General features: G+C 43.5%; 62 protein-coding genes (1 of these 62 running past the window's edge). 12 read left to right on the plus strand and 50 right to left on the minus strand.

The window, feature by feature from the left end; translation table 11 throughout:
* Positions 1 to 215 precede the first annotated feature (215 nt).
* Complete coding sequence (truB, locus tag CLV42_RS21670; RefSeq protein WP_106604037.1) at positions 216 to 908, minus strand: tRNA pseudouridine(55) synthase TruB; 693 nt, start codon at positions 906 to 908, stop codon at positions 216 to 218.
* Between the two features lie 102 nt (positions 909 to 1010).
* On the opposite strand from truB, the gene CLV42_RS21675 reads away from it, so the two are divergent.
* Positions 1011 to 1808, plus strand: a complete 798-nt coding sequence (locus CLV42_RS21675) for a class I SAM-dependent methyltransferase (RefSeq protein WP_106604038.1) — start codon at positions 1011 to 1013, stop codon at positions 1806 to 1808.
* Positions 1809 to 1962: 154 nt separating this feature from the next.
* Here CLV42_RS21675 and CLV42_RS21680 read toward each other — a convergent pair whose 3' ends face one another.
* The 3 genes from CLV42_RS21680 to CLV42_RS21690 all read right to left on the minus strand — a co-directional run bounded on the left by CLV42_RS21680 (position 1963) and on the right by CLV42_RS21690 (position 5182).
* Positions 1963 to 2697, minus strand: a complete 735-nt coding sequence (locus CLV42_RS21680; RefSeq protein ID WP_106604039.1) for a shikimate dehydrogenase family protein — start codon at positions 2695 to 2697, stop codon at positions 1963 to 1965.
* Positions 2698 to 2707: 10 nt separating this feature from the next.
* Positions 2708 to 3472, minus strand: a complete 765-nt coding sequence (locus CLV42_RS21685; RefSeq protein WP_106604040.1) for a phosphosulfolactate synthase — start codon at positions 3470 to 3472, stop codon at positions 2708 to 2710.
* Positions 3473 to 3751: 279 nt separating this feature from the next.
* Positions 3752 to 5182 (minus strand): tetratricopeptide repeat protein, encoded by a 1431-nt coding sequence (locus CLV42_RS21690; protein WP_106604041.1) that lies wholly within the window; start codon positions 5180 to 5182, stop codon positions 3752 to 3754.
* Positions 5183 to 5334: 152 nt separating this feature from the next.
* Here CLV42_RS21690 and CLV42_RS21695 point away from each other — a divergent pair, with 152 nt between their 5' ends.
* Positions 5335 to 5718: a hypothetical protein gene (locus CLV42_RS21695; protein WP_106604042.1), complete on the plus strand. Its 384-nt coding sequence runs from the start codon at positions 5335 to 5337 to the stop codon at positions 5716 to 5718.
* A gap of 214 nt (positions 5719 to 5932) precedes the next feature.
* On the opposite strand, the gene CLV42_RS21700 is transcribed toward CLV42_RS21695, so the two are convergent.
* From CLV42_RS21700 to pafA, 3 genes are all read right to left on the minus strand, one after another.
* Positions 5933 to 6577, minus strand: coding sequence for a hypothetical protein (locus CLV42_RS21700; RefSeq protein WP_106604043.1), 645 nt, complete (start codon positions 6575 to 6577; stop codon positions 5933 to 5935).
* Between the two features lie 125 nt (positions 6578 to 6702).
* Positions 6703 to 7482, minus strand: a complete 780-nt coding sequence (locus tag CLV42_RS21705) for an enoyl-CoA hydratase/isomerase family protein (protein ID WP_106604044.1) — start codon at positions 7480 to 7482, stop codon at positions 6703 to 6705.
* Between the two features lie 96 nt (positions 7483 to 7578).
* The gene (pafA, locus tag CLV42_RS21710) at positions 7579 to 9225 is read right to left on the minus strand and encodes an alkaline phosphatase PafA (RefSeq protein ID WP_245901710.1); all 1647 of its coding nucleotides are present in this window, start codon (positions 9223 to 9225) and stop codon (positions 7579 to 7581) included.
* 194 nt (positions 9226 to 9419) lie between these two features.
* On the opposite strand from pafA, the gene CLV42_RS21715 reads away from it, so the two are divergent.
* On the plus strand, positions 9420 to 10637 hold the full coding sequence (locus CLV42_RS21715) for an aminotransferase class I/II-fold pyridoxal phosphate-dependent enzyme (protein WP_245901711.1): 1218 nt from the start codon (positions 9420 to 9422) through the stop codon (positions 10635 to 10637).
* Positions 10638 to 11418: 781 nt separating this feature from the next.
* Here the strand turns inward: CLV42_RS21715 and purL are convergent.
* Entirely contained in the window at positions 11419 to 13674 is a 2256-nt protein-coding gene (gene purL, locus CLV42_RS21720; RefSeq protein ID WP_106604047.1) for a phosphoribosylformylglycinamidine synthase subunit PurL, read from the minus strand.
* A gap of 363 nt (positions 13675 to 14037) precedes the next feature.
* On the opposite strand from purL, the gene CLV42_RS21725 reads away from it, so the two are divergent.
* Complete coding sequence (locus CLV42_RS21725; RefSeq protein WP_106604048.1) at positions 14038 to 16236, plus strand: glutamine synthetase III family protein; 2199 nt, start codon at positions 14038 to 14040, stop codon at positions 16234 to 16236.
* A 183-nt stretch (positions 16237 to 16419) separates the two neighbouring features.
* Entirely contained in the window at positions 16420 to 17244 is an 825-nt protein-coding gene (locus tag CLV42_RS21730) for a hypothetical protein (RefSeq protein WP_106604049.1), read from the plus strand.
* 75 nt (positions 17245 to 17319) lie between these two features.
* Here CLV42_RS21730 and accC read toward each other — a convergent pair whose 3' ends face one another.
* The 3 genes from accC to efp form a co-directional block, all read right to left on the minus strand.
* Positions 17320 to 18657: an acetyl-CoA carboxylase biotin carboxylase subunit gene (gene accC, locus CLV42_RS21735; protein WP_106604050.1), complete on the minus strand. Its 1338-nt coding sequence runs from the start codon at positions 18655 to 18657 to the stop codon at positions 17320 to 17322.
* Between the two features lie 110 nt (positions 18658 to 18767).
* Positions 18768 to 19247 carry an acetyl-CoA carboxylase biotin carboxyl carrier protein gene (gene accB, locus CLV42_RS21740; protein WP_106604051.1) on the minus strand — a complete coding sequence of 160 codons (480 nt, stop codon included), beginning with the start codon at positions 19245 to 19247 and terminating at the stop codon, positions 18768 to 18770.
* A 54-nt stretch (positions 19248 to 19301) separates the two neighbouring features.
* Entirely contained in the window at positions 19302 to 19868 is a 567-nt protein-coding gene (efp, locus tag CLV42_RS21745; protein WP_106604052.1) for an elongation factor P, read from the minus strand.
* A 436-nt stretch (positions 19869 to 20304) separates the two neighbouring features.
* On the opposite strand from efp, the gene CLV42_RS21750 reads away from it, so the two are divergent.
* From CLV42_RS21750 to CLV42_RS21760, 3 genes are all read left to right on the plus strand, one after another.
* Positions 20305 to 20745: a peroxiredoxin family protein gene (locus CLV42_RS21750; RefSeq protein WP_170117601.1), complete on the plus strand. Its 441-nt coding sequence runs from the start codon at positions 20305 to 20307 to the stop codon at positions 20743 to 20745.
* A gap of 78 nt (positions 20746 to 20823) precedes the next feature.
* Positions 20824 to 21762: a malate dehydrogenase gene (gene mdh, locus CLV42_RS21755; RefSeq protein ID WP_106604054.1), complete on the plus strand. Its 939-nt coding sequence runs from the start codon at positions 20824 to 20826 to the stop codon at positions 21760 to 21762.
* A gap of 268 nt (positions 21763 to 22030) precedes the next feature.
* Positions 22031 to 22492 carry a MarR family winged helix-turn-helix transcriptional regulator gene (locus tag CLV42_RS21760; RefSeq protein WP_106604241.1) on the plus strand — a complete coding sequence of 154 codons (462 nt, stop codon included), beginning with the start codon at positions 22031 to 22033 and terminating at the stop codon, positions 22490 to 22492.
* 33 nt (positions 22493 to 22525) lie between these two features.
* Here CLV42_RS21760 and CLV42_RS21765 read toward each other — a convergent pair whose 3' ends face one another.
* The 3 genes from CLV42_RS21765 to CLV42_RS21775 form a co-directional block, all read right to left on the minus strand.
* Positions 22526 to 23809: an MFS transporter gene (locus CLV42_RS21765; protein WP_106604055.1), complete on the minus strand. Its 1284-nt coding sequence runs from the start codon at positions 23807 to 23809 to the stop codon at positions 22526 to 22528.
* 14 nt (positions 23810 to 23823) lie between these two features.
* The gene (locus CLV42_RS21770) at positions 23824 to 24489 is read right to left on the minus strand and encodes a DedA family protein (RefSeq protein WP_106604056.1); all 666 of its coding nucleotides are present in this window, start codon (positions 24487 to 24489) and stop codon (positions 23824 to 23826) included.
* Positions 24490 to 24621: 132 nt separating this feature from the next.
* Entirely contained in the window at positions 24622 to 25989 is a 1368-nt protein-coding gene (locus tag CLV42_RS21775; RefSeq protein WP_106604057.1) for a dicarboxylate/amino acid:cation symporter, read from the minus strand.
* A 198-nt stretch (positions 25990 to 26187) separates the two neighbouring features.
* Between CLV42_RS21775 and CLV42_RS21780 the strand changes: the two genes are divergently transcribed.
* Complete coding sequence (locus tag CLV42_RS21780) at positions 26188 to 27684, plus strand: amino acid permease (RefSeq protein ID WP_106604058.1); 1497 nt, start codon at positions 26188 to 26190, stop codon at positions 27682 to 27684.
* Between the two features lie 163 nt (positions 27685 to 27847).
* Positions 27848 to 28558 (plus strand): YebC/PmpR family DNA-binding transcriptional regulator, encoded by a 711-nt coding sequence (locus CLV42_RS21785; protein WP_106604059.1) that lies wholly within the window; start codon positions 27848 to 27850, stop codon positions 28556 to 28558.
* 71 nt (positions 28559 to 28629) lie between these two features.
* On the opposite strand, the gene CLV42_RS21790 is transcribed toward CLV42_RS21785, so the two are convergent.
* The gene (locus tag CLV42_RS21790) at positions 28630 to 29253 is read right to left on the minus strand and encodes a response regulator transcription factor (RefSeq protein ID WP_245901712.1); all 624 of its coding nucleotides are present in this window, start codon (positions 29251 to 29253) and stop codon (positions 28630 to 28632) included.
* Between the two features lie 507 nt (positions 29254 to 29760).
* The gene (locus tag CLV42_RS21795) at positions 29761 to 32160 is read right to left on the minus strand and encodes an alpha-ketoacid dehydrogenase subunit alpha/beta (RefSeq protein WP_106604060.1); all 2400 of its coding nucleotides are present in this window, start codon (positions 32158 to 32160) and stop codon (positions 29761 to 29763) included.
* A gap of 208 nt (positions 32161 to 32368) precedes the next feature.
* Between CLV42_RS21795 and CLV42_RS21800 the strand changes: the two genes are divergently transcribed.
* Both CLV42_RS21800 and CLV42_RS21805 read left to right on the plus strand, forming a co-directional pair.
* On the plus strand, positions 32369 to 32761 hold the full coding sequence (locus tag CLV42_RS21800) for a DUF1573 domain-containing protein (protein ID WP_106604061.1): 393 nt from the start codon (positions 32369 to 32371) through the stop codon (positions 32759 to 32761).
* Positions 32762 to 32911: 150 nt separating this feature from the next.
* Positions 32912 to 34138, plus strand: coding sequence for a pyridoxal phosphate-dependent aminotransferase (locus tag CLV42_RS21805; protein ID WP_106604062.1), 1227 nt, complete (start codon positions 32912 to 32914; stop codon positions 34136 to 34138).
* A 606-nt stretch (positions 34139 to 34744) separates the two neighbouring features.
* On the opposite strand, the gene carA is transcribed toward CLV42_RS21805, so the two are convergent.
* The 34 genes from carA to fusA all read right to left on the minus strand — a co-directional run.
* Entirely contained in the window at positions 34745 to 35854 is a 1110-nt protein-coding gene (gene carA, locus CLV42_RS21810) for a glutamine-hydrolyzing carbamoyl-phosphate synthase small subunit (RefSeq protein ID WP_106604063.1), read from the minus strand.
* A 95-nt stretch (positions 35855 to 35949) separates the two neighbouring features.
* Positions 35950 to 36777 (minus strand): hypothetical protein, encoded by an 828-nt coding sequence (locus tag CLV42_RS21815; protein ID WP_106604064.1) that lies wholly within the window; start codon positions 36775 to 36777, stop codon positions 35950 to 35952.
* 172 nt (positions 36778 to 36949) lie between these two features.
* Positions 36950 to 37432: a 50S ribosomal protein L17 gene (gene rplQ / locus CLV42_RS21820; RefSeq protein ID WP_106604065.1), complete on the minus strand. Its 483-nt coding sequence runs from the start codon at positions 37430 to 37432 to the stop codon at positions 36950 to 36952.
* A gap of 69 nt (positions 37433 to 37501) precedes the next feature.
* The gene (locus CLV42_RS21825) at positions 37502 to 38497 is read right to left on the minus strand and encodes a DNA-directed RNA polymerase subunit alpha (protein WP_089835240.1); all 996 of its coding nucleotides are present in this window, start codon (positions 38495 to 38497) and stop codon (positions 37502 to 37504) included.
* Between the two features lie 126 nt (positions 38498 to 38623).
* Positions 38624 to 39229 carry a 30S ribosomal protein S4 gene (gene rpsD, locus CLV42_RS21830; protein WP_106604066.1) on the minus strand — a complete coding sequence of 202 codons (606 nt, stop codon included), beginning with the start codon at positions 39227 to 39229 and terminating at the stop codon, positions 38624 to 38626.
* A 163-nt stretch (positions 39230 to 39392) separates the two neighbouring features.
* Positions 39393 to 39794 (minus strand): 30S ribosomal protein S11, encoded by a 402-nt coding sequence (gene rpsK, locus CLV42_RS21835; RefSeq protein WP_089835242.1) that lies wholly within the window; start codon positions 39792 to 39794, stop codon positions 39393 to 39395.
* Between the two features lie 92 nt (positions 39795 to 39886).
* Positions 39887 to 40267 (minus strand): 30S ribosomal protein S13, encoded by a 381-nt coding sequence (gene rpsM, locus CLV42_RS21840; RefSeq protein ID WP_089835243.1) that lies wholly within the window; start codon positions 40265 to 40267, stop codon positions 39887 to 39889.
* Positions 40268 to 40303: 36 nt separating this feature from the next.
* Complete coding sequence (gene rpmJ / locus CLV42_RS21845) at positions 40304 to 40420, minus strand: 50S ribosomal protein L36 (protein WP_012789310.1); 117 nt, start codon at positions 40418 to 40420, stop codon at positions 40304 to 40306.
* Between the two features lie 26 nt (positions 40421 to 40446).
* Positions 40447 to 40665: a translation initiation factor IF-1 gene (infA, locus tag CLV42_RS21850; RefSeq protein ID WP_012789309.1), complete on the minus strand. Its 219-nt coding sequence runs from the start codon at positions 40663 to 40665 to the stop codon at positions 40447 to 40449.
* A 115-nt stretch (positions 40666 to 40780) separates the two neighbouring features.
* Positions 40781 to 41581 carry a type I methionyl aminopeptidase gene (map, locus tag CLV42_RS21855; RefSeq protein WP_106604067.1) on the minus strand — a complete coding sequence of 267 codons (801 nt, stop codon included), beginning with the start codon at positions 41579 to 41581 and terminating at the stop codon, positions 40781 to 40783.
* Positions 41582 to 41797: 216 nt separating this feature from the next.
* Positions 41798 to 43141 (minus strand): preprotein translocase subunit SecY, encoded by a 1344-nt coding sequence (gene secY, locus CLV42_RS21860; RefSeq protein ID WP_106604068.1) that lies wholly within the window; start codon positions 43139 to 43141, stop codon positions 41798 to 41800.
* A 173-nt stretch (positions 43142 to 43314) separates the two neighbouring features.
* Complete coding sequence (gene rplO, locus CLV42_RS21865) at positions 43315 to 43761, minus strand: 50S ribosomal protein L15 (protein WP_089835246.1); 447 nt, start codon at positions 43759 to 43761, stop codon at positions 43315 to 43317.
* Positions 43762 to 43873: 112 nt separating this feature from the next.
* Positions 43874 to 44059 carry a 50S ribosomal protein L30 gene (gene rpmD / locus CLV42_RS21870; RefSeq protein WP_106604069.1) on the minus strand — a complete coding sequence of 62 codons (186 nt, stop codon included), beginning with the start codon at positions 44057 to 44059 and terminating at the stop codon, positions 43874 to 43876.
* Between the two features lie 68 nt (positions 44060 to 44127).
* Positions 44128 to 44646 (minus strand): 30S ribosomal protein S5, encoded by a 519-nt coding sequence (gene rpsE / locus CLV42_RS21875; RefSeq protein ID WP_106604070.1) that lies wholly within the window; start codon positions 44644 to 44646, stop codon positions 44128 to 44130.
* Positions 44647 to 44684: 38 nt separating this feature from the next.
* Entirely contained in the window at positions 44685 to 45038 is a 354-nt protein-coding gene (gene rplR / locus CLV42_RS21880; RefSeq protein WP_089835441.1) for a 50S ribosomal protein L18, read from the minus strand.
* A gap of 87 nt (positions 45039 to 45125) precedes the next feature.
* Entirely contained in the window at positions 45126 to 45680 is a 555-nt protein-coding gene (gene rplF, locus CLV42_RS21885) for a 50S ribosomal protein L6 (RefSeq protein ID WP_106604071.1), read from the minus strand.
* A 152-nt stretch (positions 45681 to 45832) separates the two neighbouring features.
* Positions 45833 to 46231, minus strand: a complete 399-nt coding sequence (gene rpsH / locus CLV42_RS21890) for a 30S ribosomal protein S8 (RefSeq protein ID WP_106604072.1) — start codon at positions 46229 to 46231, stop codon at positions 45833 to 45835.
* A gap of 127 nt (positions 46232 to 46358) precedes the next feature.
* Positions 46359 to 46628, minus strand: coding sequence for a 30S ribosomal protein S14 (rpsN, locus tag CLV42_RS21895; RefSeq protein WP_106604073.1), 270 nt, complete (start codon positions 46626 to 46628; stop codon positions 46359 to 46361).
* A 72-nt stretch (positions 46629 to 46700) separates the two neighbouring features.
* Entirely contained in the window at positions 46701 to 47279 is a 579-nt protein-coding gene (gene rplE / locus CLV42_RS21900) for a 50S ribosomal protein L5 (RefSeq protein WP_106604074.1), read from the minus strand.
* On the minus strand, positions 47279 to 47617 hold the full coding sequence (gene rplX, locus CLV42_RS21905; RefSeq protein ID WP_106604075.1) for a 50S ribosomal protein L24: 339 nt from the start codon (positions 47615 to 47617) through the stop codon (positions 47279 to 47281). Before rplX ends, rplE begins: the two co-directional genes overlap by 1 nt.
* Before the next feature lie 159 nt (positions 47618 to 47776).
* The gene (gene rplN / locus CLV42_RS21910; RefSeq protein ID WP_012789297.1) at positions 47777 to 48145 is read right to left on the minus strand and encodes a 50S ribosomal protein L14; all 369 of its coding nucleotides are present in this window, start codon (positions 48143 to 48145) and stop codon (positions 47777 to 47779) included.
* Between the two features lie 71 nt (positions 48146 to 48216).
* Positions 48217 to 48474, minus strand: coding sequence for a 30S ribosomal protein S17 (rpsQ, locus tag CLV42_RS21915; protein WP_176842403.1), 258 nt, complete (start codon positions 48472 to 48474; stop codon positions 48217 to 48219).
* Positions 48475 to 48536: 62 nt separating this feature from the next.
* Positions 48537 to 48743 (minus strand): 50S ribosomal protein L29, encoded by a 207-nt coding sequence (gene rpmC, locus CLV42_RS21920; RefSeq protein ID WP_106604076.1) that lies wholly within the window; start codon positions 48741 to 48743, stop codon positions 48537 to 48539.
* 72 nt (positions 48744 to 48815) lie between these two features.
* Entirely contained in the window at positions 48816 to 49235 is a 420-nt protein-coding gene (gene rplP / locus CLV42_RS21925) for a 50S ribosomal protein L16 (RefSeq protein WP_012789294.1), read from the minus strand.
* Positions 49236 to 49276: 41 nt separating this feature from the next.
* The gene (gene rpsC, locus CLV42_RS21930; protein ID WP_106604077.1) at positions 49277 to 50071 is read right to left on the minus strand and encodes a 30S ribosomal protein S3; all 795 of its coding nucleotides are present in this window, start codon (positions 50069 to 50071) and stop codon (positions 49277 to 49279) included.
* 43 nt (positions 50072 to 50114) lie between these two features.
* The gene (gene rplV / locus CLV42_RS21935; protein ID WP_089835257.1) at positions 50115 to 50474 is read right to left on the minus strand and encodes a 50S ribosomal protein L22; all 360 of its coding nucleotides are present in this window, start codon (positions 50472 to 50474) and stop codon (positions 50115 to 50117) included.
* Positions 50475 to 50560: 86 nt separating this feature from the next.
* Positions 50561 to 50827: a 30S ribosomal protein S19 gene (gene rpsS, locus CLV42_RS21940; protein WP_089835258.1), complete on the minus strand. Its 267-nt coding sequence runs from the start codon at positions 50825 to 50827 to the stop codon at positions 50561 to 50563.
* Positions 50828 to 50911: 84 nt separating this feature from the next.
* Entirely contained in the window at positions 50912 to 51745 is an 834-nt protein-coding gene (rplB, locus tag CLV42_RS21945; RefSeq protein WP_089835259.1) for a 50S ribosomal protein L2, read from the minus strand.
* A gap of 86 nt (positions 51746 to 51831) precedes the next feature.
* The gene (gene rplW / locus CLV42_RS21950; RefSeq protein WP_089835260.1) at positions 51832 to 52131 is read right to left on the minus strand and encodes a 50S ribosomal protein L23; all 300 of its coding nucleotides are present in this window, start codon (positions 52129 to 52131) and stop codon (positions 51832 to 51834) included.
* 53 nt (positions 52132 to 52184) lie between these two features.
* On the minus strand, positions 52185 to 52823 hold the full coding sequence (gene rplD / locus CLV42_RS21955) for a 50S ribosomal protein L4 (RefSeq protein ID WP_106604078.1): 639 nt from the start codon (positions 52821 to 52823) through the stop codon (positions 52185 to 52187).
* A 1-nt stretch (position 52824) separates the two neighbouring features.
* The gene (gene rplC, locus CLV42_RS21960) at positions 52825 to 53442 is read right to left on the minus strand and encodes a 50S ribosomal protein L3 (protein WP_089835262.1); all 618 of its coding nucleotides are present in this window, start codon (positions 53440 to 53442) and stop codon (positions 52825 to 52827) included.
* A gap of 214 nt (positions 53443 to 53656) precedes the next feature.
* Positions 53657 to 53962, minus strand: coding sequence for a 30S ribosomal protein S10 (gene rpsJ / locus CLV42_RS21965; protein ID WP_012789286.1), 306 nt, complete (start codon positions 53960 to 53962; stop codon positions 53657 to 53659).
* 1357 nt (positions 53963 to 55319) lie between these two features.
* The gene (locus CLV42_RS21975) at positions 55320 to 55919 is read right to left on the minus strand and encodes a porin family protein (RefSeq protein ID WP_106604080.1); all 600 of its coding nucleotides are present in this window, start codon (positions 55917 to 55919) and stop codon (positions 55320 to 55322) included.
* Positions 55920 to 56350: 431 nt separating this feature from the next.
* Positions 56351 to 57671, minus strand: the 3' portion of a protein-coding gene (fusA, locus tag CLV42_RS21980; RefSeq protein ID WP_211303508.1) for an elongation factor G. It continues 827 nt past the right edge of the window; 1321 of the gene's 2148 nt are visible here — the last part of the coding sequence; the start codon falls outside the window, past its right edge; its stop codon occupies positions 56351 to 56353.

Consider the following 57671-nt stretch of genomic DNA (forward strand, 5'->3'; position numbering starts at 1 on the left):
CAGTGATTGCCTTATATGCGGTTTCTGTTCGTCAGACCGGGATTTTGCCGCCGACTTCCTTCAGATTCCACCTCACGGTGGACACCCTTGTCTTGAGCTAGCGATTCCTACTATCAAGGCTCGCGGAGGACTTACACCTCCTAGTTTATGAACATGCCAGGCGCACAACAACGAGACTCCTACGGAGTCTTCCAGGATGATTAATTCGTATGAGTTTATTTCTTTACAACATTCTTCGCTTCTTCAATAAACTGCTCAATCTCCCAGGCATCTGATAGTTTGAAGGCTCCTATTCTTGTACGGCAAAGGCTGCTCATATACCCTCCTACTCCAAGGGCTGCGCCGAAATCGTTGGCCAGGGAACGGATGTAGGTACCGGTGCTGCAGACAACACGGAAGGATATTACCGGCATTTCTATTTTGGTGATCTCAAATTCTTTGATGAAGACAGTGCGGGGCTCCACCTTTACCTCGACACCCTTACGTGCCAGTTCATAAATGGGCTTACCATTCTGTTTGATGGCGGAGTGTATGGGAGGAAGCTGCTGCTGTTCGCCGAGGAACTCGCGGGTGGTGTCATGGATGAGTTGTTCGGTAATGCCATCCAATGGTTTGAAGTCTGTAGGCTCAGATTCCAGGTCGTATGTAGGAGTGACAGCGCCTATGGTGAAGGTACCGGTATATTCTTTTTCCTGTGCCTGGTACTCGTTAATCTTTTTCGTCATTTTACCCGTACAGCAGATGAGTAGGCCGGTTGCCAGCGGGTCCAGCGTACCTGCATGACCAGTTTTCGCCTTAGTTGTGTTCCTGATCTTTCTTACGATGTCGAAAGAGGTCCATTTCAAAGGTTTGTTGATAAGAATTACCTGTCCTTCTTCGTAGATGTTTTTTTCTGCTGTCTGATTCATCCCGCAAAGATAATAGAAACCGGGAATGCGCATTCACCCAGCGATACATCATACTGGTATAAAATATGCGCTTTTTCACTATTTTCACGCAATTTTGATAATATGTCTTTAATACAACACAGCAACGCGAATGTCAGATATCAGCAACAGGTGGACAATTCCATTAACTACGTGCTGCCCTTCATAGACGCAGCCATGCAGGTAACACCGGATCTCCGGATAATGGAAATAGGCTGTGGTGAAGGAGGCGTATTGATACCTTTCCTGGAAAAAGGCTGTCATTGCGTGGGTGTAGACCTCTCAGACGATAAAATCGCGCTGGCGCATGATTACCTGAAACAATATGTTGACGCAGGTAATTTACAGCTCATCAACAAGAATATCTATGATGTTGATTTCCTGGGAGAGTTTCAGCATTCCTTTGATCTCATCATCCTGAAAGATGCTATTGAACATATTCCTGACCAGGCGAAGATCATTGGTTATCTGAAAAACCTGCTGACTCCCCGCGGGCAGGTATATTTCGGGTTTCCACCCTGGTATATGCCACATGGCGGTCATCAGCAGACATGTGAAAGCAAAGTACTGAACATGATGCCTTATATCCATTTGCTACCTAATCCGCTTTACAGAGGCGTTTTACGGGCATTTGGTGAGCCACCGAACATTATTGCGGAATTGATGGAGATCAAGGAAACAGGGATCTCTATTGAGCGTTTTGAGCGCATTGTGAAAGAACAGGGATATGATATCACGAAGAAACAGTTCTACCTGATCAATCCTATCTATAAATACAAATTTGGATTGAAGCCCCGCCTGCAATGGGGACCTGTAGCTGCGATTCCTTTTGTGCGGAACTTCTTTACGACCTGTGTTTATTACATGATCAAGGCGAAGTAACAGGAATTGAAATCTGATAATACTATCATTCAAGGTTATAAAAGTAAAAAGCTCCCAGTGGGAGCTTTTTACTTTTATTGCAGCAATATTTTAGGCTATGTTGTTGTTGTGCGCTTAGCTTGAGAATGGCTTTCAGTTCCAAGCGTGGACGGTCTTATTCATTGTTCCAGATCTCCCAACTTGCTTCCGCCTGTAGTATCAGCATTTCATGACCATTCTTAATAGTCGCTCCCCTGTCAGCGCCCTGTTGCAGGAAGGCTGTTACAGCGGGATTGTAGATCAGATCGTACAACAGATGTTTATCTGTCAGTTGCTCGTATGGCAATGCAGGCGATGCGTTGACATTAGGATACATCCCCAGGGGGGTCGTATTAACGATCAGCGTATGAGATGCTATCATGGAAGCATCCAGCTGTTCATATGAAATTGAATCTGCTGTAGCCTGCCGGCTAACCAGTTTATAAGGAATGTTCAGGCTTTCCAGCACATACTGTACAGCTTTGGCAGCACCACCGGTACCAAGTACCAATGCCTTGTTATGATGGGATTGCAGTAAAGGTTCCAGCGATCTTCTGAAGCCGATAGCATCTGTATTGTAACCTATCTTACGACCATCTTTAAAGTGGATACAATTAACAGCCCCGATCTGTGCAGCAGCAGGACTCAACTCATCCAGGTAAGACATGACGGTCTGCTTATAGGGAATGGTAACATTCAGTCCCTGCAGATCAGGATATTGCGTCAGCAATGCAGGTAATTCACCTATTTCCGGTATAGGGAAGCTGTCATACATGCAGCCCTTAATGCCTTCACGGGCAAATTTCTCGGCAAAGAAGCCTTTCGAGAATGAGTGGCTAAGCGGATATCCAATTAGACCGTACACCTTCATAAAGAACGGATTATGCTTTATCCAGGAACAGGTGGAAAGTATCACCTCTCAGACCAATACGCATTGCCTCCAGGGAGATCACTTCGTGTGGCGCCAGGTTACCCAGGTTCACATTACAACCGATCAGTTCCAGGAAATATAGCTGCTGTGCTTTCTGTGGTGCTTCCCAGATGATCTTTTCTGAAGGAACCTTGGTCAGGATCTCCTGTACCAGACCTTCCCTTACTTCACCACTACCACGATAGATGCCCACATTACCACTTTCACGGGCTTCTGCGATGACATAGGTCGCACCGGCACCCAGTTCGGCATTCATGAGTTCAATCCATTTATAAGGGGGGATGATGTGTTCTGCATCTTTAGAACCTACCTCACTCAGTACAACAGCAATCTTTGACAGCTTCTCGATATAGCCGCATTTCTCAGCATGCGGGATGGTAATGGAACCATCGGATACTTCAATATGTTTAATACCATAATCTTTGATCACATTCACAAATTCATCAAACTGATTACGGATAAGAAATGCTTCAAATAAGGTTCCGCCGAAATACACAGGAATATTGGCAGACTGGTATAGTTCTATTTTCTGGCGCAGGTTAGGTGTTACAAACGAAGTTCCGAAACCCAGCTTCAGGATATCAAAATGAGGAGACGCTACTGATAAAAAATTCTTAGCTTCTTCCAAACTTAACCCTTTATCCATCACCATGGTCAAGCCATTGGTACGAGGTTTCTTTGTCCGATCGGGAATTTGTGTCAGATTAAAATTCATTTGAACATTTTTTTTCGTCTTGACGGTCTGTAAACTAATCAACTATACTTCATTGGTTTTCAGGAATAGGGATCGGCCCATCTTTATTAAACCGGCGCAAAATTAACATATTCCGGTTTAAAGAGTTTCAAATAAAGGATTTTATCAGAAAGAAATTTTCTTATCTCATAAGATACTAAATATCAGCAAATTAAAATAAAAAATGCGTAATATAAAGTGCGAAGCTACAGCACATTATATTACGCATTTAAGGAACAATGGTTCCTGATAAGAGATTTATTACTTCCCTTTTTTGGTACGTTTATACCTGGTGATAAGTTCTATGATACCCGGATGTTGCAATAATGTCGGATCCAGCTCTATCAGTTTCTTCACATGTTTTGCATTGACCTGAAGCGCTGTTTCCAGTTGTAACATACCTTCTTTGGATTTACCGGTTGCGAACATAATAGCAGCCCGGTAGTATTGCAGGACAGGTTTATGCCCCACTTTCTGTGTGGCAGCTTCCAGCTGTGTCAGGGCTTCTTCGAAGAAACCGGAAACATAGAGGCCACGTATAAATTCCTGCCATGGCGTGATGCTGGAAGGACGGATACGCACAGCTGCGAGGAGATGAATTAACCCCTCCTTGTTCTTGTCCAGTTCGAGATAACACTGGCCCAATGCTATCAGGTATTCGGCGCTGTTCTTATTGATCTTGATAGCGCTATTGATAGATTTGATCGCATTTTCCCAATTGGCCTCGGTCATGTAAGCTATACCGATCTTATAGTAAAGCTTATCATCGCCCGGACTCAGATGGGAGGCCTTACGATAGTAATAGCGGGCCTGGGTATATTTACGCTGACGTTCGTAACAGTGACCGATGGCCTCGTAAATGACGTCTTCCGGTTTAGCAATCTCCAGGTGTTTCTTCAGCACATCAATGGCTTCGGCATATTTACGCAGCCTGATATAGGCATCACCCATATTGCGGTAAGCATAATCGAATTTCTCGTCAATGACGATAGCGTACTGATAAGCATCAATTGCCTTTTCATACAACTTGAGTCCCTGGTAAGCGGTACCTAAATTAAACCAGGCCAGCTGGTTGTAGGGATGCTCGTTGATGATGTTGGTATGGAGGCGGATACTTTCTTCATTCCGGCCGGTAAATTCCGTCCAGAAACAGATCTTATGTAAAGCCTCTTCGTTATTGGGATCGTGTTCGAGCGTGAGGCGCAAACAGTCAAAAACCTTTTCAAACTCTTCACAGTCGTCATATACATCGGCCAGTTCCAGTAATAATTCGGTCTTATCTTCTCCTTCGAATACGGCAATTTGTTCTTCCAGCACGGCCGCAGCCTTTTCATGCTGGTTCATAGCAAGGTATACATCAGTCTGCAGGATGTAAAGGTTGATGTCTGTACTATCCAGTATGGCTGCTTTTTCGAGCAGATCCATTGCTTCCTGGTATTTCTTTGATTCTATGAGTAAATTGGCCTTTTTGAGTAAGAGGGTGGAAGAATAAGGGAACTGTTCAATAGCCATTTCAGCAGCCTGCATGGCATTAGGAAGTTCATCATGCTCATCATAGTAGTCTATGATCAGTTCGAAAGAATCCTCGTCGAGAAAGGAATGAGACTGGCCAGCTTTCAGGTTTTCAAACTGCTGCAACAAGTCTCTTAACTCCTCAAAATCGTCGTTTAAAAATGGAAAGTCTTGATTCATTACTGTAAATATAAGTATTTTTTGAATCGGGCGTCTATCACCCCGGGTTCCCCGGATTCCTTAAATTATTTAACATTACTTTAAGTTTTTTTCGTATCTTCGTTAAGAATTTGTTATATAATATATAGAAAAGATTGTACATTTGTGATACAATGAAACAGATAACTAACATATTGCAGACCTTTTCATTGTCTTTTTTATTGGCTGGCATCCTGGTAATATCCGGATTGACGGCTAAAGCCAACGACAACTTAACCTCCGATAATAAAGACAAAATAAAGAAGAACGAAACCACAATCTCCCTGACAGGTCTGTCAGGAAAAGCAAACCTGAGCCTCGATGCGGGGTTTCGTTTCAATGGTGCTATGAGCTCCAACTTTAAGCTGTCAGAAAATAATTCCTGGAACTTTAAATCCGTAATGACGATCAAGAAAGGGAACGTAACATATGTATTGCCATACGCTACGCAAATACAACAGCCTTCCAACATGAATTTTCATCAGTTGCACATAGTGCTGCCGCTGAGGAAGAACTGATTACATTGACTACTTTGCATTCTGCATAAAAAAAGGTCCTGTCTCAGACGGGACCTTTTTTATTCCCCGGGGTTTACAACCCCGCGCTACAGATACTAATACGCGATCTGCCGGAGCGGCGCCAATTATGCATGATTAATTATGTTCCATCATCAAAAAAACAAAGGGCTCCGTTAAAAACAGAACCCTTTAAAAATCATTAGGCAAAATCTTATCAACTTCCCATTTTCTGCAGCTCTTCACGACTGATCTCCTTATACCCCGACTTAGGGGTATCGAAGTAAGACCCCGGCACTGCATAAAGGTCAACTTTAGTTGCCACTACATGCATTCTGGAGCCGTTTTTATTGATGATCTCAAACTGCAAAGGCATCCCCTTCAAATTCACAAAGCGGCGGTTATGCTGCTTATTTTCAGGCATAAGTTCAGTGGTATAATATACCTCAAATGTCTGCCCATCAGGCATTTTACCAACCGCTTTTTTACAGTTATAACCAGCAATCTGTTTTGTCTCGGTACCATCTTTAAACTGCACCTGGCTATATTCCTTCAGTTCCTTGTTGTATTCTTCCTTACCGGCACGGATCAGGTATTTATCCCCATGATTATCAATCAGGGTTACCACCGTTTCGTCACGGCTGTTAATGAGATAGCTGTAATGAACAGTTTTAAAATCTATATCCACCCTGCTCAGGTATCCTTTCATGTATTGGGTAAGTGTACCGCCTTCAAAGGAGGGATCTGCCTGTGGTGGTGTTTCGATCTTGTAAACGATCTTCGCATCTGATACCAGTCGCTGGGCAAACAGACTGCCGGTGATCAGGCAACAGCATAAAAGTGTTAAAATAGCTTTTTGCATGACAGTAAATATTTCATCCGCAATGTTTAAAAGTTAGGGCCGGATGTCACCCTGCATAATATTTCCGCTGTATAGGGATCGACTATGCCTGACTTCATAGGTTATATTGAAAAAATCATACCGGATTACCAAACCATTTTTTCCTTATCCAGAAAAGCTTTTATACCACGCTGGCAATCAGCATGTTCCCTTGTTTCTGCGTTCAACCTGGCTGCCTGTTCCAACGCATTTTCCAATGGCTGATCGAAGACGTCTGTGATCAGCTTTTTGGTAACCTTCAGGGAGTTAGCGGAAGCACCGGTACAGAGATCGTCTGCTATTTTTGCCACATGTTCTGCGATACGGTCAGCAGGTATTACATCATTCACCAGGCCATAATATGCCGCTTTTTCAGCGGTGATCAGTCTCCCTGTCAATAACAGGTCACGGGCGCGTCCCTCTCCTATTTTTCTGACCAGGAACACAGCTACAAGTGCTGGTATGAAACCGATCTTCACTTCAGTATATCCCAGCTTTGCTTCGGGTACAGCATAACTCAGATCGCACAGCGTGACAAGGCCGCAGCCACCGGCAACGGCATGTCCTTCCACCTGGGCTATTACTACTTTATCATGATAGTAGATCTGCTGCATGAGCTGCATCAGTTCTTTTGAGTCGGCAAGATTTTCTTCTCTGGTATTTAACTGGAGTTGTTGGAGATATTCAAGGTCTGCTCCGGCACAAAATGCCTCACCAGCGCCTTTCAATATGATCACCTTCACATCGGGATCACTTTCCGCCTGCTTGAAAGCAGCGCGTAACTCTGCTACCATAGCACCATTCAGCGCATTGCGTTTTTCAGGCCGGTGCAGCGTTATACTGGCTACACGGCTTTTAACATCATATAGGATATGTTCGAAAGCCATTATTTATGGATTGGCGATTTCAGATCGCAGAATGAATATAACAAGAACTTGTTAAATTCTGTGATCCGAAATCGCCAGCTTTCTGAAATGATGTATTTATTGTGTTATTTCTTCTATTACATGTCCGACGTTACCGCTCGGCATCTGAATATGTAACAACGCAGCGATGGTGGGAGAAATATCGGTCATACCTACGGTACGGTTACTCTTACCTGCGTTGATGCCCCAACCCATCCATACCAACGGAATGTGCGCATCATACGCATACCACAAACCATGCGTAGTACCTGTTTTTCCACCATCAATAAATCCCGGTTTAAGTACTATCTGAATATCTCCACTACGTTTCCTGTTAAAACCGTTGGTCATCATTGTACGCATGGGTTCAGCCAGGGTAGTTGTCATTAATTCCTGTAATGGGAAAGCGTTGCTGATGCAAGTGTCTTTCAGTAATGCATTGATGATAAGCTCACGTACATCTTTTGCAGACTTCCCTGCTTTTGCAATGGCTTCATGATTCAGGTACAACTGATAATTGCTTGCGCCGGAGATGGCTTTATCCACACCGGTCTGCTCCTTTACAACTTTATTCAGATCGCTTACGGCTTTTCCTTCACTCCATACACCACCTGGTAGTTTATTTTCCTTCATAAAACCAGGAACATGTGCAACACCATGGTCGGCAGTGATGAAGAACAGGTATTGTCCTTTACCAACAGCTGCATCCAGGTATTGGAAGAAAGTAGCCAGGTCTTTGTCCAGGCGCAGGTAAGTATCTTCAATCTCAATGGAGTTAGGGCCGAACTGGTGACCGACATAGTCGGTGGATGACAGGCTGATAGCCAGCATATCAGTCACATCTCCTTTTCCCAGCTGGTAAGCTTCGAGTGCTTTCTTCGCAAATTCCAGCGTCATGGTATTGCCAAAAGGCGTGGAAGAGATGGCCTTGAATGGCGCACCGGTTTCACCACCCAGGTCATACGGGAAAACAGGTGCTTTACCTGGTCGGAAAGTGCCTTCATATGGTTTATTGTCGGCGGTACTTAACTGATACGTTTCGATGGGATATAAAGTCGACCACGGCTGACTGAGATAACGTGCCGGCCATTTCATATTGTTAAAGTCCGTAGCCCAGTCAGGCAGCTGATTCATATAATAAGTGCTGGTCACCCAGTTACCGGTGCTGCCATCATACCAATATGCAGCTGTAGCGCTGTGGCCTGCAGGGAGGATAGCGCCGCGGTCTTTAATGGCGATACCAACTACTTTGCTCTGGAAGTTGGTAGCCAGGCGTAATTCATCGCCAATAGTGGTAACGTCCATATTACGGGGACTCATTTTACCGGCAATGGAAGAGGCGCCTACTGTGCTTACAGCGCTGTCTTCAGCACAATACATATCCCTGTTCAGATCCCTGTTATACCAGTCGTTACCTACTATACCATGTATGGCAGGCACAGATCCTGTGTATACGCAGGTATGACCGCAGGCCGTAATGGTAGGGGTATAATTAATTAGCGTATTTTCGCAGGAGAATCCCTCTTTCAGCAACCGCTTAAAACCACCATCCGTATAGCGGTTAGCATAACGATAGAGATAGTCCCAGCGCATCTGATCTACCACGATGCCAACCACCAGCTTGGGACGGGTAACTTTTTTAGAGGCAGCGGGTTTACTCCATGCGGTAACGTAACCAGGTTTGGGAGAGGTAGCTTTCTGAGCGTCAGTAGATTGTGTAACCAATAGGGTGGCCGTTATGCACACACACGACAAGAACTTACAATTCATGATTTTTAAATACATTATTTATTATTCACATTTTCAAAGGTAACCCAAGTTTACAAAAACTAATATTTTAATACCTTTGTGCGGGTTTTCAATGATCACTCTTAATTATTATTTAACATATGGATATTTTTGAGAAACTGCTTAAGCACATGGGCCCTATAGGCGAACACTCTGACAGGGCCCATGGTTATTTTGCTTTCCCCAAGTTGGAAGGTGAGATTGGTCCCCGTATGACATTCAGGGGGAATGAGAAAATTGTTTGGAGCCTGAACAATTACCTGGGCCTTGCCAACCATCCTGAGGTACGTGCTACTGACGCGAAAGCAGCAGCGGAGTACGGTCTTGCCGCTCCAATGGGAGCCCGTATGATGAGTGGAAATACTAACTTCCATGAAAAGCTGGAAAAAGAACTATCCGACTTCATGGGTAAGGAAGATACTACCCTTCTTAACTATGGTTACCAGGGCATTATGAGTGCGATCGATGCTATTTGCAGCCGTCGTGATGTGATTGTATATGATGCCGAGTGCCATGCAAGTATCATTGATGGTCTGCGCCTGCACCAGGGTCACCGTTATGTATTCAAACACAACGATATTGAAGATTGCGAAAAGCAGTTGAAGCGTGCGGAAGAACTGATCAAAGCTAATGGCGGTACCGGCGGTATCCTGGTGATCACTGAAGGTGTGTTTGGTATGGCCGGCGATCAGGGTAAACTGAAAGAAATTGCTGCGCTAAAAGAGAAATATGAGTTCCGTTTCCTGGTAGATGATGCACACGGATTTGGTACTATGGGTAAAACCGGTGCCGGTACGGGTGAAGAACAGGGCGTTCAGGACAAGATCGATCTGCTGTTCAATACCTTCGCGAAATCAGGTGCTTCTATCGGCGCTTTCATGAGCGGTGATAAAGCTATCATCAACTACCTGCGTTATAACATGCGTTCTCAGATCTTCGCAAAATCAGTTCCATTACCACTGGTGATCGGACATCTGAAACGCGTTGAACTGATGCGTAAAAACCCTGAGCTGAAGAACAAACTGTGGGAAAATGTAAACAAACTGCAGCAGGGTCTGCGCGATCGTGGTTTCAATATTGGCAGAACCAACTCTCCTGTAACACCGATCTACCTGCAGGGCGATATTCCTGAAGCAACGGCCATGTGTCTGGATCTGCGTGAGAACTATAATATCTTCTGTTCGATCGTGGTATATCCTGTTATTCCTAAAGGACAAATCATTTACCGTCTAATCCCGACGGCAGCTCATAACGACGAAGATATCGAGCTGACACTGAAAGCATTCAGTGAAACAAAAGAGAAACTGGATAAGAAAGTGTATGAAGTAGCTGAAATACCAATGGTATAGCAGCTGCACATATCAAATAGCATATAAAAAGAAAGCCTGGATCAATATGATCCGGGCTTTCTTTTTACCGGGAAAAATAATGAGATGCTGAACCAGGACTGAATAACAGGTAGTTAGTCAACGGTAGAAGAAAATTTCACGGGAATGCCTATACTAACTGGCACAACTTTTGCGTTTATATTGGAACTGAGGTAAAAAAGTAAACCCCTCGTTTATACGAGGGGCTTCACAACAAATCGTTCTTTCTCACTAGGTGTAAGTTTTCACTTAGCTTTCATTAGGACATGGCAGAACAATTGGTCTTCATAGAATTAGGAATCATAAGATTCCCGGGATAAATAAACTAGGTTTCATAGGTCTGGAGCCATTCGGTTCCAGGGATAATAATTGTTCTGATTACTGGCTTTCATAGGTCTGGAATCCTTTTAATTCCAGGGATAAATTGGCATTGGCTTTCATAGAACAGGAATCAATTGATTCCATGGGATAAATATTATTGGACTTGGTCTTTCAGACCGGTGTATTCGCATTTCTCTTTATCAAAAGTAGTTTAAGCAGTGTGATATAAATTCACACGAAGATGGGATTTTGTTAATGAGTTGTTAAAAGGAATTAACAATACAATAAACAGTCCTAACTAGTCAAACCCTTTACTGGCGGGCATCCACAAATTGGGTAATTCTTATAAGTGTATGACGAACAACTATAAAATGACAAGAGGTGCAACATAACACCCATGTGGGATATATGTTGCACCTCTTACTTTTTTAAGTATCTCTATTTACTGTAAATGAGACTCTATAGCAACGTCATAAGGTTGTTTCCAGCTGGCAACTGTACCCCAATCTTCGCTATCAATTACGATATTTTCACCTTTCACCACACCGATCTTCTCCACCTTCACAGAATGCTCTGTTGCATCGATCACACTGTGTAATATAGCGTCAAATTTCTCTTTGTTTTCCGGGCTGATAGTTACTACCGCACGGCTCTGGGCTTCACCAAACAGATAGGCGTCCTTACGGAAGTTCTGGTTAGTATGCACTTCAAAGCCTAATCCGGAAGTCATTGCGCTTTCCAGCAGGGATATGAAGAGACCACCTTCACTTATGTCGTGTGCTGACTGTATGATACCGGCTTTATTCAGCTTAGCGATAGTATGATGGAGACGTTGCTCTTCTTCCAGGTGGAAATGAGGCGCCGGGCTATGCTCAATACCAATCAGTTTATGCAGGTATTCTGAGCTGCTGATGTCATTACGGCTACGGCCCAATAGATAAACCAGGTCGCCTTCTTTCTTAAAGTTGAGGGTTATACGCTCAGACATATCATCCAATATACCCAGCATGCCAATAGTTGGTGTAGGATACACCGGACCATCAGGCGACTGGTTATAGAAACTTACGTTACCACCGGTAACGGGTGTATTGAATTTACGGCAGGCTTCACCCATTCCTTTGATTGCATGTACGAACTGATAGTATACTTCCGGATCATAAGGATTACCGAAGTTCAGACAGTTGGTAATTGCAACAGGTTCTCCACCGCTACATACGATATTACGTGCCGCTTCTGCTACAGCGATCTGGCCACCAACATGCGGATCTGCATATACGTAACGGCTGTTACAGTCTGTAGTCACTGCCAGGGCTTTTTTGGTGCCTTTTACAGTAACAATAGACGCATCGCTTGGTGCATTAGTGCTGGCATTGGCAGTACCCACCATGCTGTCATACTGAGTATAGATCCAGCGTTTGGAAGCAATGTTAGGCAGTTTTACCAGTCTTTCTGCAGCGAAACGTGGATGCAGGGTGTCAGGTATTTTATGAATATCGAAAGCTTTAATCTTCTCGAAGTACGCAGGTTCAGTATAAGCGCGGTGATATTGAGGAGCGCCACCACCCAGTACCAGGCTTTCAGCAGGAACATCTGCTTCCAGGTGACCGTTCAGGTAGAACTTCAGTTGTTTCTCTGTGGTAACCTCACCGATCTGTACGCAGTGCAGGTCCCATTTCTCAAATATTCTCAGCACTTCAGCTTCCTTGCCTTTGTGCAGTACGATCAGCATTCTTTCCTGGCTTTCGCTGAGCAGCATTTCCCAGGCTTTCATATTTTCCTGGCGGGTAGGTACTTTATCCAGGTTGATAATCATACCATGTTCACCTTTTGCACTCATTTCTGCGGTAGAGCAAGTGATACCGGCAGCGCCCATATCCTGCATGCCCACCAGTGCACCTGTCGGGATGATTTCAAGACAGGCTTCCAGCAGTTTCTTTTCCTGGAAAGGATCTCCTACCTGAACAGAAGGCAGATCTTCGACACTATCTTCTGTAATGTTGGCACTTGCGAAAGAGGCTCCACCGATACCGTCTTTACCGGTAGCGGAACCCACTATGAAGACAGGGTTACCAGCGCCATAGGAAGTAGCAGATACTGTCTGACCTACTTTTACGACACCAACACTCATTGCGTTCACCAACGGGTTAGTACCGTAACAATCTTCGAAGTATGCTTCACCACCAACGGTAGGCACACCGAAACAGTTACCATAATGACCGATACCATGAACGATACCCTTGATCAGATGTTGTGTTTTTTTATCGTTGATATTCCCAAAACGCAGAGAGTTTAACGCTGCGATAGGGCGTGCTCCCATGGTGAAGATATCACGGTGGATCCCTCCTACCCCTGTAGCCGCGCCCTGGAAGGGTTCAATAGCGGAAGGGTGGTTGTGGGATTCTATCTTGAACACACAGGCGTAACCATCGCCGATGTCAACCAGACCGGCATTTTCTTCACCAGCCTTTACCAGCAGGCGCTCACCATCACGGGGCAGCGATTTCAACCAGACAATTGAGTTCTTGTAACTGCAATGTTCACTCCACATTACAGAGTACATACTTAATTCTGTGAAATTAGGCGTGCGGCCCAGGATGCCCTTTATGCGCTCAAATTCGTCTGCTGTAAGACCAAGCTGCTCGGCAGTTTCAACAGAAGTTTGGGAAAACTTATCTGTAGTTTCTACGTTAGTTTGCATGTAACTGGATGTATAAGTACGATAGATAAAAAAAGAAGATGCAAACCTACAGGTTTTTCCTGCAATTGACAAGGGATATTGGCAATTACGGGGTCTGTGGGCTAAAACAATTCCTGGCTACTTATTCCCTCATATTACAATTATAATCCCTTCTATAATCGGATCGATGCAATATCTACGCAGTCTTAACGAATTATATTTTTTTAAATATATCAGTTTAAACAGGGCTGGCTGTTCATTTTTTATTGAAAAATTAAAAAATTTAACCTTTTTATCTACTAAATGTAATTTTTTAGTTAAAATCAACTTAATTCTTGCTTATGTTACCACAACACTGTTCTTTTGTGTAAAATTATTTACAGCATGCAATCGTTACGCTTCACCGCACTGGAAAACCTTTCTGGTGTTGATTTAAAAATCAAGCCCGAACAACTTAACGGTACCAAGATCACCGAAGTGTTCGGCAGCAATGTATTCGCAGGAAAAGTAGTACGCGAGAATCTAAGTGACGAAGCTTACAAAAGCTTAATGAACTCCATCAAATCTGGCACTAAGATCGACCGTAAAATGTCCGAACAGATCGCTTCTGGTCTGAAACAATGGGCAATGAAAAAAGGCGTTACCCATTATACCCACTGGTTCCAGCCTTTAACCGGCACTACAGCTGAAAAACATGATTCTTTCTTTACACTGAAAGGCGATGGCTCTGCCCTCGAAACCTTTGATGGCGATGCGCTGGTACAGCAGGAGCCTGATGCTTCCAGCTTCCCTAACGGCGGTCTGCGCGCTACTTTCGAAGCTCGTGGTTACACTGCATGGGACCCATCCTCTCCTCCTTTTATCCTGGAGCAGGGTCACGGTAAAACACTTTGCATTCCTACTATATTTGTTGCATACACCGGTGAATCACTGGACTACAAGGCTCCGCTGCTGAAAGCTCTTTCTGCGCTGGACAAAGCTGCAGTAGATGTATGTAACTATTTTGATAAAAATGTAACCAAAGTTACAGCTACTCTCGGATGGGAGCAGGAATACTTCCTGGTAGATGAAAGCCTGGCTAATGCCCGTCCTGACCTGGTAATGTGCGGCCGTACCGTAGTTGGTCATGCTCCTTCCAAAGGTCAGCAGCTGGAAGACCACTACTTCGGTTCTATCCCTGAGCGTGCTTACGCTTTCATGCGCGATTTCGAAGAAGAGTCTTACAAACTGGGTATTCCTTTAAGAACCCGTCACAACGAGGTTGCACCTTCTCAGTTCGAGTGTGCTCCTATCTTTGAAGAAGTAAACATCGCAGTTGACCACAACTCCCTGCTGATGGACGTAATGACCAAAGTGGCCAAACGTCATAAGCTGAGAGTATTACTGCATGAGAAACCATTCGCAGGCATCAACGGTTCAGGTAAACACAATAACTGGAGCATGGCTACAGATACTGGTGTGAACCTGCTGGCTCCGGGTAAAACTCCGAAGACCAACCTGATGTTCCTGACCTTCTTCGTTAACACGATCAAGGCCGTTCATGACTACGCAGACCTGCTGAGAGCTTCTATCGCTTCTCCAAGCAATGACTTCCGGCTGGGTGCTAACGAAGCGCCTCCGGCTATCATCTCTGTTTTCTCCGGTAAATACCTGTACGACGTACTGCAGGAGGTTAAGAACCGCGTGAACAACAAGTTCGATGAGCAGGACGAAGCTATCCTGAAACTGGATCTGCACCGTCATATTCCTGAGCTGTTGCTGGATAATACCGACCGTAACCGTACCTCACCTTTTGCCTTCACCGGTAATAAATTTGAGTTCCGTGCCGTTGGTTCTTCTGCAAACTGTGCTTCCGCTATGACCGTATTGAATACTATCGTAGCTAAAACACTGGCTAATTTCAAAATAGAAGTTGACGCCCTGATCGAAAAAGGCGAGAAAAAAGAGATTGCGATTATGCAAACTCTTCGGAAATATATTGTAGATTCGGAGAAAGTTTTATTTGAAGGTGACGGTTATAGTGAAGAATGGGAGAAAGAAGCTGAAAAGAGAGGTCTTGCTAACGTAAAAACCACTCCTAAGGCACTGGATGCTTACGTTACCGAAAAATCAACTAAACTGTTCACTGAGGTAGGTATTTACAACGAGAAAGAATTGCATGCCCGTCATGAGATCCTGCTCGAAGATTACGTGAAGAAAGTTCAGATCGAAGCCCGTGTAATTGGTGATCTGGCTACCAACACTATCCTGCCTTCAGCTATCAACTATCTGAACAGCCTGATTGTCAACATTAATGGTCTGAAAGGCATAGGTCTCGGTGATGGCGCTGTTAAAGCCCAAACCCAGATCGCTGCAAAAATAGCTGAACATATTAACGTCATCAGTGAGAATGTACAGGCTATGATTGAAGCGCGTAAAGTAGCTAATAAAGTTACTGACAGCCGCCAGAAAGCTATAGATTATTGTGATAAAATTAAGCCGTACTTTGATGTTATCCGTTATCACGCGGATAAGCTGGAGTTCCTTGTAGATGACAAACAATGGGCACTGCCTAAGTACAGAGAGCTGCTTTTCTTGCGATAAAACCGTAAGATTGTTTTGGTGTATGATTAGCCCCGGGTATTTACCCGGGGCTTTGTGTTTTTATAACTATTGCTTATATTCAATGTACCCTTAACCCGATACCCCTCCTTCCCTGTATTTAAGCAATCTGATCTGCTTTATTAGTTCCCAAAAACCTATTTCATTTACCCTAAAAACACCCTCATGAGTACACGTCTCAACTCTACTTTTCTTGTGATGATCACAGGTACAATACTATGCCTGCTCACCTCCTGCCACAAAACAGACATTACTCCCGACTGTGGCGCCCCTCTTTGCCAGATCCAGACATTTGAAGGTGATAATGACTGGTGGGAAGGGCATGTAGTCAATACGCTTACCTACAACAAGGCAGGCAACCCGATATTGCGCACCCGCTCTGACGTAGCTACCGGTAATGAGAATGAAAGTTACAGATACGATGCAAAACAAAGGCTCAGCGATCAGATACTTCATTATGCAGATGGCGCCTATGGTACAGATTTCAGAGAATGGCACAGATTTAAATACCATAACAATGAGGACAGACCCTATATGGACAGTCTTTATATCAATGGCACTATAGGAGATCATCCTATCCCCTATCCATTTTTGCCGCCAATGCTCATCGTGATCTATTTTAATTATGACACCAAAGGGCGCCTTATTGAAGAAAACTCCTTCTACACGGATGGTGCCGCCTGGTACAAGAAAAAATATCTGTACAACAGTGCTAACAATCTTGAAAAGCTGGCAGCCAGCTGGAACCCGACAGCTTCAAGTGTAGATACCACTTATTATGGGCCTTATGACAACAAGGTAAATTTCCTGCGGACAAATAAGGTCTGGCAACTGCTTACCCGCAATTATAGTGAGAACAATACCCAGACCGCCATTACTTACAATAAATTTGGGCTTCCACTACAATTTCCCAATGATTCGAAAGGCAGAACAGTTCTCTTCCTGGATGCTGATCTGACCAATGCGAAGATCACTTATATATGTAAATAGCAGTACCTGCAGATTGCTTAAAACAGAAAAGCCGACCTGTCTGTAACAGGCCGGCTTTCTTTATATCGCACCAGATTATACCAGTTTGAATGTTTCTGTGAATTTGGTTGTAAAGTTACCCTTACGGAAATTCTCATCGCGCATCAGCTGCTGATGGAAAGGAATGGTCGTCTTCACACCTTCGATCACAAATTCGCTCAGCGCACGTTCCATGGTATTGATCGCTTCTTCACGCGTCTGCGCGATGGTGATCAGTTTAGCCACCATGGAATCATAATACGGAGGAATAACGTAGCCGGCATAGATGTGAGAATCCACACGTACACCGTGACCACCTGGAATATGCAGGGTCGTGATCTTACCTGGAGAAGGACGGAAATCATTGTAGGGATCTTCCGCATTGATACGGCATTCGATTACGTGCATTTCCGGCGTATAGTTCTTACCAGAGATAGGTATGCCCGCAGCGATCTTGATCTGTTCCTTGATCAGGTCAAAATTGATAACCTCTTCAGTTACACCATGTTCTACCTGGATACGGGTGTTCATTTCCATGAAGTAGAAATTACGGTGTTTATCGACCAGGAACTCAATAGTACCAACACTTTCGTAATTGATGGCAGAGGCAGCCTTGATAGCAGCTTCACCCATCTTCTCACGGAGTTCAGGAGTCATGAACGGAGAAGGAGATTCCTCCACCAGTTTCTGGTGACGACGCTGAATAGAGCAATCACGTTCGCTCAGGTGGCATACTTTACCGTATTGGTCACCAGCTACCTGGATTTCAATGTGGCGAGGCTCTTCCACGAATTTCTCCATGTAGATACCATCGTTATTGAAAGCAGCGCGGGCTTCATTTTTAGCCATGTTGTAGGCATTCTCCAGCTCCTCATCTTTCCATACTACACGCATCCCTTTACCACCACCACCGGCGGTAGCCTTCAGGATAACAGGGAGGCCCATTTGTTTTGCCAGTTTCTTGGCCTCCTCGACACTCTGCAGGAGACCTTCTGAACCCGGGATAACCGGTACACCAGCAGCGATCATGGTTTCTTTCGCAGTCATCTTATCACCCATTTTACGGATCATCTCCGGAGTGGGCCCGATGAATTTAATGCCATGTTCTCCACAGATCTCTGCAAAACGTGCATTCTCTGCCAGGAAGCCATAACCAGGGTGGATAGCATCAGCATTAGTGATCTCTGCTGCTGCCATCAGGTGAGGTATATTTAAATAGGATTCGCTGCTCTGTGGTTTACCTATACATACGGCTTCATCTGCGAACTTCACATGCAGGCTGTCTTTATCTGCAGTAGAATAAACAGCCACCGTTTTGATGCCCATTTCTTTACAGGTGCGAATAATACGCAAGGCTATCTCTCCACGGTTGGCAATCAATATTTTCTTAAACATGTTTTTTCAATAGGTTAAAGAAAAGAGTAATAAACCTAAAAGGTTGGAAAACTATGAGGCAGGTAAGTGTCCTTTCCTTCTCATAATATTCCAACCCTTTAAATAAAAAATTAAGGCTCTACCAAAAACAAAGGCTGATCGTATTCCACCGGGGAAGCGTCGTCTACCAACACTTTTACGATTTTACCACTTACTTCACTTTCGATTTCATTGAAGAGTTTCATCGCTTCAATGATACAAACTACTTTACCAGGAGCCACTTCATCGCCTACATTCACAAAAGAAGGCTTGTCAGGACCAGGGCTGCGGTAGAAGGTACCGATCATTGGAGATTTGATGGTTACCAGGTTGTCGGCTTTAGCTTCAGCTGGTTTAGCTTCTGCCGGAGCAGCTGCCTGTGGAGCCTGAGCTATTGGAGCTGCCTGTGGCACTGGCTGATAAACAGGTGCTACTGCTGGAACAGTATACACTGGTTGTTCGTTATCTTTTTGCTTTATTGTAATCTTAAACTTGTCCTGCTCTATGCTCAGTTCACTGATGTTGGACTTGTTGACCATCTTTACCAGCTCCTGAATCTGTTTAAAATCCATGTAGACAGTTTTTGGTTTAGAAATGCTTGTAAGTAGATAATATATGGACTAAAACTATTCTTTTACTCTTTCGATGTATTCACCGGTTTTGGCATTAACCCTGATCACATCGCCCTCATTTACAAACAGAGGAACGTTCACAGTGGCGCCGGTTTCAACGGTAGCAGGTTTAAGTGTACGGGTAGCAGTATCACCTCTAAGGCCTGGCTCAGAATAAGTAACTTTCATCACGATCTTGTCAGGTAACTCAACACTCATAGGTTGTTCAGTCTCTGTATTGAAAGAAACGCCTACTTCCTGACCTTCTTTCAGGAACTGAGGAGCATCGATCATTGACTCTGGCAGTGCGATCTGCTCAAAAGTCTCATTATCCATGAAATTATACCCACTGTCATCCTGATATAAAAACTGATAGGTTTTCTTTTCCACACGCACAGGGTATATAGTGTCGCCGGAGTTCCAGGTATGTTCAATAGACCTGCTATTGTCAACACCTTTCAGTTTAGCCCATACTTTAGCAGCAGCACGGGCTGTTTTGTTCTGACCAAACTCTACAACAGAATATAAGCTGTTTTCCAGCTTAATAATCAATCCTGTTCTGATATCTGCAGTGGTAGCCATAAAAGGATACTTAAATTTAAAGTTAAAAATACATTAGGACTGCAAAAGTAATTCATTCTGGCAAAATCCCTCATGGAACTGATTGCTTCCTAATTTGTTTTAGTGTTATACAGAGACCCTATTTCTTACCTATTATTTTTTTTAGGAATGCAAACATAGTGTAAGGAAGGGTAATCTAGTAATTTTTTTATAAAAAAATGGCAAGTATGTCCATACTTACCTTCCAACGCCCCCGGAATAGTCCTTTTTTAAGTAAAAAAGCCATTCAAAATAAAGGTTCGAATACTATCTGTTCAGGTTTATAGACTATTACAAAATTCGATACCTTTAGTACCGTACAAAAATCAAGCGTTCAAAAATCAGACTTATGAGACGATATCTGCTCCTTTTATGTTGTTGCTGCCTGTCATTTATGTTACAAGCTCAAACCAGGACAGTGTCTGTTCCGAAGGATCAGCCTCCTTATCTTCAGTATCCGATAGTGCCATCTTTCCCACTTACATTGCCTGACGGCCATATTATCACCAAAAATGACCTGAAAAAGAATGTCAAGACCATTGTCTTTGTATTTAGCGTAGACTGCGACCATTGTAAACATCTGACGGAAGAGGTACTAAAGAACATCGATAAGTTTAAAAAAACACAGATTCTTATGGTCACACCTTTTCAACCGGAACAGATGAAGGTGTATTATAATAATTATAACATCAAAAATTACCCCAATATTATAATGGCCAGTGAGCCGACGCGCCAGATCATGTATTTCTACAATCTGCATTATTTCCCCGGATTGTTCATTTATGATAAAAAGCAGCAGTTCGTAAAAGGCTTTGAGGGCACTGTGAAACTGGATGAGCTGCAGGAATATCTGAATTAGCAATGCGGGCCTGTTTCAGTGGCTATTGGTTACATTTGTTTATCCTCGTATTCTTCACCTTAAAATTTTATACAAACGATGAAAGTTACTGTCGTAGGAGCTGGTAATGTAGGCGCAACCTGTGCTAATGTACTGGCCCACAGAGATTTTTTGCAGGAGATTGTGTTATTGGATATTAAAGAAGGCACTGCAGAAGGAAAGGCGTTGGATAGCTGGCAGCAGGCCCCGATTGATTATTATAGCACCAGAATAACGGGTGTCACGAATGATTATCTAAAAACAGCTGATAGTGATGTCGTTGTCATCACTTCAGGATTGCCCCGCAAACCCGGCATGAGCAGGGATGACCTGATCTCTACCAATGCCAATATCGTAAAATCGGTTACGGAAAACATCGTTAAGCATTCGCCTGACGCTATTATTATAGTAGTAAGTAATCCGCTGGATGTAATGACTTATTGTGCCTTCCTGACAGCACAGAAGGATAGCAATAAGGTATTTGGCATGGCGGGCATCCTCGACACCGCCCGTTACCGCGCGTTCCTTGCAGAGGAAATCGGCTGTTCCCCCAAAGACATCCAGGCTATCCTGATGGGCGGACATGGAGATACTATGGTGCCACTGCCACGTTATACAACCGTATCAGGTATTCCTGTTACGGAACTCATTGCTCCGGATAAACTGGAAGCTATTATACAACGCACCAAAGTCGGAGGCGGCGAAATCGTAAACCTGCTGGGTACCTCCGCCTGGTATGCTCCGGGAGCTGCTGCTGCGCAAATGGTGGAAGCAATACTGAAGGATGAAAAAAGAATATTCCCATGCTGCGCATGGCTGACCGGTGAATATGGATTGAAAGACATATACCTCGGCGTTCCTGTTGTTCTGGGTAAAAACGGTATCGAAAAGATACTGGAATTACAACTCGACGAAAGCGAGAAAGCTTTACTCACAACCTCTGCCTCCCACGTTAAAGAAGTTATGGATGTATTGGACAATATGAAGGTGATCGCATAATATGTTGATCATAATATATTGATCCTAATATAAAAGGCTGACTAATAGCCAAAAATGATCCGGCTATCAGTCAGCCTTTCTTATGTCAAACCGGGAATGTCATGTCCCTTTCCCTCCCCTCTCCTCTTACTATTCCCAGGAATAAATCCTTTCCCTCTCTGAAAAGATTTGTTACATTCGTTTCAACGGTTATTATACAAAACGTGATGTTTTGTTTGCTAAATGGATGATTGATATTCGTATTTTTAACCCGACTATATTCTCACTTATGTCAAACATAGAAAAACTGATCTCGCAAAAAACATTTACCAGCGAGTATAATAAAGGGTTAATAGGTCTCATTTTCGTAGGCAACTGGATAGTGTCACGTCACCAACAATTCTTCAAGAAGTTTGACATCACCATGCAGCAGTATAACATATTGAGAATATTGCGTGGTCAACACCCTAAAGCTGCTAATATCAATACTTTAAAAGAGAGAATGCTGGATAAAATGAGTGATGTTTCACGATTGGTTGAGCGTTTACGCAAAGCAGGATTAGTGGAGCGAAAGAGCAGTGAAGTAGACCGCAGAGCCGTGGACGTACAAATTACGGAGAAAGGATTAGCCTTACTTAAAGTAATGGATGTAGACCTTCCTGATCTTGAAGATTCCCTGAAATTATCATTGACGGAAGAGGAGGCATCACAGCTGAACACACTCCTCGATAAGATATTGACACGTTATTAGCCGAAGAACTTCCGGTTAGGTGAGTACAAGTACTCAATCAGCCGAAAGTTTTTTTATGTCTTCATCCTCTCCTGTATACTTTATTTCTTCTACATAATTAAGGTCTTTCCCAAAAGTTTCTTCTACCGAATAGGACGCGATAAACGCTATCGCGATACAAATTGCCGCTACAATCGCACCACTCTGGAGGTATGTAAAATAGTGTTGTGCAAAGGCAAACAACATGGTGATCAGCGGTAGCATACCACGCGCGAAGTTGGGCACTGTAATGGCCACGGTAGCTCTGAGATTTGTACCAAAACTTTCTGCGGCAATAGTAACAAAGATAGCCCAGAAGCCCACACTGAAACCAAGTATAAAACAGACAGTATGGAAAAGCCACTTTTCCGCACCATGAAGATTAAGATAGAAAAAGACACAGACAGCAGTCAAACCCAAGAAGATCATCATTACTTTTCGTCGGCTTTTTAACATCTGGCTGAGTACACCACTGCAAAAATCACCTAGTACCAATCCTGCATAACAAAATGCCACTGCATCCCCCGGATTAATGGGAGACTTTACACCCATTTCAATGGCAAATTTATTGGAGAATGCTACCAATATCCCCACCACAAACCATGTGGGAGCACCTAGCATCACACATTTCAAATACCGTAAAAAGCGCTCCTTGTTATTAAACAAAGCCAGAAACTCCCCCCTTCCCGCAGTATTCTTTTCGGCGGTCTGGTTGAACATATGTGATTCCATTACACTGATACGTAGTAATAGTAATAACAGACCTAATCCTCCTCCGATAAAATAACAGTAACGCCAGTCAGGCACCATCTTGGCTATAAGATTTGCAGCAATAGCACCCGAAACACCTACCGTAGCCACTATCATAGTGCCGTATCCCCTCTTTTCCTTTGGTAATATTTCAGCTACCAGTGTAATACCAGCCCCTAATTCTCCGGCAAGGCCTAGTCCTGCAACAAAACGCCAGAACAGATAACCAGTCGTACCCGTCACAAAACCATTGGCAATATTGGCAATTGAATAGAGTAGTATGGAACCAAACAGTACTTTAAGACGACCTTTCTTATCTCCGATAATTCCCCAGAAGATCCCTCCCACAAGCAGTCCTGCCATCTGCACATTGATGAGTAACATACCTACACCTGAATCTATTTCTGTTTGAGATACTCCCAGGTCCCTCAGACTGGGCACTCTCAGGATCGTAAATAACAACAGATCATAGATATCGACAAAATATCCCAGGGAAGCAACTATCACTGCAACATTCAAGATCGATGAGGAACTATTACCGGATTTCATGACAGGAACCTGTTTTATTCATTCACATCTGTATGAGTAGGATGTGGATGTTTTGTTTTTCCAAAGACTAGTTTGATAATAACAGGTAATGTAGTAATAATTATTAATATAATTACAATAAGCTCCAGATGTTCTTTCAGTGAAGGGAAGAATTTATCCAGATAATGACCAGCCAGCATCATAGAGAATACCCAGCAGAAGGAGCTGATAATATTAAAGAACATAAATTTCTTCTTGTCCATTTGCACAATACCAGCCACAATAGGAGCGAAAGTCCGGATGATAGGCAGGAAACGGGCTAGAAAAATAGCGCCACCACCATGTTTATCATAGAATTCCTGCGCCTGATACAGGTGCTTCCGCTTAAAGAAGAAAGTATCTTTTCTGGTAAAAAGTAATGGTCCCGACTTACGACCAAACCAGAAACCGACATAATTACCCAATACCCCTGCCAGAGATATCATCACCATGATAATGAAGAAGGGAACATTAAAAAAGCTTTCACTCAATGAACCACCATATATACCAGCCACAAAAAGCAGGGAATCGCCAGGCAGGAAAAATCCAACGAAAAGCCCAGTTTCGGCAAAAATGATCAGCAATAATAAATATAGGCCACCATGATCAATGATCCATTGTGGGTTAATAAGGTGCTTAAATAACTCTATAAACTGGTCCATATATATTTTAATAATCTCGAAATCAGGTACTAATATAGTCGCTTACACTGCCTCCAGCCAGCATTGAACATTTTATTCAATACCATACACAAAGACTTTGGGCAAAATAAGCATAAAACTGTTATTGATTTGTTATACTTCCTTTAACTGGGAGGCGGGTACTTCTACGAGGGAATTTTCCCATTTGGATACTACCGCAGTCGCCATTGCATTACCAATCACATTGGTAGCGGAACGGCCCATATCCAGTAAATGGTCTACCCCCAGCAACAGTAATAACCCTGCTTCAGGAATATGGAACATGGAAAGTGTACCAGCAATCACTACAAGGGAAGCTCTGGGCACCCCGGCTATACCTTTACTGGTGATCATTAATACGAGTAACATAGAGATCTGCTGTTCAAAACCCAGATGCATATTATAAGCCTGGGCAATGAACAGGCTGGCAAAGGTCATATACATCATTGAGCCATCCAGGTTAAAGGAATAACCTAAAGGCAATACGAAACTTACAATACGGTTATCACAACCAAATTTTTCCAGCTCTTCCATCGTGCGGGGATAGGCAGCTTCACTACTGGCGGTACTGAACGCCAGTAACAAGGGATCTTTTATCAATCCGAGTAATGTAAACACCCGTTTTCCTAGTATCAGAAATCCTATCAAAGCCAGTACTATCCACAAAGTGATAAGACCTAAATAAAATTGTCCAATGAATTTGCCGTAGGTCAGCAGAATAGCAAGTCCTTTCTGAGAGATGATTGCTGCCATAGCAGCGAATACAGCCAAAGGAGCAAAATTCATTACGTAACCTGTTACTTTCAACATGATATGGGCTACGCTGTCCATGAATTTTACTACGATGGTCCCAAACTCGCCTACCGCTGCTGTAGCTACACCGAAGAAAAGCGAAAATATAACGATCTGCAGGATCTCGTTATGTGCCATTGCATTGACAACGCTATCGGGGAATACGTGCTGGAAGAACCCTTTTAAGGTCATGCTGGCGGCAGCTACACCACTGCTGGCATGAGAATCCGGTACAGGCAGGTTCAGTGAATGACCTGGTTGCAAAATATTTACCAGTATCATTCCCAGGAAAAGGGAAACGAAAGTAGCCGAAATAAACCATAACATGGTTTTACCACCAATACGGCCCACCGCTTTTATATCACCCAGTTTTGCCACTCCTACCACTAATGTAGAAAATACCAGGGGAGCGATGATCATCTTTACCAGCCGCAGAAATATATCAGTCAGAATGGAAATGTTATCAGCAAATTTTTGGATAGAGGCTTCTCCGGTAGTACCATTGCCGGTAGAGAAACCTATAATATATCCGGCAGTGTTGCCCAGGGAACCGTTATCAGCTGAGGTCAGCTGTCCGGCATTTCCGCTACCATAGGTATCGGTATAGGAAACGTTCACAATATATCCTGTCAGGATTCCCAATACCATGGCTATGAAAATAAATAGTGTAAGCCGGTTGGATCTCTTCATGCAAAGCCTTTTAATTACAATTAATATTTGTGCTAAACGCTAAAATTCCCCAAAAATAAGGTTAGTACTGTAAAGTTGTGACTTCATTTATAAAATAAAAGCTCTGGTTTTGCTTTTTGATATTTATATTTGGCGATCTGTAAAAAAAAAGAAACAACAACTAAACCACTTAAACGTCAACCACAATATCTCATTAGTATGGGCAAACTTTTTGTAAAAAAGCCACTCTCCCTGTTATTAACTGAAGCATCCGAATCTGAAAAAGGCCTTAAGCGTACATTAGGGGCAGGATCACTTATAGCTTTGGGAATAGGCGCTATCATTGGTGCGGGGCTTTTTGTCAGAACAGCTGCTGCTGCCGGCCAACATGCTGGTCCTGCTGTTACGATCTCCTTCATTATCGCTGCTATTGGTTGTGCTTTGGCAGGTCTTTGCTATGCTGAGTTTGCCTCTATGATCCCTATTGCCGGTAGTGCTTATACCTACTCTTATGCAACAATGGGTGAATTTATCGCCTGGATCATCGGATGGGACCTCGTACTGGAATATGCACTTGGCGCCGCTACAGTAGCTATCGGTTGGTCTCAATACCTGAATAAACTCATTGAAAAAGTCTTTGGAGCAGCATATATCATACCTTATCAGTGGTCCCACAGCCCGTTTGAGACATCTGATGCAGGTGTACATGGTATTATGAACATTCCTGCTGTCTTCATATTATTACTGCTCACTTTATTGCTGATCCGTGGTATTGAAGGTTCTGCTATTGTTAATAACATCATCGTTATTACCAAAGTATCCATCGTAATCCTGTTGATCATCCTGGGCTGGCAGTTCATCAATCCTGCTAACCACACGCCATTCACAATTCCTGCAGATGCTGGTTCTGTTACCATGCACAATGGTAAAGTGATTAATTACGCCGACTTCTGGTACCATGGTATCCCTGGGGTATTACGAGGTGCCGGCGTGGTGTTCTTTGCATTTATCGGTTTTGATGCGGTATCAACTGCTGCGCAGGAAACGAAAAATCCAAAGAGGAATATGCCAATAGGTATCCTGGTATCACTGGCCATCTGTACCCTGCTGTACATTCTCTTCTCTTATGTACTGACTGGTATCGCTCCATATAAAGACTTCCTGAGACAAGGTGGTGAAGCTTCCGTAGCATATGCAATTGATACTTATATGCACGGATATGGCTGGTTATCAACTTTTGTAACGGTTGCTATCCTCGCCGGTTTCTCCTCGGTGATCCTGGTGATGCTGTTAGGTCAGACAAGGGTGTTCTACTCTATGTCAAATGATGGCCTGGTTCCAAAAGTATTCTCTAATCTTCATCCGAAATTCCGTACACCTTACAGATCACAGGCACTGTTCTTCGTATTTGTATCCATTTTTGCGGCGTTCGTTCCGGATAGCGTAGTAGGTGATATGACCAGTATTGGTACCCTATTCGCCTTCGTATTGGTTTGCTTGGGTGTGATAGTAATGAGAAAGACGAATCCTGAATTACAGCGTGCATTCAAAACACCTTGGGTACCATTTGTTCCTATCCTGGGTTCATTATTCTGCCTGACAATGATCGTCAGTCTGGGTATTGAAAACTGGGCCAGGTTGATTGTTTGGCTGCTGATCGGCTTTGTTATTTACTTCGGTTATAGTGTAAAGAACAGTAAGGCCAGAAAGTTATAATCAGATAATATTGTTACGATATAGATATCAAGGCCGGAATTCATGCTGCTTGTGTAGTCTGAATTTCCGGCCTTGTTGAGTTAAACGGCCGGAGGAGGTCGTTTTTACTATAAAAGTGACTATTTTTGCGTCTCGATTTTCTTAATAATTAATTATACCCAATATGGGAAGAATATTTGAAGTAAGAAAGGCCACCATGTTTGCCAGATGGGACAGGATGGCCAAACAATTTACCAGGATAGGAAAGGAAATAGCGATCGCTGTGAAACAGGGAGGTCCTGATCCGGATAATAACCCCGCTCTTCGCAGATGTTTTGCCAACGCCAAAGGTGTTAACATGCCTAAAGACCGTGTAGAAGCGGCCATTAAGCGGGCAATGGGTAAAGATAAGACTGACTATGAAGAAGTTGTATATGAAGGGTATGCTCCGCATGGCGTTGCAGTAATGGTAGAAACTGCAACAGATAATCCTACCCGTACAGTAGCTAACGTGCGTATGCACTTCAACAAAGAAGGCGGTAGCCTAGGTAATAGTGGTTCTGTAGGCTTTCTGTTTAACCGTACAGGTGTTTTCAAGATCAAAAACGAAGGACAGAACCTGGAAGATCTGGAACTTGAACTGATTGATGCCGGCCTGGAAGAAATTGGAGAAGACAGTGAAGGTAATATCGTGTTGCATACGCCATTTACCGAGTTCGGTAATATGTCAAAAGCACTGGAAGAGAGAAATATCGTTCCTATCAGTGCGGAATTGCAGCGTATCCCTGCTACAACCGTTGAATTGAACGAAGAGCAGGCGAAGGAAGTGTTGACACTGATCGACCGCCTGGAGCAGGATGAGGATGTACAACAGGTATTCCATAATCTGCGCTAATACCGGTAATGAGAATAAAAGAAATGGCCTTGTCTGAGACAAGGCCATTTCTTTATCTATGGATTGGTATATTAAAGTACGCGGCTTACTTCGCTTTCGATCACAAGACGTAAGCCTTTGCCGTGAATAGTTTCCAGTTTAATGGTATTATCGAGTTTAAAATGCTTGCGTATACGTGTGAGATAAACATCCATGCTACGCCCGGTAAAGAAATCATCATTTCCCCACACACTCAGCAAAATGCCTTCCCTTTTTAGTCTCTTATTAGGATTGTCGCAAAGGAACTTCAGCAGTTCGGCTTCTTTGGGCGGCAGGTTAATTGTTTGACAGGTCGGAGGATGGTAGATTTTGAATTCACTATAGTTAAAGATGAGTGATCCGAGCCTAAAAACAATTTGTTTATCATTTTGCAGCAGACGGCTTCTTTTCATAAAAACATCCATTCGGCAGAGCAGTTCTTCCATATTAAATGGCTTCACCAGATAATCATCTCCTCCGCATTCAAAGCCGTTAAGCTTATCCTGCTCCATATATCGCGAAGAGGTAAAGATGATAGGAATATTATCATTTCTTTCTCTGATCTCTCTTGCCAGTGTGAACCCATCCATACCCGGCATTACGACGTCGAGCAGACAGATATCAAATGGTCTTTCCTGGAAAGTATTCCAGCCTTCCTCCCCATCTGAACAATGCACAACCAGGTACCCCGCCTTCTCCAGGTGGCTCTTGATAACTTTGGCAAAAAATGATCATCTTCTACTAACAGAACTCCTGCTTTCATAAACGGATTTGGGTTGATGGTTAATTAGAAGTCATTCCTGACACGCCCTAACAAAATGACGAATTATTAACTATTAACGTGGACTAAATGTTTATCCAATTTAGTTTTATTCTTTTGAATTTTGGCTGCACAACACCTATTATCTTCATCCATTTCGTTCATTTCTGACCAAACGAAAAATAAGCATGTCTAATATATTAATTATCATCTACAATAGAAAATAACATTTGGTTAATGTTATTCTCAGGGGTCAACAATACCCACGTATTAAATAATTATTCAATTATAATTTAATTGATTTATCATGAAAGTATTTCATAATATTTGTATACTGCATTAACATCTTCTTAAACCTACAACTCATCTAAATGCAAAAACGCAAGGCCGGAAAGCCTTGCGTTTCACTTTTATAGTTACCTAACTATTCTTCTACCATTTCCATTACTATTCTGATCACATCTTCCACATTAGGCTTGGAGAAATAGTCACCATCTGAGCCATATGCCGGGCGATGCGCCTGCGCACTCAGCGTTCTTGGTGCAACATCCAGCCATTTGTACCCGCCCTGCAGCTCCATCACCTGCTGGAACATGTAGGCGGTTCCCCCACCCGGCACATCTTCGTCAACGAAGAGTATCCGATTTGTTTTCTTTAACGACTCCACAATCTTATGACCAGTATCAAAAGGCAATAATGTCTGAATATCAATCAGTTCACAGGACACCCCCAGTTTTTCCAGTGTCTGCATCGCTTCTTCAATAACACGCAGGGTAGATCCGTAAGAAACAATTGTGATGTCTGTGCCTTCATGTATTGTTTCCGGTACGCCTAAAGGTACAGTGAAGCTACCCAGGTTCTGAGGTAATCTCTCCTTCAGCCTGTAACCGTTGAGGGATTCAATCACCAGCGCAGGTTCGTTAGCCGACAGCAAAGTATTATACATACCTATGGCCTGTACCATATTACGTGGTACGCAAACATTCATGCCTCTTAAAGATCCCAGGATCATACTCATTGGAGAACCGGAATGCCAGATTCCCTCAAGACGATGACCTCTTGTACGCACGATGATTGGACAGTACTGGATACCTTTTGTCCGGTATTGCAGACAGGCTACATCGTCACTGAGTGGTTGCAGTCCGTATATCAGATAGTCGAGGTATTGTATCTCGGCGATTGGACGAAGTCCTCTCAGTGCCATACCAATCCCCTGCCCCATGATAGTGAGCTCACGTATACCGGTATCAAAGATCCGCTGTGTGCCATGCTTCTGCTGTAAGCCGGCAAATCCCTGGTTCACGTCTCCTATTTTACCCACATCTTCACCAAATGCGAATACCTTCGGATTATTTTCTATGAGCTGATCGAAGTACTTATTTAATACCTCATATCCATTTACTGTAGCTGAGTCTTCATTATATACTGCAGGCACCACTGGTACATTCGACACAGCGTTTACACCTTCTGCATACAACAAAGAATTGTAATTTTCTCTTTCCCGGCTGAGCAGGTCTTCATAAAACCGTTTCAAAGCATCCATTGCGGGTGCTTTTATCTTCTTATGATAAACCAGTATAGTAGATGCCGTTTTAAGTACATCCCGTCTCAGCGGCTCACGGTTTACCTGGAGCTCATGCAGCAGATTATTTACCATCGCGGCATCCACTTCCGGCAAAGCAGCTACTGCCTGGCCAAGTGTTAATATCTGCTGTATCTGTTGACGGATAGGCGTAACATATTTCTCCCATGCATTTTTACGTGCATCCTGTGCTACCGTCTTCGCCTCAGCTTCTATAGATAGCAGAGTGGCTTCATCTGCCAGCGCATTCTCCAGGATCCACTGCCTCATCTGGTAATTACAGTCGAACTCTTTTTCCCATGCCAACCGCTCTTTGCTCTTATAACGTTCATGAGATCCGCTGGTGGAATGCCCCTGAGGCTGAGTCATTTCCTCAACATGGAACAACGCCGGTACGTGGGTTTCCCTGATCTTTCTGATACCGGCCTCAAACACTTCACACATGGAGGCGTAATCCCATCCTTTCACATTATATATATCAAAACCGTTTGAATCTTCTGTTTTACGGAAACCTTCAAGGGCAGCACTGATCGAATCTTTCGTGGTCTGGTATTCGCGCGGGACCGAAATACCGTAGCCATCATCCCATACAAAAACTGCTAACGGTACCTGTAGTACCCCCGCGGCATTCATTGTTTCCCAGAAGTGACCTTCAGAAGTAGAAGCATCACCTATGGTAGCAAAACAAACCTCGTTGCCGTTATTCGACAGCTTCGGGAATTCTTTTAACACTTCAACATCCCTAAAAAGCTTGGATGCAAATGCCAGTCCCAGGGCGCGCGGCATCTGGGCAGCAGTAGGAGACATATCTGTAGCTGTATTCTTAATTTGCGTAAGGTCCAGCCAATTGCCGTCCTTCCCGAGGTTTGGAGTCGCGAAGTGGGAATTCATCTGGCGTCCACCTGAAAATGGCTCATTGGCCAGATCAGGATCGGCATACATCTGTGAAAAGAATTGTTCTGGTGTGGCAATACCACTGGCAAAAGCAAAGGTCTGGTCCCGGTAGTAACCGGAGCGAAAATCGCCCGGTTTGAAATACTTGGCCATAGCGATCTGTGCCACTTCCTTTCCATCTCCAAAAATACCAAACTTGGCCTTGCCTGTAAGGACTTCCTTACGGGCCAGCAGACTAACTTCCCTGCTTTCGCAAGCCAGGCGGTAATCATCCAGTACTTCCTTCCGAAATTCATCGAATGACAACCGGCTTTCCGTATTCATAGTCAGTTCATTGTTTTCTATCATGCCTCTTGGTTAAAGTACAAAAGTAAGGTTAATTATAGTTAATTATACAGTTGCAAAACGTTTGAAAATGTAACGCGTAAAATAATTTGATTTTTTTTAATAAGATTTTAATAAATTCTTTGGTGACACATCAATTTTGGCTGTAAATTTGTTACTAAGTTAAACGATGATCTATTTTTTAACCAATCGTTTTAAAACCACATTATACATGAAAAAATTTATCTTATCCCTATTTGCGAGCATGCTGTTAACCACTGCTCTCTGGGCGCAAACACAGACCGGAAATCCTGTTGACGCTAAAGTAAAATTCAAACAGGAAACTATTGATTTTGGTAAAACTAAACTGAACAAACCAGTATCAGTTGATTTCGAATTTACCAATACTACAAAAGAACCTGTTTTGATCGAGACAGCACGTGCAAGCTGTGGTTGTACGACTCCTACCTGGACTAAGGAACCAATCCTGCCAGGTAAGAAGGGTAAAATCACCGCCAACTATTCTGCCAACAGCCTAGGTCAGCAAAACAAAACTGTTTGGGTAAGGTTAAAAGGTGTTGATCAGGATAAAGAACTGCATCTGACTGGTTCTGTTGAAAACTAATCACTACAGATATTAACCGTCATAAAAAAGCCTTACAGTTCTAGCTGTAAGGCTTTTTTGTTGGGCAACCTGCTGGTTCCACTGAAATTAACTAAGCCTGTAGATCCCCTAATATCCACTACCTTTGTATACTCAAAATCAAGACAATTTATGCCTACCATTAGTAAGAGGGGGGAACAAATGCCACCTTCTCCTATCAGGAAATTGGTTCCTTATGCAGAAGCAGCTAAAAAGAAAGGAACCAAGGTCTATCACCTCAATATCGGACAACCGGATATTGAAACACCAAAACCAGTATTGGATGCAGTCCGTCACTCCGACTTCACCGTACTTGAGTACAGTCATAGTGCAGGAAATGAAAGTTATCGCCGTAAACTGGTTACATACTATGAGCGGTTTGGCATCAAACTGAACCATCAGCAGATCATTGTAACAACAGGTGGTTCGGAAGCCATTCTCTTCGCTTTTATGGCCTGCCTGGATGCGGGAGATGAAGTACTCGTACCAGAGCCCTTTTATGCCAACTACAATGGTTTTGCCGTTGAAGCAGGAATACATGTACGGACTATAACATCTAATATAGAAAGTGGATTTGCATTACCGGCCATGGAAGCCTTTGAGAAGGCCATTACTCCGCGGACCAAGGCAATCATGATCTGCAATCCTAATAATCCGACAGGCTATCTGTACAGCAAGGAAGAACTTTCCGTGTTGAAGGCACTGTGTCTGAAACATAATCTCTACCTGTTCTCTGACGAGGCATACAGAGAGTTTTGCTATACCGGGGAACATTTTTCTGCAATGAATCTGGAAGGTCTGGAAGAACACGTTATCCTGATGGATACCATCTCCAAACGCTACAGTGCCTGTGGAGGAAGAATTGGTGCCCTTGTCACCAAAAATCAGACAGTGCTCGATGCTGTTATGAAATTTGCCCAAGCCAGGCTTAGTCCACCTTCATTTGCCCAAATAGCGGGTGAAGCTGCTGTTGACCTACCCCTGGATTATTTTGATAAAATAAAAGCAGAATATCAAAGCCGCCGTGACGTCCTGGTAAAGATGTTAAATGATATACCAGGCGTATTCTGTCCGAACCCAGGAGGAGCATTCTACGCTATAGCCAGGTTACCTATCGATAATGCTGATAGATTCTGTCAGTGGTTACTGGAATCCTTCTCTTATGAACAGCAAACTGTGATGTTGGCTCCTGCCACTGGCTTTTATGCCACCAAAGGGCTCGGCGCTGATGAAGTGCGATTGGCATATGTACTGAATAAGGAAGATATCCGGAAGGCGATGATTTGTCTTTCTAAAGCACTGGAAGTATACCCAGGACGTATTGTTGTCAAGGAAGAAGTACTGGAAAAAGGACATTAAGACAATGCAATAATCATATTAATAATAAATCTATACAATATGATTATTGCTCTTTTTTCCATTTTCGCCCCAAAAAGCCCATTTTATTGCATTATAAAAAATAATATATTCAGTTTTTCTTAGCAAAATCTGTTTTTTATAGATGAAAATGTTTTTTTCATCAGATTTCTTTGTATATTTGAATCGCGAAAGGCGGCTAAACAGGTGGTGAGAAATGACGGTAGGAAACAGATAACGTGAACCAGTTTAGCATAAAATTAACCTTAGTAATTTCATGAAGCATTTTATAATCCTGAACTTTGCTTTGAGTTATTAACAGTTAGAAAAGAATTATCAACTTTTTGTAAAAAAGTTTAAGATATACTAAAACGTTTTAGCTAAATACCTTATTTTTGTATCAGTTTTTCATAACGTGGAATTTATAAAGGCAAACGGCTCTGATCACAGAGCCGTATTTTTTTGCCCTACACTCAGCAATTCTTTTGATAATCAATATGTTGCATAAAATACAATTCTCCTTTCCCTGCTTTAACCTTTAAAATCACATATAAATAAAAGAGGCGGCCTGTATCAGGACCGCCTCTTTTAAATTTATCTGAAGAAGATTTACATGTTCTCTTTGATCATATTAAAGAAGTCATCAAACAGATAACGACTGTCATATGGGCCCGGAGTTGATTCCGGATGGTATTGCACAGAAAATGCCGGTTTATTCTTAATGCGGATACCTTCTATTGAAGAATCATTCAGGTTTACATGCGTTACCTCCACCGTCTGGCTGGCGGCAATCGCCTTTGGATCTACAGCAAAACCATGGTTCTGCGTAGTGATCTCACAACGTCCTGTTGCCAGATTCTTAACCGGATGATTCAGACCGCGGTGGCCATGATGCATTTTATAAGTAGGAATGTCATTAGCCAATGCCAGCAGCTGGTGTCCAAGACAAATACCAAACATAGGTTTGTTGGCATTCAGGATCTTTTTAACAGTATCAACCGCATATTTCAATGGCGCAGGATCACCAGGACCATTTGAAATGAAATAAGCGTTCGGTTTGAATTTCTCGCACTCTTCAAAAGGGGTATCTGTTGGGAATACCTGCAGATAAGCCCCTTTCTCAGATAAACATTTCAACATATTCCTTTTCACTCCATTGTCCAGCACCGCAATACGGATATCAGCGGCCGGATCACCAACATTGTATGCTTCTTTTGTAGATACTTCAGCACACAGCGCCAGTCCCTCCATAGAAGGCACTTTCTTCAATTCTGCTTTCAACTGATCAACATCCAGGATCTCGGAAGAAATGATACAGTTCATAGCTCCTTTGCTGCGGATGTGCGCAACCAGGGCCCTCGTATCTACATCATAGATAGCTACCAGGTTATTTTCAACCAGGAACTTCTCCAGTGATCCGTCAGCCATCTGGCGGGAATAATTATAAGCGATATTCTTACATATCAATCCGCTGATCTTCACACTGTCACTCTCCACGTCGTCTTTCTTCACGCCGTAGTTACCAATGTAGCAGTTATTCATGATCAGTACCTGCCCTTTATATGAAGGATCCGTAAATACTTCCTGGTATCCTGTCATTCCAGTGTTAAAACATAATTCACCGGCGGCGGTGCCAATTTTACCAAAAGCTTTTCCCTGATATACCGTACCGTCGTCTAACAACAGTATGGCTGGCTGGATCGATCTAGTCTGAGGCATGCTTATTTTTTCGTTTTAAAAAATCGTGCAAAGTTATTGAATAAAAGATTAATTATCGAGATTTCTCCCGAATAATTGTTAATCTTTACCCTCAATTATTTGACATGAATCGATTTTATAATACGACGGGCAGTGGCGGCAGCAGTAGTATCATCCTCCCTGTAACGGATTGCTATTTCCCAGCGGTGCGGGCCGTCCACAAGTAGTAAGTTGCAAAAAGCAAGCCTGATACCACTTTTATAGTTAAAACTTCCTTCCTGGAGCAAAGCAGTCATCCCACTTTGCATAATGGTATCCGTTTTATATTGAAGTTCGGAAATCTCCTGGTTCTTTTTCATTTCGCTCGCGGTAGCAGCCCCTGCAATCTCCAGGTCGTTGGATACGTTTGGCCGGAAACTATACATATTCACCTCCACCTGCATCCCCTCTTCTACCCTGTTCCTGTAACTCTTTGCGTATTCAACGAATTGAGCCACTTCCGGGGCTAATGGCTTGTCGTTCACCCCAAGATGCATAGGTGTGCTTATCTCAATTGTTTGCCGCCCTATTTTGGCTGTTTCCCAGGAAGAATATAACCATGACCTGTTTATTTTTGGGTAGATCAGGTTGAAGACGACACGCTTTCCAATATATCCACCTGCTACTGCCGCTAAGCCAATTACCAGTATTACAGTAATGATAGCTCCGCGCCGACCAGCCCATTTCAGATATTTCTGCTGCAGTTCGCCCACAGGGTTCGTCCTGGCTTTTTTTGGTTTAACTCCTTTTTCCCGCTGGAAGTCTTCAAAGCTTCCTTCCGGTCGTTTTAATTTCCACTCAGCATAGTTGGTAGGCAGCTTTTTGCCACATTCAGCGCAAAAGGTGAGAAACTCTGACTTGAGCTCATTGTAATGCCCACAGCTTTTACATTTTAGGTAAATCATAAGATATAGAGAGATTTTTAAACGGATCTTCCCGTATAATTTCTAATACAACCGCGATATTACAAAAAAATATAATTAACCTATATTATGCTTTCGCATCAGGCTGGAAATCAAGTAAAAAAAAATCCCGGAGTAACCTCCGGGATCCTTATGAATTGAAGCAAAACTGATATTATTCAGCCGCTTTTTCTTCAGTTGCTGCACCTGTGCCTTCATCAGCTTTTTTCTTGCTGCTACCAGCACGACGTGTTTTCTTGGCAGGAGCTGCTTCTTTTTCAACTTTACCACCATAGATCTCGTTAAAGTCAACCAGTTCGATCAGCGCAGTTTCAGCGTTGTCACCAACACGTTTACCTAACTTGATGATACGGGTGTAACCACCAGGACGGCTAGCGATTTTTTCACTGATAGCACCGAACAGTTCCTTGATGGACTCTTTATCCTGCAGGTAGCTGAACACAATCCTACGGTTGTGAGTAGAATCACTCTTTGCTCTTGTCAGCAATGGCTCAACATATACACGCAGCGCCTTAGCTTTCGCCAGGGTAGTGGTGATACGTTTGTGCTTGATCAGCTCCATAGCAAGGTTAGCCATCAGGCTCTTGCGGTGTGCGGCAGTTCTGCCGAGGTGGTTTAATTTTACTCCGTGACGCATGACGTTTTGTTTTTGATTCCCCTATACCGTGTCAGGAATTATAGGGTACTTATTTAGATATTAATTCTTCTATTCTTCGTCTAATTTCAGTTTGGACAGGTCCATACCGAAATGTAAACCTCTTTCATTCAGTACCTGCTCAATTTCACTGAGGGATTTCTGACCAAAGTTCCTGAACTTCATCAGCTCTTCCTGTTCGTACTGAACCAGTTCGCTCAGGGAGTTGATTTTAGCAGCTTTCAGACAGTTAAAGGCACGAACGCTCAGATCCAGGTCTTCCAGCGGCGTTTTCAGTATCTTACGGAGCTGCAGTGTCTGCTCATCTACAACATCTTCTTTTTCAGTGTCTTTAGTATCGAAGCTGATGTTCTCATCAGTGATGATCATCAGGTGTTGGATCAGGATGCGGGAAGCCTGTTTTACAGCTTCTTCCGGGTGGATGGTACCATCTGTGATCACTTCCATGATCAGCTTCTCGTAGTCAGTCTTTTGTTCCACACGGGTATTCTCGATGCTATATTTTACGTTCTTGATAGGCGTAAAGATAGAGTCGATAGCGATGTAACCGAAAACGGCATCTTTAGGTTTGTTCTCTTCAGCTGGCACATAACCACGGCCTTTGCCGATAGTCAGTTCGATATCCAGTTTTGCAGATGGATCCAGCGTACAGATAAGCAATTCAGGATTCATGATCTGGAAAGCACTGGTAGCTTTTTCGATCATGTCAGCACGGAACTCAGTTTTTCCTTTAATAGAAATCTGAATCTTCTCGTTGCTAACTTCGTTCTCAACAATGCGTTTGAAACGTACCTGCTTAAGGTTCAGGATGATTTCAGTTACGTCTTCAGTGATTCCTTTTAAAGTTGCAAACTCATGATCTGCACCTTCTATCTTTATTCCCACAATGGCATAACCCTCCAGAGACGATAGCAGCACGCGACGCAGCGCGTTACCCACAGTCACCCCATAACCCGGTTCTAATGGCCGGAATTCGAATTGAGCTTCAAAGTCAGTAGACTTCTGCAAAACGATCTTATCAGGCTTTTGGAAATTCAGAATTGCCATTGATATGTTAAGTTTAATTGTTTATGTAAAACTGCCTTTAGCCATTAACATGCAGCCTTTAGCAACCTACGTAAGAGTATTACGCTGGTAACTAATGACCCATGCTTAACGGCTAAAGACATATTATTATTTAGAGTACAATTCTACGATCAGCTGCTCCTTAATGTTCTCAGGAACGCTCTCTCTCTCAGGATATGCGATGAAAGTACCTTTCAGTTCTTTTTCATTCCAATCCAGCCAGCTGAATTTAGGATTTTTACCACGAATATTGCTGGTAATAGCAGTGTTAGTTGCTGCAGAAGGTTTCAGTCCGATGATATCACCTGGTTTCAGCTGATAAGAAGGGATGTTCATTACTTCACCGTTCACAGTGATATGTTTGTGAGAAACCAGCTGACGGGCAGCAGGACGGGAAGGAGCAATACCCAGACGGAATACCGCGTTATCCAGACGTGCTTCCAGCAATTTAATCAATACTTCACCGGTAACACCTTTACGACGGTTAGCTTCTACGAACAGATTAGCGAACTGACGCTCCAGTACTCCATAGGTGTATTTCGCTTTCTGTTTTTCACGCAGCTGCAGCGCGTATTCACCCAACTGTTTACGTTTACGGGTTACACCATGCTGACCCGGAGGGTTGCTGTTCTTACCTAAATACTTACCGTTTCCTAAAATCGGTTCTCCAAAAATTCTGGAGATCTTGGTCTTTGGTCCTGTATACCTTGCCATGTTCTTTGATAGATTTTTTAGTTTCGGTATATGATCTTTAAAAAATCTTAAACCTGATCATATACCCATTTGTTAATAAAATTCTCAAACGGCAATTCGAAAGCAGGAAGCGGAAGATAACTCCAACTTTCCACTTTCGAAATACCGTAAAATTATATCGATCCTATACCCTTCTCTTTTTAGGAGGACGGCAACCGTTGTGAGGTAAAGGAGTTACGTCTTTGATCATACTAACCTCGATACCGGAGTTAGCGATAGCGCGAATAGCACTCTCACGACCAGCACCAGGGCCCTTTACAAAAACATCTGCTCTTTTCAGACCAGCTTCCATTGCTGTTTTTGCAGCATCAGAAGCCGCCAGCTGAGCTGCATAAGGAGTGTTCTTTTTAGAACCCTTAAAGCCCATCTTACCTGCAGTAGACCAGGAGATAACCTGACCCTGCTTGTTGGTAATGCTGATGATGATATTGTTGAAACTAGCAGAGATGTGTACATCGCCGTAGTTATCTACTTTAACTACCCTCTTTTTGTTAGCAGCAGTTTTTGTATTTGTTGCTTTTGCCATAATTATATAAAATTCCAGGTTCCAGGTTCCAGATTCCTCTTGCCATATATACGACTACTGGAAACCGGAACTTGTTATTTGTATTATCAAGTTTATTTCTTAGGCGCTTTCTTTTTACCTGCAACCGTTTTACGTTTACCTTTACGGGTACGGCTATTGGTACGGGTACGCTGGCCTCTCAACGGTAAGCCCTTCCTGTGACGAAGACCACGATAACAAGCGATATCCAGTAAACGCTTGATATTCATCTGTACTTCAGAACGCAGCTGACCTTCTACCTTAAACTCACTGTTAATGATGTTACGGATAGCAGCCTGCTCATCATCGTTCCAATCCTTAACTTTCTTGTTCAAGTCTATACCAGACTTCTCCAGAATATATTGAGCGGTAGAACGACCAATACCAAAGATGTAGGTCAGGCCAATTTCTCCACGTTTATTTTTAGGAAGATCGATACCGGCTATACGTGCCATATTTGTATTTTAATTTACTAGTTATGTATTAATTGATTATCCCTGGCGTTGTTTAAAACGGGGATTCTTTTTGTTGATCACCAACAATTTACCCTTCCTGCGCACAATCTTGCAATCTGCACTTCTTTTTTTTATGGAAGCTCTTACCCTCATAAGTTATAAGTTATAAGTCTGTATTGTTATTTATATCTGAATATTATTCTGCCTCTGCTTAAATCGTATGGACTCATCTCAACCCCTACTTTGTCACCAGGCAGGATGCGGATATAGTGCATTCTCATCTTTCCAGAAATGGTAGCCAAAATCTCATGCCCGTTCTCTAACTTAACTCGGAACATAGCGTTAGACAAGGCTTCTAGTATTATTCCATCCTGTTTAATGAGTGCCTGTTTTGCCATAAAAATTTTTAGGACTGCAAAGATAGCGAAATCTTAAGAAAAAGAAAAATTAATAAAATAAACGTGAATAATTAATTGTGGATAATCGCTTAAATTCACCCTTACTCATTAATTATCAATAATTTGAGTTCAATGCTGGATTATTCTTTTCTGCCTCCTCTATCCCCTTAAAAGACGAAAGTATATCAGGTTTCCCCTTCATAACAGCCACATTATGCTCGAAATGAACGGATGGTTTCTCATCCCGGGTGATCACCGTCCAACCGTCTTCCATATACTCTACCTCTTTTACGCCCAGGTTCACCATAGGTTCTATCGCGATCACCAGCCCTTCTTTCATGATCGGGCCACTTCCCCGCTTACCGTAATTAGGTACCTGGGGATCTTCATGGAGGCTACGGCCCAGACCATGCCCGACCAGTTCCCGTACCACACCATAACCGCGTTGCTTCTCTGTATGCTCCTGGATGGCGTGTGCAATGTCCCCAATACGGTTACCCGCCACGGCCTTTTCGATGCCTTTATAGAGGGCCTCTTTCGTAGCCTTCATCAGTTGCAGTACCTCAGGTTTCACGTCGCCAATAGCAAATGTATAAGCACTATCGCCATGATATCCGTTCAACAGTACACCCACATCCACACTCACGATATCTCCGTCCTGCAATACGTAGGCATTCGGAATGCCATGCACTACCTCTGCATTCACAGAAATACAACAACTCTTCGGGAATCCCCTGTAATTCTTGAAAGACGGTACTGCCCCATTCGCCACGATGAATTTCTCCACAATCTCGTCAATATCAAGTGTCGACATCCCCGGTTTGAGATGCCTGGCAACTTCTTCTAATGTCGCGCTCACCAATAATGCGCTTTTGCGCATTAGCTCAATTTCTTCCTTAGTTTTATAATGCACCATATCAAAAAACGGGTTAGGAAAGTTCAGCTTTGAAAATGTTGTAGCACATTGTCTCAATAAAGATCGTAGCCACATATACACAACGTCTGCTTGCACTTGCCTCAGATTCGTAATGCTCTTTACTTAAAAGATGAAGCCACGCAAGCATAAGCCCAGCAGATCGAACTCTGTTGGTCTTATGCTTCTGTGGCTTTTATACCAGGTAGCCTGGATTAATCAGACGTTAGCCGGAGCTGTTCTTCCTTTAATCCGACCTGTGCTCATGAGTCCATCGTAATGGCGCATCAGCAGCTGGCTTTCTATTTGCTGGAGCGTATCCAGGATAACGCCCACCATGATCAGTAAGGATGTACCTCCAAAGAAGGTAGCGAAGTTGCTGTTGATATTCACAGCTGCAGCTACACCAGGCAGGATACCCACCAACGCCAGGAAGAAAGCACCTGGCAGTGTGATACGGTCCATTACAGCGCCGATATAGTCAGCAGTAGCTTTACCAGGTTTAACGCCCGGAACGAAACCATTGTTACGTTTCATCTCATCCGCCATAGAGGTCGGATTGAATATCAATGCAGTATAGAAGTAAGTAAACACTATTACCAGTACAGCATAGATCAGGTTGTACCAGCCATTAGTGTGATCACTGAAAATACGGATAAATCCAGAACCGCTGTCTGTAGCAAAACCGATCGCTGTAGCCGGGATGAACATGATCGCCTGGGCAAAGATGATAGGCATTACACCTGCAGCATTTACCTTCAGCGGGATGAACTGGCGTACACCTCCGAATTGTTTGTTACCAACTATACGTTTCGCATAGTTTACAGGGATCTTACGGGTACCTTGTACCAGCAGGATCAGACCGATAGTGATCAGTACGAACACTGCCAGCTCGATCAGGAACAGCATCGGACCACCGTTGCTCTGGGCATTCCTGGAGGAGAACTCCTGGATAATAGCCTGTGGCAGACGGGCGAGGATACCAACCATGATTATAATAGACGTACCGTTACCGATACCTTTATCTGTAATTTTTTCTCCCAACCACATTACAAACAGGGTGCCTGCTGTAAGTACGATGGTAGTGGTCAGCCAGAAGAAGGCCGCACCATATTCAGGAATAATAGAACCTGCAGATTGCTGTTTCAGGAAGGCAACATATGCGCTTGCCTGGAAACCGGTTACTATCACTGTCAGTACACGGGTATACTGATTAATCTTTTTCCTACCGCTTTCACCTTCTTTCTGGAGTTTCTGAAAATAAGGCACGGCAATTGTAAGCAGTTGTATGGCTATGGATGCAGAGATATAGGGCATTATGCCAAGAGCAAAAATCGAGGCCCTGGAGAATGAACCTCCAGCAAACATATTGAACAGTCCCAGGATACCTTTCTCTGACTTGTTGGCAAACTCTCCCATACCCAAACTGTTGGCATCAATACCGGGTAACGCGATATAGGATCCTACACGATAGATGAGGACAAGAAGCAATGTGGTGAGAATGCGGTTACGCAAATCCTCGATGCTCCAGATATTCTTAATCGTTTCGATAAATTTCTTCACAGGAAGATGAATGTTTAATATTCAAAATTTCATCCCGCCGCAGGCGAGACCAAATTCCGAACCTGCATTAGCTGCTATCCAGTAACTCTGGCCGGGATTTGTGTTGTTTTCTCTGGTTTGATAAAATGTGAAAAGACGCACTACTCCGTAGGCGTCTCCTCAGTCGTGAAATCTTATACCAGCTCTACCGTTCCACCCGCTGCTTCTATCAGCTGCTTGGCTTTTTCGCTGATCGCATTCACTTTTGCGGTTACTTTAGCCTTCAGTTCTCCCTGACCCAGGATTTTCACTTTCGCGGTCCTGTTGATTAAACCATTCATGTACAGGTTTTCCAGAGAGAAGTCCTGCAGACCATATTTTTCAACCAGGTGATCGATCTGACCGATGTTAAATACCTGGTATTCAGTTGGATTTAAGCTCTTAAAACCACGCTTTGGCATACGACGCTGAATTGGCATCTGACCACCTTCGTGACCTCTTTTGCTCTGATAACCAGCACGTGACTGACCACCTTTATTACCTTTTGTGGAAGTACCACCTTTACCGGATGCTTCACCACGACCAAGGCGCTTCTCTTTATGTACGGAACCCTTCGCAGGTTGTAACGTATGCAGATTCATTTTCTAATTTTTTTTACTTACGCGGAAATTAACCGCTCGCTTTAAATGTAAAATGTTTATTCGTAAATCTCCGAATATAAATGTAGGATTATTTCCCGGGTAATAAAATTTATTACGCCTGTTCTCCTTCAACTTTTACCAGGTGATTCACTTTACGCACCATACCCAGGATCTGGGGGGTAGCTTCCACTTCTACAGTGGCGTGCATTTTTTTCAGTCCCAGTGCCTTCAGGGTGAGCTTCTGGCGTTCAGGACGGTCTATACCACTTTTTACTTGAGTGATCTTGATCTTTGCCATTGTTATTTGAATTGCCACTTTACAATTGCCAGGAACAGAATACCTGTCCTGCTAACTGGATAGTGTTATTATCCGTTAAATACTTTCTTCAGCGATACGCTTCTGGTTTTTGCTATCTGGATCGGCTCACGCAGGAGACCTAATGCCTTGAATGTAGCCTTTACCACGTTGTGCGGGTTAGCAGAACCCAGAGATTTAGCCAGAACGTCGGTGATACCTGCGCTTTCCAGTACGGCACGCATTGAACCTCCGGCGATCACACCAGTACCATGAGCAGCTGGTTTGATAAGTACTTTAGCAGCACCTTCTTTAGCCAACTGGTCGTGAGGAATAGTACCATGCATTACCGGAACCTTGATCAGGTTCTTCTTAGCATCGTCGATACCTTTGGTGATAGCTTCCTGCACTTCTTTAGCCTTACCCAGACCGTGTCCTACTACACCGTGCTCGTTACCTACTACTACCAGGGCAGAAAAACTGAAAGTACGTCCGCCTTTGGTGGTTTTAGTAACACGGTTGATAGCCACTACCTTCTCTTTCAGCTCCAGGTCACCGGCCTTTACTCTATTAAATGTATTCTTTGCCATTTTTTTATTTGCGAATTACGATTTAATCAATTTCGATATTAGAATTGGAGGCCAGCTTCTCTGGCACCATCAGCTACGCTCTTTACGCGACCATGATACAGATAACCACCGCGGTCAAATATACAGGTTTCAATACCTAATGATTTTGCCTTGGTAGCCAGTGCAGCACCTACGAGTTTGGATTTCTCGCTCTTGGTACCTTTCTGTGCCTTGATATCTTTATCACGGGAAGAAGCAGCAGCCAGAGTCACACCATTGGTATCATCTATCAATTGCACGTAAATATCGCTATTGCTGCGAAATACAGATAATCTCGGCTTCTGTGCAACACCCACAACCTTTTTACGAATGCGGTAGCGGATCTTCTGTCTCCTATTAACTTTTGTACTCATTTCTCTTTCATTTTTATTCATTCCGATACTGCCGGAATGGTGTTGAATTAGCTAATTGACGATCACCGCCAATTAGCTAATTAAAAATTATTTACCTGCAGACTTACCTGCTTTCTTACGAACCACTTCATCACTGTAGCGAACACCTTTACCTTTGTAAGGCTCTGGTTTACGCAGGCTACGGATTTTAGCAGCTACCTGACCTAACAGCTGGTTGTCAATACCTTCCAGCATGATCTTAGGGTTAGCACCTTTTTCAGTCAGGGTAGATACTTTCAGTTCTTTAGGGATCTCAACAACGATGTTGTGAGAGTATCCTAAAGACAGGTCCAGTAACTGACCGTTGTGAGCAGCTTTGTAACCCACACCCACCAGTTCAAGTTGTTTCTTGAAACCATCTGTAACACCTGTCACCATGTTGGCGATCAGCGCGCGGTACAGACCATGCAGTGCACGGTGACGGATCTGGTCGGTAGGACGTACTACTGTCAGCACACCATCCTTCACTTCTATCTTAATATCCCTGTCGATGTTCCTTTTCAGTTCACCTTTTGGGCCTTTTACAGTCAGCTCATTAGCAGCGGAAACAGTTGCTGTTACACCGCTGGCCAATTTGATAGGACTTTTACCTATACGAGACATAATTGCAGTTTTTACTGTTATGTTTGGATTCAGGACTCTTCCGTGTTCAGCGCCGTATAGAAAGCTTAATTGTCAGAAGGTCCATTTGCTTCTCCCCAGTTGCTGATAGCTGCCGGTATACCAGTCAGCGCCACCAACGGGGCATATATATATTAATAAACGTAGCAAACGATCTCGCCACCTACATTCTGTAATTTGGCTTCTTTATCGGTCATTACGCCTTTGGAAGTAGAGATAATGGCAACACCTAAACCATTCTTGATACGTTTGAAATCAGCTGGTTTAGAATATTGACGTAAACCCGGACGGCTGATGCGCTGCAGATCAGTGATCGCAGGTACTTTGGTCTGTGGGTCATACTTCAGAGCTATCTTGATGAGGCCCTGTTTAGTATCTTCTTCAAATTTGTACTTCAGGATGTAACCTTTGTCGTACAGTATCTCGGTGATACGTTTCTTCAGTTTAGAGGCAGGAATTTCCACAATCCTGTGGTTGGCCATTTGCGCGTTCCGGATTCTGGTCAGGAAGTCTGCTATTGGATCAGTAACCATTGTTCTTAAAATTTAAAAACGATTTTACAATGCGATATCCAATCAGTAATAGATAGGAAAATCAAATAACTTTTGCCGGTTTCTCCGGAAGGACTGCTCTGCAGTGCATTCGGGATCTGGTGTTGGCTTACCAGCTAGCTTTTCTTACGCCAGGGATTTTACCAGCCAGGGCCAGGTCACGGAACATGTTACGACACATACCGAAATGACGCATATAACCTTTTGGACGGCCGGAAAGCTGACACCTGTTGTGCAGGCGAACAGGAGATGCATTTCTTGGAAGTAAGTCCAGTGCAGCGTAGTTACCTTCTGCTTTCAGGGCAGCACGCTTTTCTGCAAACTTCTCAACCAGTGCAGCTCTCTTTCTCTCACGGGCTTTTACGGATTCTCTTGCCATGTTAAGTTTATGATTCCAGTTATAAATTCCAAATTCCAAACCCTGTCAGGGATTGGAATTTGCTATCAGATATTATTGATTATTATCCTTTCTGATATTCTTGAACGGCATACCCAGTTCTTTCAGCAGCTCGTAAGCTTCTTCGTTGGTTGTAGCCGTAGTAACGAAAGTGATATCCATACCGGAGATCTTTGTTACTTTATCGATATCGATCTCAGGGAAGATGATCTGCTCAGTGATACCCAGGGTATAGTTACCGCGGCCATCGAAAGCTTTCTCATTCACACCTTTAAAGTCACGTACACGTGGCAGGGAAACTGCGATCAGACGATCCAGGAAGTCGTACATATTGTTACCACGCAGTGTTACGCGGGCACCAATTGGCATGTTCTTCCTCAGTTTAAAGTTAGAGATATCTTTTTTGGACATAGTAGCGATCGCTTTCTGACCAGAGATACGGGTCATCTCGTCAACAGCAATATCTACCAGCTTTTTATCTCCAACAGCACCATTGATACCCTGGTTCAGACAGATCTTTACCAGACGTGGCACCTGCATTACGCTCTTGTAATTAAATTTCTTATGCAGCGTACTAACCACTTCGTTGCGGTATTTAGTCTGCAGTCTGGGTGTATATGTAGTGTTTGCCATTATTTAATTACCTCCCCTGATTTTTTAGCTATACGAACTAATTTACCATTATCACGCTGCCTGCTTACTTTGGTAGGTTTACCAGCCTTAGCGTCCCATAACATTACGTTAGAAATAGCGATAGGAGCCTCCTGCTTAACGATACCACCTTTTGTGTTCTGTGCAGTAGGTTTGGTATGTTTGGTGATGATGTTCACACCTTCTACCAGAACGCGTGCCTTGTCAGGAATCACTTCCAGCACCTTGCGGGGTTTGGTCCTGTCCTTGTCATCACCGGCAATCACCACTACCGTGTCGCCTTTCTTAATGTTGAACTTAGGCTTGAATCTCGTTTTCATTATTTGTTTATTTAAAACGCCAAGCGAAACACCCGTTCCGCTTGATTAATATTGTCGTTTTTGAAACGGGCTGCAAAGATATGCTTTTAAGCTGAAAGCACAAAGCCTAAAGGTCTGTAACTTTTGGCTTTATGCTTTCAACTCTTATAATGCTTTGATTTACAGCACCTCGGGAGCCAGAGAGATAATCTTCATGTATCCCTTATCGCGCAGCTCACGGGCAACCGGACCGAAAATACGGGTACCGCGTGGCTCGTCAGAGTTGTTCAGCAATACAACGGCATTATCGTCAAAACGGATATAAGATCCGTCTTTACGGCGCAGCTTGTTTTTAGTTCTTACGATAACAGCTTTGGTTACCATACCTTTCTTTACGCCACCACCTGGGATTGCATCCTTTACAGTCACTACGATCTTATCGCCCACTTTAGCGTAATCCTGGCCTGAGTTGCCTAATACCCTAATACACAGCACCTCTTTGGCACCGCTGTTATCAGCCACATTCAGCCTTGATTCTTGTTGTATCATCTTATGAGATTTGTAAGTTGTTTTATCAGCGGCTCAACCCGGGAATGCCGGAAGGAGCTTGAAACAAATAATTATTTTACTTTTTCGATAACTTCTACCAGTCTCCAGCATTTGTTTTTGCTCAGAGGACGAACTTCCATTATTCTAACGGTATCGCCGATGCTGCACTCGTTTTTCTCGTCGTGCGCCATGAACTTGGTAGTTTTCTTAACGAACTTACCATAGATAGGGTGCTTCACCTTACGCTCAACGCTTACAGTGATAGTTTTATCCATCTTATTGCTGGATACCACACCAGTCCTGGTTTTTCTTAATTTTCTTTCGATCATTGTTGAAAGTATTTACTCTATAACCCTTCCATTTGCATAGCAGGATTAATGAATTTTATTATTTAGGCTTGTGCGCCCAGTTCTCTTTTGCGCAGCTCGGTTTTCAGCTGTGCGATCTGACGCCTGAGAGCACGGATGCTCATTGGATTCTCTATCGGCGTAATTGCGTGACTGAATGTAATTTTCTTCAGGCGTAGTTGCTCCTCAGAGATTTTCTCTCTCAGGTCCTGGTCGCTTAAACCTTTCAGATCCAGCTTATCTTTTGCCATTGTTTTATAAAATTTCTGGTTTATCGTTTATAGTTATCTCTTATAGCGTTTGCATTCCTGCGGGTTGCCGGATTATGCAACGTAATCGGGACGCACTACAAATTTCACTTTAATCGGCAGTTTCTGTGCAGCCAGCTCCATTGCTTCTTTAGCTACCTGTAAAGGAACACCATCCGCTTCAAATAAGATACGGCCTGGTTTCACTACTGCAGCCCAATGGTCAGGAGCACCCTTACCTTTACCCATCCTCACTTCCAGTGGTTTGGCGGTAATAGATTTATCCGGGAATATACGGATCCACACGTTACCTTCACGTTTCATATGCCTGGTCAGAGCAACCCTGGCAGCTTCAATCTGCCTATCGGTGATCCACTTAGGTTCTAATGCTTTCAGACCGAAACTACCAAAGGAAATAGCCGCGCCACGCTTAGCGTTACCTTTGATGCGGCCTTTATGCATCTTCCTGTGTTTCGTTCTCTTTGGCTGTAACATCTTGGTATTAGTTAATTGTTAATGTTAATTGTTAAGTAAGCTTATCTGCGGCCACCACCACGATTGTCACCACCTCTTCTGTCGCCACCGCCGCGGTTGTCACCGCCTCTTCTATCACCACGGTTATCGCCACCTCTTCTTTCGCCACCACCTGGACGGCCTTCACCATCTTTGGCAGAAATAGCGTTCGGATTCAGATCGCGCTCGCCCAGTACTTCTCCTTTACAGATCCATACCTTGATACCGATTTTACCATATACAGTCAGTGCGAACAGAGAAGCATAATCAATGTCCATACGGAAAGTGTGCAAAGGTACACGACCCTGCTTCATTTCTTCTGAACGCGCAATTTCAGCACCACCTAAACGGCCACCTACTTTAATCTTGATACCTTCAGCTCCCATTCTCAGCGCAGTAGCGATAGCCATTTTAATCGCACGTTTATAGTTGATACGGCTTTCGATCTGCTTAGCGATGGTTTCAGCAACGATGTTTGCGTCTATTTCAGGACGACGGATCTCCAGAATGTTGATCTGTACGTCTTCTTTTCCTGTCAGTTTCTTCAGCTCTTCCTTGATGCGGTCAACCTCTCCACCACCTTTACCTATGATGATACCAGGTTTAGATGTATGAATGGTGATGATCAGTTTACCTAAAGTTCTTTCTATCACTACTCTGGAAATGCCACCTTTGTTGATACGGGCATTCAGGTAAGTTCTGATCTTGTTATCCTCGATCAGTTTGGTAGCAAAATCTTTTTTACCACCATACCAATTGGAGTCCCATCCTCTGATGATACCTAACCTGTTACCAATAGGATTTGTTTTCTGACCCATGTTCTGGTTTATTTGTCTATTAGATAAATAGTTTTAGTTTCTTTTATTTTGCTTCCACTGCAGGACGGCTGTCAACAACGATTGTTACGTGGTTGCTTCTCTTGCGAACACGATAACCTCTACCCTGTGGTGCCGGACGCATTCTTTTCAGAATACGGCCACCATCAACGAAGATGGTCTTTACCTGCAGATTAGCATCTTCTACTCTTGTTCCTTCGTTCTTCACCTTCCAGTTAGCAACGGCAGACAACAGCAGCTTTTCCAAAGGAACGCTGGGATGCTTAGGATGGAATTTCAAAATATTCAGAGCTTTTTCTACATCCAGACCACGGATCAGGTCAGCCAGCAAACGCATTTTGCGGGTAGATGTAGGATTATTGTTAAGCTTAGCTACTGCTTCCATTTTCTATTATAATTTGTGATTTGAGGTTCGAAGTTTGGGTTTAGAGGTGAATCAAAAACCTCAAACTTTAAACTTCAAACGATTTACTACATTTTCTTGTTAGCGTGTCCTTTAAAGTTGCGGGTAGGTGCAAATTCGCCCAGTTTATGACCAACCATGAACTCGGTCACGTATACAGGGATGAATTTGTTGCCATTGTGTACCGCAAATGTGTGGCCTACAAAATCAGGCGTGATAGTAGAACGACGGCTCCAGGTCTTGATAACAGTACGCTTGGTGCCTTCATTCATTTTCTCAACTTTCTGCTCTAATTTCTGGTCAACGTAAGGACCTTTTTTTATGGAACGACCCATGTCTTGTTGTTTTTATTCCTGATCCGCTTTACCAGTTCCGCTTTCGCGTTCTCTGCGTCAGCGGAACTGTTAAGGCGTTAAGTTTTATAATTTCTTACCGTTTTTCCTGCTGATGATCAGTTTATCAGAGCTCTTATGCGGCTTCCTGGTTTTCAGACCTTTCGCATATTTACCTGTTCTGGATCTTGGGTGACCACCGGAAGATTTACCTTCACCACCACCCATCGGGTGATCCACTGGGTTCATCGCCACACCACGGTTGCGAGGCTTGATACCTCTCCAACGGTTAGCACCTGCTTTACCGATGGACTGCAGCGCGTGATCTGAGTTGGAAACAGTACCTACGGTTGCAGCACAAGTGATCAACACTTTACGCAATTCACCAGAAGGCATTTTCAGAACGGCATACTTTTCTTCCTTGTTGGACAGCTGAGCATAGGTACCGGCGCTTCTTGCGATTGCACCACCTCTGCCAGGCTGTAATTCGATATTGTGAACAACAGTACCCAGTGGCATGTTCTTCAGCACCAGCGCGTTACCAACTTCCGGAGCTGCATTAGGACCGCTTGTTACGGTAGCACCTACCTGCAGACCCTGAGGAGCCAGGATGTAACGTTTTTCACCATCTGCATAGTTCAGCAGTGCGATGAATGCGCTACGGTTCGGATCGTATTCGATAGTCTTTACTGTAGCTGGAATATCGTGTTTATCACGTTTGAAATCTATGATACGATAGTGTTGTTTGTGACCACCACCAATGTAGCGCATAGATCTTCTACCCTGTACGTTTCTACCGCCGGATTTCTTAACAGGCTCCAGCAGGCTTTTTTCAGGGGTATCCGTGGTCAGCTCGGCGTACGCGTTGCCTATTTTCCAACGGGTACCGGCTGTCATCGGTTTGTATTTCTTCAGTGCCATGATCTAGTGTCGTGTTTAACTAGTTTCTATTATAAAAAGTGATCTGCATATACATCCATCATCCTGCTGCGTAGCAGGAATGAGCACTATATGTTAGCATACAGATCTATAGTTTCTCCTTGAGCCAGTGTAACAACCGCCTTTTTGTAAGATGGTTTTTTACCAGCGATGAAGCCAGCCTTGGTAAAGCGCTGTTTAGCCTTACCTGGCATTACGGCAGTGTTCACTTCAGCTACGGTTACACCGTAAAATTCTTCCACTGCTTTTTTGATCTCCAGTTTGTTGGATTTTTTATCCACGATGAAGTAGTAGCGGTTGAATTTATCAGTGGCTTTGTTCACCTTTTCACTTACCACCGGCTTGATTAAAACGTCTGAAAGTTTCATCTTTTATAGCTTTGAGTTGCGGTTGCCCGCAAGCTGTGTTTTTGTAATATTAATTAAGCTTCTACCGGCTCTTCAGTGAAGATCTTCGCAGCACTCTCCGTGAGGATGATAAAGTTGCTGTTCATGATATCATAAGTATTGATATCGCTCAGCATTACGCTATCCACGGTTGGAATGTTCCTCAGAGACAGGTAAACATTATCATTGTACTCAGGCAGTACGAATAAAGTCTTACGGCCAGATACATTTACTTTCAGATTAGCCAGGATACCTGCAAACTGTTTAGTCTTAGGTGCATCCAGGTTCAGATCTTCCAGTACGATAATGCTGTTTTCTTTAGCCTTGGTAGACAGGGCAGAGATCTTAGCCAGATCTTTCACCTTTCTGTTCAGCTTAATATCATATCTGTGTGGTTTAGGACCGAAAATGGTACCACCACCCTTATACAGTGGGTTACGGATGTTACCTTTACGGGAACCACCAGTACCTTTTTGTTTGTGCAGTTTGCGGGAAGCACCCTTCACTTCAGCTCTGGTCTTAACCTTGTGAGTACCCTGACGCTGAGCGGCCAGATACTGTTTTACTGCCAGGTAAATAACGTGGTTGTTAGGCTCCACACCGAAAATTTCCTCAGGAAGCTCAATAGTCCTGCCGGTTTTCTTACCTTCTTTATTTAAAATGTCAACTTGCATGTTACTTCTGGATTAAAACGATTGAACCATTGTGGCCGGGAACGGAACCACTTACCAGGATATAATTCTTTTCAGGGAATATCTTCAGGATCTTCAGACCTTTCACTTTCACCTGTTCGTTACCGGTCTGACCAGCCATACGCATACCCTTGAAAACGCGGGAAGGATAAGAGGAACCACCCACAGAACCAGGAGCCCTGCTTCTGTCGTGCTGACCGTGTGTAGCTTCACCCACACCGGAGAATCCATGGCGCTTTACAACACCCTGGAAACCTTTACCTTTTGAAGTACCTACTACTTCAATAGTTTCTCCTTCTGCAAATATTTCGGTGGTAATGGTCTCACCAAGAGCTTTTTGTACATCCGGGTTGCGGAACTCTTTTACAAATCTTTTAGGGGAGGTGCTTGCTTTCGCGAAGTGATTAAGTTCAGCTTTGGGAGTGTTCTTTTCTTTCTTCTCACCAAATGAAACTTGAATAGCGTTGTACCCATCAGTTTCTACTGTCTTTACCTGAGTTACAACGCAAGGACCGGCTTCGATGATGGTAACAGCAGTCTGCTTACCATTCGGTTCGAAGATGCTGGTCATGCCGATCTTTTTACCAATAATACCTTTCATTATTATATATATTTTACCCAGCGCCTGGGGGTGGATCTTGCTATCCCCAGGATGGGCGGTTTAAATGCTTTATTGGGCGGCCACCCAGAAGGCATGGCCTATATTTACTTGAGTGTTGTTATCCGACCGGCAAAGGTGATTCAGTACCTCTGCCAGAAAACAACCAGTCATATTAAATCAAATCAGGCAGACCTTTCGCCTACCTGCCGATGTCCTACGCTTTGATTTCCACTTCCACACCGGAAGGCAAATCAAGTTTACTCAACGCGTCAACTGTCCTTGAAGAAGAAGTGTAGATATCCAACAGACGCTTGTGCGTGCACAGCTGGAATTGCTCACGTGCCTTCTTGTTAACGTGCGGTGAACGCAGCACCGTGAAAATTTTCTTTTCGGTTGGTAAAGGAATTGGACCTGTTACCACAGCGCCCGTGTTACGCACGGTTTTAACGATCTTCTCAGCAGATTTATCTACCAGATTATGATCGTAGGACTTCAGCTTGATTCTAATTCTCTGAGACATATGCAATGAACTTCTTCTTGTTTTTACCCTTACAATTTGGGAGGGCAAAGGTAATCCGTTTTTTTCTACTTCACAAATAATTTGTGGAAAAATAAATAAGGAGTTGTGAATACCAGACCGGGACAGCCCTTCATATTACACAAAGAAGATATAGCGAGGAACAGCAAAATACTGTTTTTCAATTAAATACCAAAAAAATGCTTGCTCAGGCCGTCATCGATAAAAAATCCGCCCTCTCCTGCCTGTCTTCCGTCTTTCCCATTAAAAAAACAGGCCTCCGGTGATCCGGTGGCCTGTCCTGTCTGGGAATGCAATAAGCAATATTTTTCAACCTGTCAAACCTCAGAGGGGTAAATTCCCCAACAAAGAATTCAGCAAGCCGAAAACTAAAGCCAATAACTGGTTTAATAAATCCATAGTTGCGAAGGTTTTCCATAAGGTTATGCCTACTCTTTTCTTGGTTTTCGGCAATCCCAAATGCAGACCACTTACTGGAGCATGCGGCTAAGATAAGCGCATGCCTGGAAATAACGGCCATTCATTTCATTCATTATCAGTCAATTCTGACCAGATTAAGAGTGAACAGAAAATGAACAGACTAAAGAATAATGAACAGAAGTAGTGAGAAACACCCTATTCAAAAAAGAGCTCCCCCAACCGGGGAGCTCTGAATAAATTCGGAATCGTTGAGCCTAGTGGCCGCTGAACTAATTCCTAGGGAACAAGGAAACCCGCTCTTACAGGCCGCCTAATAAAGAATTCAGGAACGCAATAATCGTTGCCAGTAACTGATTTAACAGATCCATTGTCTTAGGTTTTTCTGTCGGTTAATACCTACTCTGTTCTTGGTTTTCGGTAATCCCAAAGGAGATGATCATCTGATCCCGGCGCGAATTTAAAGGCTGATCATAAAATAAAAACATTCATTCTCATTCACCTTCAGTCAGTTATACCATTCTATTCAGTTTATACTGATAACTAAATAGAACAGCTCCTTTATGTCACCTCCCCCGCTACCGGCTCATCCTCTGCCAAAAAAATAGCCCCGGCAATTGCCAGGGCTTAAAGCATTTAGAACAAAGGCTGCGAAGTTTACACAGCGCGTAAGATCGTTTTCACAAATCCGAGAATTGCAGCGAGAATAGTGGATGTCATAACGGGTGGATTTAAGAGGGTAACATGCCTACTCTATATGGTTTTCGGCGAATCCCAGTTCGCAGTAGTATCATCCCCCTACGAACATAATAAAGATAAACTGCAATCAGCATTCAGATCTCATTCATTTCCGTTCATTATCAGGCAGTTCATTCAAACCGTTCAAATAACAGACTGGCCCGCCACGCCCCTTTCACTCACCTTATTTCTCCTTCTCCTCACGAATGATCGCCCGCGCCCGTGCCGTCGGCAGGAAAATCTGGAAACCTAACCCCAGATTCAACTGGTGAGACGTAGTCGAATTTCCCCCACCTATAATCACATCATACTTCACCAACGCATCCAATGCCACATTAGGCGTGATAAAATAAGATAAACCAGGCCCGATGCCCAATTGCACTCCATTGGTAGAAGCCCCATTGGCAGGATTACTACCACCAAACCCTACATTGGCCTCTCCAAAGAAACGTACCCGCTTCGAAAACTCCAGCTTGCGTACATTCGCATCACGAAAGTAATAACGTGCCAATGCCCCAACAGCATAATTCACGTTCGTACCATTGCCACCAGTGGTCTCAAGACCAAAATTCACATAAGCACCTAATGCAAGATCGTCCTCGATGAAATAAGCTAGTTTAGGGTTCAGATCGAAATGGAAAATCGTACTTTCTTTCTGAAAATTGAAGCCCAGGTCAGTAATATCAGACCCTACCATGAGGTTACCTTTTTGCGTCTGCGCAACTGCTGTACTGCCAAAGCATACCGCAGTGAACGCCAGGGTTAATAGACGAAACTTTTTCATATTCTGAATTTTAATTTGATAAATAGCTGCCTTCTTTTGATGCCCACTACAGGGAAGCTTTGAAATCATTACGACGTGACTCTTAATAACTTATTAAGATAAGTGGGATATGAAGGGGTTACCAAATTTAATGCCATGTAACACCTTCCGGCAGCAAAATCCGTTGAAAATGAACACAATAGAGAGTGCACAAACAAAATATGCAACAAAACAGCTACTGATATATAAGATAACGCCGTACACAGGCAAGAAATAATGCCCATTAACGGGCATCAATGGCTACAATATTTTAAGTTACAAGGAGGCTGGATCAAGCCCTGCTAATGCTTCCTGCAGGCTAATACCGGGGTTTTAAGGGGACTTCTATATAACGAAGAAGGGATGCCTCGCGGCACCCCTTCTTACTATAACTCTGATATGAATCTGCTAAATTAGTCAGCGTTCACTTTACCTTTCACTTTTGCGATTTCCTCTTCAGCGATGCTGTTTGGAGCAGGTGAATAGTGAGAGAACTCCATGATGGAAGTTGCACGACCAGATGACATTGAACGCAGCTGAGTTACATAACCGAACATTTCTTTCAGTGGCACTTTAGCTTTGATCACCTGTACACCATTTCTCATTTCCATACCTTCCAGCATACCACGACGACGGTTCAGGTCACCTGTTACGTCACCCATGTACTGGTCAGGAGTCTGTACTTCTACTTTCATGATTGGCTCCAGCAGAACTGGTTTAGCTTTACGGCCAGCCTCACGGAAAGCAGCTCTTGCACACAACTCGAAAGATACTGCATCGGAATCCACCTGGTGGAAGGAACCGTCAAACAGACGAACTTTCAGGTTATCCAGCGGATAGCCAGCCAATACACCCTGGTTCATTGCACTTTCGAAACCTTTCTGTACAGGAGGAACGAACTCTTTCGGAATGGAACCACCGAAGATATCGTTGATGAACTGGAAAGTCTTACCGTCGTTCTCTTTCATCCATTCTGGATCAGCAGGTCCGATCTCAACCTGGATATCAGCAAATTTACCACGACCACCAGTCTGTTTCTTGTACACTTCACGGTGCTCAACTTTAGCAGTGAATGCTTCTTTGAACGCAACCTGAGGTGCACCCTGGTTAACTTCTACCTTGAACTCTCGACGCATACGGTCAACGATGATTTCCAGGTGAAGCTCACCCATACCGCTCAATACGGTCTGGCCGGTTTCTTCGTCAGTTTTTGCTTTCAGAGTAGGATCTTCCTCTACCAGTTTCGCGATAGCCATACCCATTTTGTCCATATCCGCCTGAGTTTTGGGCTCGATAGCGATGTGGATCACCGGCTCTGGGAAAGTCATAGACTCCAGAACGATCGGGTTGTCTTCGTTACACAGGGTATCACCTGTCTTGATATCTTTAAAACCTACAGCAGCTCCGATATCACCAGCTTCGATGAAATCGATAGGGTTCTGCTTGTTGGCGTGCATCTGCATGATACGGCTGATACGCTCGTTCTTACCAGTACGGGTGTTCAGTACATAAGAACCTGCATCCAGGTGACCGGAATAAGCCCGGAAGAACGCCAGACGACCTACGAAAGGATCGGTCATGATCTTGAACGCCAGCGCAGAGAATGGTTCTTTTGCATCTGGTTTACGCTCGATCTCAGCACCAGTGTCAGGGTTGGTACCTTTTACTGCTTCGATATCCAGTGGAGAAGGCAGGTAACGGCAAACCGCATCCAGCATCTTCTGAACACCTTTG

The organism is Chitinophaga ginsengisoli, assembly GCF_003014595.1.
GTDB classification, from domain to species: Bacteria; Bacteroidota; Bacteroidia; order Chitinophagales; family Chitinophagaceae; genus Chitinophaga; species Chitinophaga ginsengisoli.

Bases quoted from the DNA above. Each gene is read 5' to 3' on its own strand.
- truB (WP_106604037.1), bottom strand. From the start codon at position 908: ATGAATCAGACAGCAGAAAAAAACATCTACGAAGAAGGACAGGTAATT.
- CLV42_RS21675 (WP_106604038.1), top strand. From the start codon at position 1,011: ATGTCTTTAATACAACACAGCAACGCGAATGTCAGATATCAGCAACAG.
- CLV42_RS21680 (WP_106604039.1), bottom strand. From the start codon at position 2,697: ATGAAGGTGTACGGTCTAATTGGATATCCGCTTAGCCACTCATTCTCG.
- CLV42_RS21685 (WP_106604040.1), bottom strand. From the start codon at position 3,472: ATGAATTTTAATCTGACACAAATTCCCGATCGGACAAAGAAACCTCGT.
- CLV42_RS21690 (WP_106604041.1), bottom strand. From the start codon at position 5,182: ATGAATCAAGACTTTCCATTTTTAAACGACGATTTTGAGGAGTTAAGA.
- CLV42_RS21695 (WP_106604042.1), top strand. From the start codon at position 5,335: ATGAAACAGATAACTAACATATTGCAGACCTTTTCATTGTCTTTTTTA.
- CLV42_RS21700 (WP_106604043.1), bottom strand. From the start codon at position 6,577: ATGCAAAAAGCTATTTTAACACTTTTATGCTGTTGCCTGATCACCGGC.
- CLV42_RS21705 (WP_106604044.1), bottom strand. From the start codon at position 7,482: ATGGCTTTCGAACATATCCTATATGATGTTAAAAGCCGTGTAGCCAGT.
- CLV42_RS21715 (WP_245901711.1), top strand. From the start codon at position 9,420: ATGGGCCCTATAGGCGAACACTCTGACAGGGCCCATGGTTATTTTGCT.
- purL (WP_106604047.1), bottom strand. From the start codon at position 13,674: ATGCAAACTAACGTAGAAACTACAGATAAGTTTTCCCAAACTTCTGTT.
- CLV42_RS21725 (WP_106604048.1), top strand. From the start codon at position 14,038: ATGCAATCGTTACGCTTCACCGCACTGGAAAACCTTTCTGGTGTTGAT.
- CLV42_RS21730 (WP_106604049.1), top strand. From the start codon at position 16,420: ATGAGTACACGTCTCAACTCTACTTTTCTTGTGATGATCACAGGTACA.
- accC (WP_106604050.1), bottom strand. From the start codon at position 18,657: ATGTTTAAGAAAATATTGATTGCCAACCGTGGAGAGATAGCCTTGCGT.
- accB (WP_106604051.1), bottom strand. From the start codon at position 19,247: ATGGATTTTAAACAGATTCAGGAGCTGGTAAAGATGGTCAACAAGTCC.
- efp (WP_106604052.1), bottom strand. From the start codon at position 19,868: ATGGCTACCACTGCAGATATCAGAACAGGATTGATTATTAAGCTGGAA.
- mdh (WP_106604054.1), top strand. From the start codon at position 20,824: ATGAAAGTTACTGTCGTAGGAGCTGGTAATGTAGGCGCAACCTGTGCT.
- CLV42_RS21760 (WP_106604241.1), top strand. From the start codon at position 22,031: ATGTCAAACATAGAAAAACTGATCTCGCAAAAAACATTTACCAGCGAG.
- CLV42_RS21765 (WP_106604055.1), bottom strand. From the start codon at position 23,809: ATGAAATCCGGTAATAGTTCCTCATCGATCTTGAATGTTGCAGTGATA.
- CLV42_RS21770 (WP_106604056.1), bottom strand. From the start codon at position 24,489: ATGGACCAGTTTATAGAGTTATTTAAGCACCTTATTAACCCACAATGG.
- CLV42_RS21775 (WP_106604057.1), bottom strand. From the start codon at position 25,989: ATGAAGAGATCCAACCGGCTTACACTATTTATTTTCATAGCCATGGTA.
- CLV42_RS21780 (WP_106604058.1), top strand. From the start codon at position 26,188: ATGGGCAAACTTTTTGTAAAAAAGCCACTCTCCCTGTTATTAACTGAA.
- CLV42_RS21785 (WP_106604059.1), top strand. From the start codon at position 27,848: ATGGGAAGAATATTTGAAGTAAGAAAGGCCACCATGTTTGCCAGATGG.
- CLV42_RS21795 (WP_106604060.1), bottom strand. From the start codon at position 32,160: ATGATAGAAAACAATGAACTGACTATGAATACGGAAAGCCGGTTGTCA.
- CLV42_RS21800 (WP_106604061.1), top strand. From the start codon at position 32,369: ATGAAAAAATTTATCTTATCCCTATTTGCGAGCATGCTGTTAACCACT.
- CLV42_RS21805 (WP_106604062.1), top strand. From the start codon at position 32,912: ATGCCTACCATTAGTAAGAGGGGGGAACAAATGCCACCTTCTCCTATC.
- carA (WP_106604063.1), bottom strand. From the start codon at position 35,854: ATGCCTCAGACTAGATCGATCCAGCCAGCCATACTGTTGTTAGACGAC.
- CLV42_RS21815 (WP_106604064.1), bottom strand. From the start codon at position 36,777: ATGATTTACCTAAAATGTAAAAGCTGTGGGCATTACAATGAGCTCAAG.
- rplQ (WP_106604065.1), bottom strand. From the start codon at position 37,432: ATGCGTCACGGAGTAAAATTAAACCACCTCGGCAGAACTGCCGCACAC.
- CLV42_RS21825 (WP_089835240.1), bottom strand. From the start codon at position 38,497: ATGGCAATTCTGAATTTCCAAAAGCCTGATAAGATCGTTTTGCAGAAG.
- rpsD (WP_106604066.1), bottom strand. From the start codon at position 39,229: ATGGCAAGGTATACAGGACCAAAGACCAAGATCTCCAGAATTTTTGGA.
- rpsK (WP_089835242.1), bottom strand. From the start codon at position 39,794: ATGGCAAAAGCAACAAATACAAAAACTGCTGCTAACAAAAAGAGGGTA.
- rpsM (WP_089835243.1), bottom strand. From the start codon at position 40,267: ATGGCACGTATAGCCGGTATCGATCTTCCTAAAAATAAACGTGGAGAA.
- rpmJ (WP_012789310.1), bottom strand. From the start codon at position 40,420: ATGAGGGTAAGAGCTTCCATAAAAAAAAGAAGTGCAGATTGCAAGATT.
- infA (WP_012789309.1), bottom strand. From the start codon at position 40,665: ATGGCAAAACAGGCACTCATTAAACAGGATGGAATAATACTAGAAGCC.
- map (WP_106604067.1), bottom strand. From the start codon at position 41,581: ATGGTGCATTATAAAACTAAGGAAGAAATTGAGCTAATGCGCAAAAGC.
- rplO (WP_089835246.1), bottom strand. From the start codon at position 43,761: ATGAATCTGCATACGTTACAACCTGCGAAGGGTTCCGTACATAAAGAG.
- rpmD (WP_106604069.1), bottom strand. From the start codon at position 44,059: ATGGCAAAGATCAAGATCACTCAAGTAAAAAGTGGTATAGACCGTCCT.
- rpsE (WP_106604070.1), bottom strand. From the start codon at position 44,646: ATGGCAAAGAATACATTTAATAGAGTAAAGGCCGGTGACCTGGAGCTG.
- rplR (WP_089835441.1), bottom strand. From the start codon at position 45,038: ATGAGTACAAAAGTTAATAGGAGACAGAAGATCCGCTACCGCATTCGT.
- rplF (WP_106604071.1), bottom strand. From the start codon at position 45,680: ATGTCTCGTATAGGTAAAAGTCCTATCAAATTGGCCAGCGGTGTAACA.
- rpsH (WP_106604072.1), bottom strand. From the start codon at position 46,231: ATGGTTACTGATCCAATAGCAGACTTCCTGACCAGAATCCGGAACGCG.
- rpsN (WP_106604073.1), bottom strand. From the start codon at position 46,628: ATGGCAAGAGAATCCGTAAAAGCCCGTGAGAGAAAGAGAGCTGCACTG.
- rplE (WP_106604074.1), bottom strand. From the start codon at position 47,279: ATGGCAAACACTACATATACACCCAGACTGCAGACTAAATACCGCAAC.
- rplX (WP_106604075.1), bottom strand. From the start codon at position 47,617: ATGAAAACGAGATTCAAGCCTAAGTTCAACATTAAGAAAGGCGACACG.
- rplN (WP_012789297.1), bottom strand. From the start codon at position 48,145: ATGATACAACAAGAATCAAGGCTGAATGTGGCTGATAACAGCGGTGCC.
- rpsQ (WP_176842403.1), bottom strand. From the start codon at position 48,474: ATGATCGAAAGAAAATTAAGAAAAACCAGGACTGGTGTGGTATCCAGC.
- rpmC (WP_106604076.1), bottom strand. From the start codon at position 48,743: ATGGCAAAAGATAAGCTGGATCTGAAAGGTTTAAGCGACCAGGACCTG.
- rplP (WP_012789294.1), bottom strand. From the start codon at position 49,235: ATGTTACAGCCAAAGAGAACGAAACACAGGAAGATGCATAAAGGCCGC.
- rpsC (WP_106604077.1), bottom strand. From the start codon at position 50,071: ATGGGTCAGAAAACAAATCCTATTGGTAACAGGTTAGGTATCATCAGA.
- rplV (WP_089835257.1), bottom strand. From the start codon at position 50,474: ATGGAAGCAGTAGCTAAGCTTAACAATAATCCTACATCTACCCGCAAA.
- rpsS (WP_089835258.1), bottom strand. From the start codon at position 50,827: ATGGGTCGTTCCATAAAAAAAGGTCCTTACGTTGACCAGAAATTAGAG.
- rplB (WP_089835259.1), bottom strand. From the start codon at position 51,745: ATGGCACTGAAGAAATACAAACCGATGACAGCCGGTACCCGTTGGAAA.
- rplW (WP_089835260.1), bottom strand. From the start codon at position 52,131: ATGAAACTTTCAGACGTTTTAATCAAGCCGGTGGTAAGTGAAAAGGTG.
- rplD (WP_106604078.1), bottom strand. From the start codon at position 52,823: ATGCAAGTTGACATTTTAAATAAAGAAGGTAAGAAAACCGGCAGGACT.
- rplC (WP_089835262.1), bottom strand. From the start codon at position 53,442: ATGAAAGGTATTATTGGTAAAAAGATCGGCATGACCAGCATCTTCGAA.
- rpsJ (WP_012789286.1), bottom strand. From the start codon at position 53,962: ATGTCTCAGAGAATTAGAATCAAGCTGAAGTCCTACGATCATAATCTG.
- CLV42_RS21975 (WP_106604080.1), bottom strand. From the start codon at position 55,919: ATGAAAAAGTTTCGTCTATTAACCCTGGCGTTCACTGCGGTATGCTTT.